Here is a 52,284-nt window from a genome sequence, read left to right as displayed (position 1 = left end):
CCTGCGCCCACGCCGGTGCCCGAGCCGGAGCCCAAGCCCGAGCCGGTGTCGCTGCCCAAGCCGAAGCCCGAACCCGAGCCGAAGCCCGAGCCGAAGCCCGAGCCGGTGGTCACGTCACCCCCGCCGCTGCGGCCGCCCGCCGACCCGGTGGTCGAGGCGCCGCCGGTGGCGGTGCCCGGCGAACCGAACGCCGCCGCGGTGCGCTCCATGTGGCCGACCGTGCGGGAGAAGGTCCGCCAGCGCAGCCGCACCATCGACGTGATGCTCGCGGGCGCCATCGTGCGGACCGTCGACAAGGACACCCTGGTGCTCACCCACGAGTCGGCGCCGTTGGCGAAACGGCTTGTCGAGCAACGTAACTCCGACGTCATCCGCGATGCGCTCAAGGATGCGCTCGGGGTGGACTGGAAGATCCGCTGCGAGGTGGGTGCGCCGACGGAGGCCCATGTCCCCGCGAAGGCGGCGCAGCGCGAAGAGGACGACATGCTGTCCGAGGCGGTGCACGAAGAGGCCGGGCCGCGCCGCGACCCCGAAGAGGCCGCGCTGGAACTGCTGCAGAGCGAGTTGGGCGCCCGCCGCATCGACGGGGCCTGAGTCCGCGCCTGCTACGCGCTCCACCACGGGCGCAGCGGCAGCCCGCCGTCGCCGCCGGCGTTGTCGAGCTTCACCGCCAGCACCTGGTGCAGCTGAACGACATTCGTCTCGAAGCCCAGCCGTGAGCCGGCCATGTACAGCCCCCACACCTTGGCCGTTCCGAGCCCGACCTCCGCGACCGCCTCGTCCCAGTGCTCCACCAGGTTGCGGCACCAGTCACGCAGAGTGAGCGCGTAGTGGTGGCGCAGGTTCTCCTCGTGCACCACCTCGAGCCCGACGTCCTGGGCCTGGGCGATGATCCGGCCCGACCCGGTGAGCTCCCCGTCGGGGAACACATAGCGGTCGATGAACCCGCCCGCGGTCGCGCCGCTGCGGTTGTCGTGCCGGGTGATGCAGTGGTTGAGCAGCAATCCTCCGGTGCGCAACTTCGTCTGCAGGAAACGGAAGTACGCCGGGTAGTTCTGCACCCCGATGTGCTCGGTCAACCCGATCGACGAGACCGCGTCGAAGCCGCTCTCCCGGACGTCGCGGTAGTCCCCGTGCCGGACCTCGGCCAGGTCGGTAAGGCCCTCTTCGGCGATCGCCTTCTGCGCCCAGGTGGCCTGTTCCTTCGACAGCGTCACCCCGATGGTCTTCACGCCGTGCCGGGCCGCGTAGCGCACCATGCCGCCCCAGCCGCAGCCCACGTCGAGCAGTCGGTCGCCCGCACGCAGGCCCAGCTTCTCGAACACCAGCCGGTACTTGTTGTCCTGTGCCTCCTCCAGCGACGCGTCGGCGTCGGGGTAGCAGGCGCAGGTGTAGGTCATCGACGGCCCGAGCACCCACTCGTAGAAGGTGTTGGAGACGTCGTAGTGGTGGTGGATGGCCTCGGCGTCGCGATGCTTGCTGTGCCGCAGGCCCTCGGCGATCCGCCGCCAGCGCGGCAGCGCCTCCTGCGGCGGCGGGGAGATCGGCTTGAGGTGCTCGATGCCGATCGAGCGGACGATCTGGGCCAGCACCCGCGCGGGCGGACGCTTGAAGTCCATCTTCTCGGCCAGCGCCTTGAGCAGGTCGTACGGGTCACCCGGGTGCACACCGAGCATGTCGAGGTCGCCGGCGATGTAGGCGCGGGCGAGACCGAGATCGCCGGGCGCCGTCGCCAGGTACGTCGTGCCGCGCGGGGTCTTGAGATCCAGCCCGAGTGAGGCGTCCGAGGGCCCGGCCACACTGCCGTCATAGGCGCTGAACTTCAGCGGCAGGTGCCCCGCCGCGAAGATCTCCAGCACCTCGGCCAGCGTGAGCTTCCGTTCGGGCGCCTGATTCTTGAATGTGGTCATCGTCTTTCCACCGCCTTCGCATACAGATCCAGTAGACGTGAATCCGGGTCGTAGGTCTTCTTGACCGTCTTGTACGTTTCGCCGCCGTAGAGGTCGTCGAACTCCTCGGGCGTGTAGTAGGCGTCGGAGTACAGGGACTTGTGGCCGTCGAGTTCGCTCACTTTCCGTTCGATGAGTCTGTTGGTGTACCCATCCTCGGGCCCGACGGGCACCGAGGACCAGAATCCGACATTCACATACGTGTGATGCGCCTGGATCGGGTAGAGCGGCCATCCGCCCTCGTCACGCAGCCGCAGCGGGCACAGCCAGACCGGCTCGATCGGGACGTTGTCGAGGAACCATCGCAGGAACTCCGCGGTGCGGTCGATCGGCACCTCGATGTCCTGCACCACCCGCTCGCGGGGCGGCCTTCCGTTGCGCTTCTCGATGCGGTCGGCGATGTCGAAACGCTGGTCGTAGCCGATCAGCTTCCAGTAGAAGCTGCTGCGCCGGAACCGCCGCGGCCACAGCCGCCGTATGCGGGGATTCTGTGCGCCGAACGCGCGCGAACACCAGAACCAGTCGGTGTCCCACCGCCACAGATAGTCGTGGATGGTCAGCCGGTCGTGCTTCTCGGCTGAATCCTCGCCGGAGTGCTGGATCGAGCGGTAGTAGATGTCCTGGCCGGTGTAGTCGCTGACCGGTCCGGGTGTCCCGGTCCGGACGCCGACGCTCAGGTAACCCTCGTCGGCGCTGAACACCACGCCGTCGAGGTAGTCGACGGGGTCGCCGTCCAGCCCGCCGGTCGCGACGATGCGGTCCATCGTCGCGACGAGATCATCCAGCGAGTCGAAGCGCAGGTGGCACAGTGCGACGAACGGCTTGACCGGTTCGAGTTCGATCTTCAGCCGGACCGTGTAGCCCAGCGTGCCGTAGGAGTTGGGGAACGTCCGGAAGAGGTCGGCGTGCTGGTCGGGCGTCGCGGTCAGCACCTCGCCGGTGCCGGTGAGGATGTCCATTTCGAGCACCGATTCGTGCGGCAGGCCGTTGCGGAACGACGCCGACTCGATACCCAGCCCCGTCACCGCGCCGCCGAGGGTGATCGTCTTCAGCTGCGGCACCACCAGCGGCGACAGCCCGTAGGGCAGCGTGGCGGCGACCAGGTTCTCGTACGTGCACATGCCCGCCACGTCCGCGGTGCGGCGGTCGGGGTCGACGGCGATGACACCGGTCAGCCCCGACGTGTCGAGGCCCTTCGCGGTGCTCTCGGCGCGCTTGCGGAAGAGATTCGACGTGGGCTTGGCCAGCCGGACGGTGGCCGACGGCGGGATGGCTCGGTAACTGGCGAGAAGACGCTCTACACCGGCAGCGTGGGCGGCCTGTGCGTCGTTTGGGGCAACAGACACGCATATACGCTAGACCGCGGTCGCAGCCGATGCGACCGCGCCGGGCCGGGACGACCCCGCCGTTCTTCCACACGACTAGGAGATTTCACCGATGGGACAGGTCAGCGCGTCGAGCACGATCTTGATCAACGCCGACCAGGCGGAGGTGCTTCGCGCGGTCGCCGACTACCAGAACGTGCGCCCGAAGATCCTCTCCGACCACTACAGCGCCTACCGGGTGCTCGAGGGCGGGCAGGGCGCGGGCACCGTCGTGACCTGGAAACTGCAGGCCACCAAGTCCCGGGTGCGCGAGGTGAAGGCCGCCGTCGACGTGGCCGGCCACACCGTCATCGAGAAGGACGCCAACTCGACGCTGGTGACGAACTGGACCGTCGCCCCCGCGGGCCCGGGATCGTCGGTCACGGTCAAGACGTCCTGGACGGGCGCCGGCGGCGTCAAGGGATTCTTCGAGAAGACGTTCGCCCCGCTCGGGCTGAAGAAGATCCAGGCCGAGGTGCTGGAGAACTTGAAGAAGCAGGTCGAGACGGGCGCCTGAGCGCCTAGGCGACGCGCTGGGCCCCCAGGAACCCCGCGATGCCGCGCACCACGGCGTCGGCGTACTTCTGCCGGCCCTCCGGGCTCTTCATCAGCGCGGAGTCGGCCGGGTTCTTCATGTTGCCCAGTTCCACCAGGATCGACGGGTACTGCGCCAGGTTGAGCCCGGCGATGTCGGAGCGCGGGTTAAGGCCGCCGCTGCCGATGTAGGTCGCAGGCGGAATGCCCGAACCGGCCAGCTGGTCGCGCATCACCTGGGCGAACTGCACGGCCGGGCCGGACTGCGCCGCGTTCAGCGGCGGCGACGAGTACAGCACGTGGAACCCGCGTCCGGTGGGCGGCCCGCCGTCGGCGTGGATCGACACGATCGCGTTCGGCTTCAGCGCATTGGCCATCGCCGCGCGTTCGTCGACGCACGGGCCGAGGCCGGTGTCGTCGCCCCGCGACATCGCCGTCCGCACGCCGAGCGCGCTGAGCGCCTGGCGCACCCGCAGGGTGACCTCCCAGGTGAACGAGTGCTCGGCGTAGCCGTCCTGGGTCGACGTGCCGCTGGCCTGGCAGTCCTTGGTGCCGCCGCGGCCCGTCGGGACCTGGCGGCTGATCGACGAGTCGTTGGAGCCGTTGTGGCCGGGATCGAGGAAGACGATCATGCCTGCGATGTTGGCGGGCACGGCGGCCGCCGGCGCGGCGAGGACGGACGCGGCGATCAGCATGGTGACGGCGACGGCGGCGCCCGATCTCAGGCCGGTCCGCAGGCCGACACGCAGGGTGGCAGGCACGGGCGCCACCGTAGCCGCCACGCCGACTAGGCTTGAAGTCCAAACCGCCTCTTCCGGGCGAGAGCAACCAAGTCGAGACCTGCCCGCAATCAAGCCGACGCACCCGATTCAGCAGAGGGGACCGCAAGATGCAACCCGGTGGCCAGCCCGACATGTCGGCGCTACTCGCGCAGGCGCAGCAGGTTCAGCAGCAGCTGATGGAGGCCCAGGAGGCGCTGGCCAACGCCGAGGTGCAGGGCCAGGCCGGCGGCGGCCTCGTGCAGGTCACCATGAAGGGCAGCGGCGAGGTCATTTCGGTGGCGATCGACCCCAAGGTGATAGACCCGGCCGACGTCGAGACGCTGCAGGACCTCGTGGTCGGCGCCATCGGCGACGCGGCCAAGCAGGTCACCATCCTGGCCCACGACCGGCTCGGGCCGCTCGCGGGAGGGATGGGCAACCTGGGCATCCCGGGGCTCTAGTTGTTTGAGGGCCCGGTACAGGATCTGATCGACGAGCTGGGCAAGCTGCCCGGTATCGGGCCGAAGAGCGCGCAGCGGATCGCTTTCCACCTGCTGTCGGTCGAACCGCCCGACATCGACCGGCTCACGGCGGTGCTGAACCGGGTGCGCGACGGGGTCAAGTTCTGCGCCGTGTGCGGCAACGTCTCCGACGACGACCGGTGCCGCATCTGCAACGACCCGCGCCGCGACGCGTCCCTGGTCTGCGTCGTCGAGGAACCCAAGGACGTCCAGGCCGTCGAACGCACCCGTGAATTCCGCGGCCGCTACCACGTGCTCGGCGGCGCGCTCGACCCGCTGTCGGGTGTCGGGCCCGAGCAACTGCGGATCCGTGAACTGCTCAACCGCATCGGCGAGCGGGTCGACGGCGTCGACGTCGCCGAGGTGATCATCGCCACCGACCCGAACACCGAGGGCGAGGCCACCGCCACCTATCTGGTGCGGATGCTGCGGGACATCCCCGGCCTGACGGTCACCCGCATCGCGTCCGGGCTGCCGATGGGCGGCGACCTCGAGTTCGCCGACGAGTTGACCCTCGGCCGGGCGCTGACCGGCCGCCGCGCGATGGCCTGAGCAGGTCAGCGCGTCAGGACCGCCGCGAGCGCGTCGTCGAGGATGTCCAGACCGGCGTTGAAGTCCGTGTCCGAGATCGTCAGGGGCGGGGCGATGCGGAAGATCCCACCCATTCCGGGCAATTGGACGATGTTCATGTGCAGGCCGCGGTCGAGGCATTCGGCCGTCACCTGGGCGCCGAGCGCGTCCGCCGGCGCCCTCGTGCTCTTGTCGGACACGAGTTCGATGCCCTGCAGCAGGCCGCGACCGCGGACGTCGCCGACCTGCTCGTAGCGGTCCCGCATCTCGGTCAGCCGGTCGGTGAGCTGCTTGCCGAGCGCGGCGGCCCGGGCGACCAGGTCGTCACGCTCGACGACGGTCAGGACGGTCAGCGCGACCGCCGCGGCGAGCGGATCCGACACGTGGGTGGTGAAGAACAGGAATCCCCGTTCGTGGCAGGTGTTCTCGATCTCCTCGGTGGTGACGACCGTGGCGACCGGGAGGCCGGCGCCGAGGGTCTTCGAGAGCGTGAGCAGATCCGGCACGACGCCGTCGCGCTCGAACGCGTACATCGACCCGGTGCGGCCGATGCCGGTCTGCGCCTCGTCGGCGATCAGCAGCATGCCCCGCTCGTCGCAGTACTCCCGCAGGCGGCGCAGGTAGCCGGGCGGCGGCTCGATGATCCCGCCCGACGACAGGATCGGCTCGACCAGGCAGGCGGCGAGGCTGCCCGAGGACTGCGCGTCCACGACGCCGAACCCGTAGGCGAGTTCGGTCTCCCAGTCGTGGCTGCCGTCGGCCCGCCGGAACGGTGACCGGTACGCGTTGGGGGTGGGCAGCGTGAGGTTGCCCGGCATCGGCGGCCCGTAGCCGCGGCGGCCCGCGCTGAACGTCGCCGACGCCGCACCCGACGTCATGCCGTGCCAGGACCGGTCGAAGGAGACGATCTCGTATCCGCCGGTGTAGAGCTTGGCCATCTTGATCGCGGCCTCGTTGGACTCCGCGCCGGTGCTCAGCAGCATCACCTTCTCCAGCGGCGCGGGCAACGTGGAGGCGAGCTTGGCGGACAACTCGACGACGGGTCCGCTGAGCATCCCGCTGTAGAGATGGTCCAGTGTCGCGACCGCCGTGGACACCGCCGAGACGATGTCGGGATGTGAGTGGCCGAGCACCGAACTCATCTGTCCGGAGGTGAAGTCGAGGATGGCGTTGCCGTCGTCGTCGTAGACATGACTGCCGCTGGCGCGCTGGATGATCCGCGGCACGAACACCGATCCGTAACGCACGACGTGTCGTTCGGCGTCCTGCCAGAACTGCTCCCGGTTCACCGGTCGATCCTCTCACCCGGCGGGCGGCCTGACTTGTCGGTGCCCGGGGGCACCATGGGCGCCATGACGGAGATCTTCCTCGGCGGTGAGGCGCTGGCCGCGGGCCACGCCACCCGGCAGTCGCTGCGCACCCACTATCGCGCCGTCCACCGCGGGGTATATGTGTCGCGGGACGCGACGCTGACGCTGCGTGACCGGGCGGTCGCGGCCTGGCTGGCCTCCCGCCGCAAGGGTGTGGTGGCGGGCACGGCCGCTGCGGCACTGCACGGCGCCGCGTGGCTGGACGCCGAGGCGCCGATCGAACTGCTCGGCGCGACGTGTCAGGCGCAGCCGGGGCTGGTGCCGCTCGCCGACCGGTTCGCCGACGACGAGGTCACGGCGATGGCCGGGCTACCGGTCACCACCCGGGTGCGCACGGCGTTCGACATCGGGCGGCACGTCGACCGCCGCGAGGCGCTGGCCCGGCTGGACGCGCTGATGTGGGGTGAGCGCTATTCGGTCGCGGCGGTCGACGAGCTCGTCGACCGATATCCCCGGGCGCAGGGGGTGCGGCGGTTGCGCGCACTGCTGCCGCTGGTCGACGGGGGTGCGGCGACGCCGCGCGAGAGCAGGGTCCGGCTGTGGCTGATCGACGCGGGCTTCCCGGCGCCGGAGACGCAGATCGCCGTGATGGAGAACGGCGAACCGGTGGCGTTCCTCGACATGGGGTGGCCCGAGTGCAAGGTCGCGGTGGACTGCGGCGCCGACGTCGCGAAGCTGCGGATGCTGCACGCGCTGGGCTGGGCCGTGGTGCCGGTCGCGAGCGAGAACAGGCCGGTCGACTGGCTGGCGGCCGTCGAGGATGCGCTGGCGCGGCGCGGCTTCTTCGTCGAGACCCACGCGGCCTAGGCGCGCCGCGGCGCGGCCAGCCGTTCGCGCCGTAACAGCTCGACCTCGTCGAGCGGCAGCGGTGGCAGGTCGCCGACCACGCGTGACAGCAACAGGTCGGCGAGTTCGGGATTGCGGGCCAGGCAGGGCCCGTGCAGGTAGGTGGCGACCACGCTGCCCTGCACCGCCCCGTCGAAGCCGTCGCCGTCGCGGTTGCCCGCACCCTTCTCGACGCGGGCCAGTGGCCGCGCGTCGGAACCGAGAACCGTTCCGCCGCGGTGGTTCTCGAAACCGGTCAGCCGCTGCGACAGTCCGGGCAGCAGCGGCTGGGACACCACCTCGCCGATCGTGCGGGCCTGCTGCGGCGACGTCGTCACGTCGAGCATGCCGACGCCGTCCACCCGCTCACCCGACGAGGTCTCGTACCAGTGGCCGAGCACCTGGATGGCCGCGCAGATCGCCAGCACCGGCGCGCCGCGCGCCGCCGCCTGCTGCAGGCCGGGATGGCGGATCAGGTGCCGGGTGGCCAGCCGCTGCGCGTAGTCCTCGGCGCCCCCGAGCGTGTAGAGGTCCAGCTGCGCGGGCACCGGGTCGGCCAGGGTGATCTCGACGACCTCGGCATCGATACCCCTGCGCCGCAACCGTTCCCGCAGCACCACGGAGTTGCCGCCATCGCCGTAGGTGCCCATCACGTCGGGCAGCACCAGCCCGATCCGCACGGTCGACTCAGGCACGGGCGTCCTCGGGCAGGCGCGCAAGCACGCGGTTGAGTTGCAGGAAGGCCGTGTAGTTCGCGATCACCTCGACGTGCCCCGGCGGGCACGAGGCGATCGCCTTGACGGTGTCGTGCACCAGGGTGTGTCCGACACCCGCATAGCCCAGCCGCACCGCCAGGTCGGTGCCGCGTTCCCCTGCGGCGACCACCTGGGTGTCCTCGAAGTGTTCGAAGCGCACGTCCCAGAGCCACGACAGGTCTTCGCCGTCGGGCACCTGGCCGTTCACCGAGATCACCACGCCCGCACCGTGTTTGTCCACCATCGACAGCGCCTCCTGCCAGCCGGCCGGGTTCTTGGCAAGCAGCACGCGGGCGGTGTGCTCGCCGAGGCGCACGGTGCGGTAGCGGCCCGCCACCTCGTCGACCGCCGACGCCGCCGCCACCGCGGCCGCGGGATCGGCGCCCAGCGCGACCGCCGCCGCCACCGCATGAACGGCGTTGCCGCGGTTGACCGCACCCGGCAGGGCCAGCGACATCGGCAGCGCGAGCCCGTCGGGTCCGTGGATGTGGGTGTCGTCGAACCACCACTGCGGCTCCGGCCGCTTGAAATCAGTGCCCGTCGAGTACCAGTGGGTTCCTTCGCGGACGATGACCTCGCCGGAGCGCGGGCACGACACCGAGTCGTTCGCCCAGCTGCCGCCGGCGGCCACCCACACCACGTTCGGGCAGTCGTAGGCCGCCGAGGTCATCAGCACGTCGTCGCAGTTGGCCACCACCACGGTCGACGGGTGCCGCGCCAGCCCTGCGCGCAGCGTCCGCTCGATGTGGTTGATCTCGCCGACCCGGTCCAACTGGTCGCGCGACAGGTTCAGCAGCACGATCACCGCCGGATCCACCGCGTCGGCCACGTGCGGCACGTGCATCTCGTCGACCTCGAGCGCGGCGAGCGTGGCGTCGCGGGCCGCGGCCAGCGCGGCGACCAGCCCGGCGTCCATGTTGGCGCCCTCGGCGTTGGTCGCCACCGGTCCGAGGGTGCCCAGCGCGGCGGCGGTCATCCGGGTGGTGGTCGACTTGCCGTTGGTGCCGGTGATGACGACGCTACGGCGGGCCTGCCCGAGCTGGCGCAGGATCGACCGGTCCAGCGCCATCGCGACCAGGCCGCCGATCATCGCGCCCGCGCCGCGACCGGTGACCCGCGAGGCCCAGCGCGCCGCGGATCCCGCGCCGAGCGCAATTCGACCGCGAGTGGTGACCATCCCCGGCATTTTAGGTGGCGACACGCTGGGCTGCCGGGCGAGGGATGTCGGACCCCCGTGCCATCCTGGCCAGGTGAGCCAAACGCGCGCCGAATGTCGCCGGCCGAGCGGCTCTGATGCCGAATGTCGCCGGCCGAGCGGCTCTGATGCCGAATGTCGCCGGCCGAGCGGCTCCTGGGGCCGGCCCGCTGTGGAGGACGGATCCGGCTGGGCCGTCGTCGACGTGGAGACCTCGGGTTTCCAGCCCGGGCAGGCCCGCATCGTCAGCATCGCCGCACTCGCGGTCGGTGACGACGGCAGCGTCGAGCGCAGCGTCGCGACGCTGCTGAACCCGGGCGTCGACCCCGGGCCCACGCATGTGCACGGCCTCACCGCCGAGATGCTGGAGGGGCAGCCGAGCTTCGGCGACGTGGTCGACGACGTGCGAGCCGTCCTCGCGGGCCGCACGCTGGTCGCGCACAACGTCGCCTTCGACTACTCGTTCCTGGCGGCGGAGGCCGAACTCGTCGGCGCCGAGCTGCCAGTGGACACCGTGATGTGCACCGTCGAGCTGGCCCGCCGGCTTCAACTCGGCACCGAGAACCTGCGCCTGGAGACGCTGGCCGCGCACTGGGGCGTGCCGCAGCTGCGGCCGCACGACGCCCTCGACGACGCACAGGTGCTCGCCCAGATCCTCAAGCCGACCCTGGCGCGGGCCCGCGAGCGGAGGGCATGGCTGCCGGTGCGCCCGGCCACCCGGCGGCGCTGGCCCAACGGCCAGGTCACCCACGACGAGCTGCGGCCACTGAAGATGCTCGTGTCACGGCTGCCGTGCCCGTACGCCAACCCGGGCCGGTTCGTCGCCGGACGGCCGCTGGTGCAGGGCATGCGGGTCGGCCTGTCGGCCGAGGTGAAGCGCACCCACGAGGAACTGATCGAACGGATCGTGCACGCCGGGCTGTCCTACTCCGAGGCCGTCGACCTGGAGACGTCCCTGGTGATCTGCAACGAGGCCGAACCCGAGCAGGGCAAGGGGTATCACGCCCGCGACCTCGGCGTGCCGCTCGTCACCGACACCGAGTTCATGCGCTGCCTCGACGCGGTGGTCGGCGGCACCGGCATCGAGGAGTTCGCCGCCGCCACGCCGACCGGCGAGCAGTTCGCCCTGTTCTGATCACGCGGCGGCGTTGCGGCTGCGCCATTCCCGTGGCGAGGCCCCGTGCGTTCGGCGGAAAGCTCTGCTGAAGTAGGCCGCGTCCGGCATCCCGACCCGGCGGCCGATCTCCTGGATCGGAAGGTCGGTGTCCGCCAGCAGCGTGCGCGCCTCGGTCATCCGGCGCTCGAGGATCCAGTCCTGAACCGTGCGTCCCGTGCGGCGGCGCACGACCGTGGTCAGGTGCCCGGCGGTCAGGTTCAATGCGCGCGCCACGTCGCGCAGCGACAGCGGCTCGCCGATGTGCCGCTCGATCACCGCGAACACGTCGGCCAGCAGCGGCTCACCGCTGCGCCGCAGGTCGCCCACCACGTCGTCGGCCAGGCGAGCGACGTCGATCAGCAGCAGCGTCAACTCGGCCAGTGCCGCCTGCCGGTATCCGGCCTGCCGGACGGCCAGCTCGGACTCGATCGACGCGATCGCGGCGTCCCAGCGCGGCCTGCGGCCGGCGGGCACGTGCAACCGCATGAGCCCGCCGCGCTGGCCGTGCAGGAAGGGGAACAGCAGCGGATGTGACCGCCAGGTCGGCCATGATGAGCCGGCATCCTCGCCCAGCGCCGATGCGTCGAAGAAGATGCCGATGCCGTCGCCGTCGCGGTGCACCTGCAGCGGGTCGACGGCCGCGCCTGCCGCCACGACGTAGAGGGCGCCGGTCGCCGGGAGGTACCAGAGCACCGGGAAGTCGTGGATGTGCCTGCGGTGCTCGACGACGTCGCCGTCGGTGAGGCGGACCACCGACAGCGGTGGGGTGCTGTCGGCGGCCGGATAGGCGTACACGGGCACCCCGTCGCGGTGACGGATCAATCGCGACGGCATGAGACGAACATAATCCAAGTTTCGGCGATGATCGAGCAACACCGCTATGCGCGACAGGATCACGATGGTCAGATGACGAAAGATCGGTCAATCGACTACATACCCGCCGCCGGCCGCGACGCGTTCCTGCCGGGGTACGACCTGCTCACCCGGGTGCTCGGCATGCGGCCGGCCTACCGCGCGCTCATCGACCAGGCCGGGCTCGCCGACGGCCAGCAGGTCCTCGAGATCGGCTGCGGCACCGGCAATGTGACCGTCACCGCGAAGCGCTCACATCCCGGCGCGCAGTTCACCGGATCGGATCCCGATCCCCGTGCCCTCGACCGGGCCCGCCGAAAGGCCCGCGGCCTGAGCGGAATCCGCTTCGAACGCGGCTATGCGCAGCGGTTGCCGTACCCCGACGGCAGTTTCGACCGGGTGCTGTCGTCGATGATGCTGCACCATCTCGACGAGGACACCAAGGCACAGGCTGCCGCCGAGGCGTTCCGTGTGCTGCGGCCCGGCGGCAGCCTGCACGTCGTCGACATCGTCGGTCACCCGCACGGCCCCGGCGGCGCGATCCCGCAGCTGCTGGGCACCGTCGGGTTCAACGTCGACGAGGTGGGCAGCCACCGGCTGCGGCTGTTCGGGCAGGTGAAGCGCTACCGCGCCGTTCGGCCCTCGGCCTGACCCATTGTGTGCACTACGAATGTAGTGGTAACGTCACGGGCATGACCACTACACATGTAGTACACGTGACGCTTCTCGACGCCTACCGCAGGCGCGGCTACTTCTACCGGGAGGCGGCGATGCTGACCATCGGGACGGGCGTCGTGCTGCACCTATTCCGGGTGCTGTTCGGCGACGACCTGACGCTGCAGTACGTCCTGACCCGAACGACCGACATGGCGCTGCTCGTCCCGATGATCTATGCCGCGGTGACCGGCATCCTGGTGTGGCGCCGCGTCGATTTCGCCAACCGGCCGCACAGGGTGTTCTTCACCTGGGCGCTGGTCTATATCGTGCTGAGCGTGCCGCTGCACGTCTATTTCGGTGTCGTGAAGAACGAGGTCGCCTTCTACTTCGAGTTCTTCCCGATGTGGTTCAGCTATCTGCTGTTCCCCTTCTACGCCGCGATGCTGACCATGTTCTGGCGACTCCGCGTCAGGAACTGATGCCCGCCAACCCCGAACGACGGACTCAGATCCTCGACGCCGCGATCGCCATCCTGGCCGACACGGGCGTCGGGGGTCTGACGCACCGCCAGGTCGACACCCGCAGCGGCGTGCCGGCGGGCACCACCTCCAACTACTTCCGGAACAGGCTGGCACTGCTCGAGGCGGTGACGGCCCACGTGGCCGAGATGCACTGGCAGCGGGTGGGCGTATTGCAGGAACTGGTCGGTCGGCAGCGGAGTCCCCAAGGCGTCCTCGCGCTGCTGACCCGGATGATCACCGACCCCGACGAGCGTGCGCATCAGGTGAACGTCGCCCGGTTCGAGCTGTTCCTCGAGGGCACCCGCCGGCCCGAATTGCATCGGGCGCTCGGCGACATCCAGGCCGCCGCGCTGAAGTCGGCGGGCCTCATCCTCGAAGCCGCGGGACACCGCCCGTCCGCCGAACAGGTGGGCGAATTGGCGCGCCTGCTCAACGGCCTCGCGTTCAGCAATGCGACGTTCACCGCCGCACAGCCCGGCGCCCAGGATCCGGGCGGCCTGACCGACCGGATCCTGCGCGCGGTCTTCGGTTAGCGGGCCGCCCGGTTGACGGCCGACACCACCGCACGCAGCGATGCCGTGGTGATCGACGTCGCGATGCCGACGCCCCACACGGTCCTGCCGCCCACCGACGCCTCGACGTATGCGGCGGCCTGGGCCTCCTCGCCCGCCGAGAGGGCGTGCTCGGAGTAGTCCAGCACGGACACGTCGAAGCCGATGGCGCCAAGGGCGTCGACGAACGCGGCGAGCGGACCGTTGCCCGCGCCGACGATCTCGCGCTCTTCGCCGTCGACCTTCACCACCGCGGTGATGGTGTCGGTGCCGCCGTCGACCTCGGCCGCGTCGACCCGCTGGCGGATGCGCTCCAGCGGTCGGAGCGGCGCCAAATACTCCTCGGAGAAGACGTCCCACATCTCCTTGGGCGACACCTCACCGCCCTCGCCGTCGGTGATCTTCTGGATCGCCTGGCTGAATTCGATCTGCAGCCGACGCGGCAGCACCAGGCCGCGGTCGGCCTTCATGATGTAGGCGACGCCGCCCTTGCCGGACTGCGAGTTCACCCGGATGACGGCCTCGTAGGTGCGGCCGACGTCCTTGGGGTCGATCGGCAGGTACGGGACCTGCCAGAGGATGTCGTCGACATCGGCGTCCTGCTGGTCCGCCGAGACCTTCATCGCGTCCAGGCCCTTGTTGATCGCGTCCTGGTGGCTGCCGGAGAACGCGGTGTAGACCAGATCGCCGCCGTAGGGGTGGCGCTCGTGGACGGGCAACTGGTTGCAGTACTCGACGGTGCGCCGGATCTCGTCGATGTTGGAGAAGTCGATCTGCGGGTCGACACCGCGGCTGAACAGGTTGAGCCCCAGCGTCACCAGACACACGTTGCCGGTCCGCTCGCCGTTGCCGAACAGGCAGCCCTCGATGCGGTCGGCGCCGGCCTGATAGCCCAATTCTGCCGCGGCGACGGCCGTTCCGCGGTCGTTGTGCGGGTGCAGGCTCAGGATGATCGAGTCCCGGCGGGCCAGGTTGCGGCTCATCCACTCGATCGAGTCTGCGTACACGTTGGGGGTGGCCATCTCGACGGTGGCGGGCAGGTTGACGATCAGCGGCGCCTCGGGTGTGGGCGCGATGATGTCGGCGACGGCGTCACACACCTCCTTGGCGTACTCGAGTTCGGTGCCGGTGTAGGACTCCGGGCTGTACTCGAACCGCCAGTGCGTGCCGGGGTACTTCGCGGCCTCCTCGACACACATCCGGGCGCCGTCGGTCGCGATCGCCTTGACGGCCTCGCGGTCGGCCCGGAACACCACGCGGCGTTGCAGGATCGACGTCGAGTTGTAGAAGTGCACGATCGCCCGGGGTGCGCCGGCGCACGCCTCGAACGTGCGCGCGATCAGCTCGGGCCGGCACTGCGTCAGCACCTGAATGGTGACGTCGTCGGGCACCGCGCCCTGCTCGATGATCTCGCGGACGAAGTCGAAGTCGGTCTGGCTGGCCGACGGGAAGCCGACCTCGATCTCCTTGTAGCCCATCCGCACCAGCAGCTCGAACATGCGCCGTTTGCGGGCCGGACTCATCGGGTCGATCAGCGCTTGATTGCCGTCGCGCAGGTCCACCGCGCACCACATCGGCGCGGTCCTGACGACCTTGTCGGGCCAGGTGCGGTCGGGCACCGTGACGGGTTCGACCTCGTCGGCGAAGCTGCGGTACCGGCTGACCGGCATCTGGGTGGCGCGCTGGGTGTTCCAGGCGGGCTGGCCGGGGTGTGGGTCACCGGCGGGGGTGTGAATGGTGCGTACCGAGCTGAAGCCGTCGGCGGATGGTGCAGTGTTCATGTGATTCGCTCCGGGAGTGTGAAGGGGACTCGACCGGCGCATCACGAAACACCCGCGACGAGAAGCCGGTCTGGTCAGACCCCGTCGCGGCGTCCGAGAAGGAGCACCCGCTGCACGTCGTCCACTGTAGCGCGGGTGTGCCCGTGCCCCAAAACTTTGCTGAAAAGTGCGTGCGGCTACACCTGCGAGTCGGGGAAGGCGATCACCGACAGGAAGCGGATCGGCAGCTCGACCAGGTCGACCGGACCGTGCGCCCCCTCGCCGTCGATCTGCAGCGAGTCCCCCGGCTGCATCCGGTACACCGACCTGCTGTGGCTGTAATCCATCACGCCTTCGAGCATGTAGATGAACTCGGTGCCCGGATGCTGGAACAGCGGGTAGGTCCGGCTCTTCTCCGACAGCGTCACGTGCAGGCATTCGAGCCGCTTGTGCTCACCTCGCAGCGACCCGAGCAGCTCGTAGTCGTGGCCCTCCTTGGTGCCGTTGCGCACGATGTGCGCGCCGGTGCCCGCCCTCACGAACGCCGCGGGCCGTTCCACGTCGGCGCCGCGGAACAGACTGGTGACCGGCACGTCGAAGCCCTTGGCCAGCAGCGCCAGGGTCGACAGGCTGCAGGAGGTCTGGGCGTTCTCGATCTTGCTCAGCATCGCCTTGGAGATGCCGACGCGGGCGGCCATGTCGGCGACGGTGAGGCCGTGCTGCAACCGCAGTTGACGTACGTTGCGCCCGATCGCCGCCTCGAACTCGACCTCTTCCACCGAATCTTGTGGATTGCGGTCGCGCGCGGTGCCAGCCTTGTTCCGCAGCAGCGGAACGTCGTCGTCAGCGGGGCTCACGGGTTCCCTGTCTAGCGCATCTCGCCGGCGCCGACGTACGGGTACGGCGTCTTGAGCAGGTCGCCGTCGTCGAACCGCGACAACCGGAAGTCCGACTCGGGGATGCGGGCATCGGCGCTGCGTCCGTCGATCACCAGGTCGGCGACCAGCCGCCCCACCGCCGGGGCGATCTTGAAGCCGTGTCCGCTGAACCCCGCGGCGACGAACAGTCCGGTCACGCCGGTCGCGGAGATCACCGGGTTCCAGTCCGGGGTGACGTCGTAGCAGCCGGCGTAGCTGCCGGTGATCGCCGCGGCGGTGAAGCCGGGGAAGCGGGTGCCGACCTTCTCGACCGTGACGTCGACGAACTCGTCGGTGGCCCGGTTGAGATAGCGGTCCGGATCGGCTTCCGCGATGTCGGCCAGGTCGCTGTTGCCGAACAGCACGTCGCCACCGGTCTCGGGGCGGATGTACTGCAGCGACACCAGATCGGAGAACACGGGCAGACCCGCCGTCGGCACCCCCGGCGAGATCAGCACGATCTGCTCGCGCACCACGCGGATCGGTACGTCGATCCCGTACGGCGCCAGGAACGGGCGCGTCCATGCGCCGGTGGCGACCACCACCGACGGCGCGTGGATCTCGGTGCCGTCGGCGGTGCGGACGCCGGTGATCCGGTCGCCGTCGACGAGCAGGTCCACCACGGGTGTGCCCTGCCGGACCCGGACACCGGCGGCACGCGCGGAGACGGCGAGCGCCTGCGCGGTCTGGTAGGCGTCGCCGTACCCGCCGCGCGGCTCCCAGCCGAACGCCGCGAACGGCGTCAGGTCGGCGTACGGCCACATGCGCTCCACTTCGGCCGCGTCGATCTCCTCGGTCTGCACCCCGACGGCGCGCTGCGCGGCAAGGCTGGCGCGCATCGCGTCGACGTTCTGTTCGCCGACGCCGACGACGTAGCCGCTCTGCCGGAACCCGATGTCCGCCGCGTGGTCGCCGAGGAACTGCTGCGGCTTCTCGAACACCTCGAGCCCGACGGTCGCCATCGCGGCCAGTGAGCTGACGCCGTAGTGGCAGCGCACGATGCCGCTGGACTTGCCGGTCATCCCGGAGCCGACAGTGTTGCGTTCGGCGACAACGACATCGGTGACCCCGCGCTGCGCGAGTGCCCAGGCGGCCGCGGCGCCTTCGATGCCGCCGCCGACGATGACGACGTCAGCGGTGTCGGTGGTCATCGGCCCGGGATCCAGCTCGTGCCGGCCAGCGGCACCCGCGCCATCGCGGCGGCCTCGATGGTGACGGCCACGAGGTCCTCGGGTTCCAGGTGGCACACGTGGGCCTTGCCGCAGGCCCGCGCGATCGTCTGGGCCTCCATGGTCAGCACCCGCAGGTAGTTGGCCAGCCGCCGGCCGCCCTCTATCGCGTCGAACCGTGCCGCCAGCTCCGGGTCCTGCGTGCTGATGCCCGCCGGGTCGGTGCCGTCCTGGAAGTCGTCGAAGAAACCCGCTGCGCTGCCGAGCTTCTCGTACTCCGCGGCGTAGCGCGGATGGTTGTCGCCGAGTGCGATCAGCGCGGCCGTGCCGATGGCCACCGCGTCGGCACCCAGCGCCAGTGCCTTGGCCACGTCGGCGCCCGTGCGGATGCCGCCGGAGACGATGAGCTGCACCTTGCGATGGACGCCCAGTTCGGTGAGCGCCTGCACCGCTTGCGGCAGTGCGGCCAGCGTCGGCACGCCGACGTGTTCGATGAACACCTCCTGGGTGGCGGCGGTGCCGCCCTGCATGCCGTCGACCACCACCACGTCGGCGCCGGCGTGCACCGCGAGCTTGACGTCGTAGTAGGTGCGGGTGGCGCCGACCTTGACGTAGATCGGCTTCTCCCAGTCGGTGAGCTCGCGCAGCTCGTTGATCTTGATGGTGAGGTCGTCGGGCCCCGTCCAGTCCGGGTGCCGGCATGCCGAACGCTGGTCGATGCCCTGCGGCAGGGTGCGCATGCCTGCGACACGTTCGGAGATCTTCTGTCCCAGCAGCATTCCGCCGCCGCCGGGTTTGGCGCCCTGGCCGAGCACCACCTCGATCGCGTCCGCGCGACGCAGGTCGTCGGGGTTCATGCCGTAGCGCGACGGAAGGTACTGGTACACCAGGTGCTTGCTCTGGCCGCGTTCCTCGGGAGTCATGCCGCCGTCACCGGTGGTCGTCGACGTCCCTGCCTCGCTGGCGCCGCGGCCCAGCGCCTCCTTGGCCGGACCCGACAGCGCGCCGAACGACATGCCCGCGATGGTCACCGGGATGCTCAGGTGCAGCGGGTGTTTGGCGTGCCGGTCGCCGAGCACGACGTCGGTGTCGCACCGCTCGCGGTAGCCCTCGAGTGGGTAGCGCGACATCGAGGCGCCGAGGAACAGCAGGTCGTCGAAGTGCGGGAGCGGGCGTTTGGCGCCCCAGCCGCGGATGTCGTAGACGCCGGTCTCGGCGGCCCGCTGGATCGCGGCGATGGTGGCGCGGTCGAAGGTGGCCGACTCGCGCAGGCCCCGCTGTGCCGGGTCAGTGGTCATGTCAGTAGCTCGCTGCGTTGTCGACGTGGAAGTGGTACAGGGAGCGGGCGGACCCGTAGCGGGTGTAGGACGACGTGTCGTCGTCCTCGAATCCGGCCGCCTTGAGCAGCGTGCCGAGTTCCTCGTGGTGTTCGGCGCGCATCTCCTTGGCCACACAGTCCGCGCCCAGTGATGCGACGTCGCCGCGGACGTAGAGGCGGGCCTCGTAGATGGAGTCGCCGAGTGCCTCGCCTGCGTTGCCGCGCACCACCAGCCGGCCGGCCTGAGCCATGAATGCGCTCATGTGGCCGATGTCGCCGCCCACCACGATGTCCACCCCCTTCATCGAGATGCCGCACCGCGCAGCGGCATTGCCCTCGATCACGAGCAGGCCGCCGTGCGCGGTTGCGCCGGCGGACTGCGAGGCGTCACCCTTCACCCACACGGTGCCGCTCATCATGTTCTCCGCGACGCCGGTGCCCGCGTTGCCGTCGATGACGACGTCGGCGCGCTGGTTCATCCCCGCCGCGTAGTAGCCGACGTGGCCGTTGACCGTCACGCGGACCGGGGCATCGAGGCCGACGGCCACGTTGTGCGCACCGGCCGGATGGTCGATGACGAACTCCCCGGCCAGGCCCGGCGCGTGCAGGGCGGCGTTGACCTCCCGCAGTGCGGTCTCGCCCAGGTCCCAGTGCACTAGCGCTGCCATGCGTAGACGACCTCCGGTTCGGGTTCCCAGATCGCGGCGTGCCCGACGCCGGGCAGGCCGGACAGCGCGCGGTACTCGCTGGCCATCGCGACCCAGTCCGAGGTCTCGGCGATGACGGCGGGCTTGCAGGCGATGGCGTCGCGCACCACGGCGAACGAGTCCGAGTTGGACACCAGCAGTGTGTAGAACCCGTCGAAGCGGCTGCACAGTTCCTTCAGCGCGGTCTCGACGTCACGGCCTGCGGCCAGTTGCGCCGCGACGAACCGCGCGCCCACCTCGGTGTCGTTCTCGCTGTCGAATTCGACGCCGGCGGCGCGGAGTTCACGTCTGATGGTCGCGTGGTTGGCGAACGACCCGTTGTGCACCAGGCACTGGTCGGGGCCGACGGCGTAGGGGTGCGCACCCGAGGGCGTCACGGCCGATTCGGTGGCCATCCTGGTGTGCCCGACGCCCTGCCAGCCCTGCGCCGTCGCCAGCCCCCACGACTCGGCGAGGGTGCGCGGGTGCCCGACGCCCTTGAGCACGGCCAGGTCGTCGCCGAAGCCCGCGACCAGTGCGTCGGGCAGCGCCGCCCGGACCGTGGTGAGCAGGGTGGTCGCGTCGGACTCACCGGACACCAGGTAGGTGTCGTCGAGCACGGTGACCGTCACCTGCGGGCCCAGCGCGGAGCGCACCGAGTCGGCCGAGGCGTCGACGCCGAGCAGCGAGACACACGACCGGCCCGGCGGCGTCCAGGCCGGGTCGCCGTACACTGCCACGCCGGCCGAATCGCTTCCGCGGTCGGCCATCTCGCACAGCATCCCGGTGAGCAGTTCGCCCAACCGCGGGTACAGCGCTGGGTTGCGCAGGTGCAACCCGACGATTCCGCACATCGCTGTCTCGTTCTCCTCGTCGTGGGTCAGAAGGCGGTCAGGTACTGGTCGATCTCCCACGGCGTCACGGCGCCGTGGTAGGCGAAGAACTCCTCGCGCTTGACGTCGGCGAAGTAGCCGGCCACCCCGTCGCCCGCCGCGTTGAGCACGCCGGACACCACGGGGTCGGACTGCAGTTCGTCGACGGCGTGCAGCAGGGTCGGTGGCAGCGTCGCGCGGCCGTCACCCGCGGCGCCGACCGCGCCGGGATCGGTGCTGCGCTTGATGCCGTCCAGGCCCGCGCCCAGCGCGGCCGCCATCGCCAGATAGGGGTTGGCCGACCCGTCGCCGCCGCGCAGTTCGATGCGCTGCGAGTCGGGCACCCGGATGTAGTGCGTGCGGTCGTTGCCGCCGTAGGTCGCGCGGCGCGGCGCCCAGGATGCACCCGACGCCGTCGAGGTCGCACCGGTTCGCTTGTAGGAGTTGACCGTCGGCGCGATGACGGCCTGCAGTGCGCAGGCGTGGTCGAGGATCCCGCCGATGAAGCCGTATGCGGTGTCGGACAGGCCGAGGCCGCGGTGATCCTCGGCGGCCGGGAACACCGGGGCGCCGCCGCTGGTGAGCGACAGGTGCAGGTGCAGGCCGCTGCCTGTGCGGTCGGCGAACGGCTTCGGCATGAACGTGGCGACCATGCCGCGTTCGGCGGCGATCATCGACAGCAGGTACCGGAGCGTCACCACGCGGTCGGCGGTGGTGAGCGCCTCGGCGAACTGGAAGTTCTGCTCGAACTGGCCGTTGCCGTCCTCGTGGTCGTTGGCGTAGTTCGACCAGCCCAGTGCGTTCATCGCGGTGGAGATGGCGGTGAGGTGGTCGTACATCCGGGTGACGCCGCGGGCGTCGTAGCAGGGCTGGGCGGCGGTGTCGGCGGCGTCTGCGGTGGACAGGCTGCCGTCGGGATTGCGGTGCAGCAGGAAGTACTCGACCTCTGCGCCGACCCACGGCTCGAAGCCGGCGTCGGCGGCCTGCTGGATCAGCGCCTTGAGGATGACGCGCGGTGCGTAGGGCCACGGCTCGCCCTCGACGTGCGGGTCGCAGTGCACGATGGCCAGCCCGTCCTTGATGAACGGGATCGGGGTGAACGACGCCGGGTCCGGGATCGCCATCAGATCGGGGTCTTTGGGCTCCTGGCCGATGGCGCCGACGGCGTAGCCCGCGAAGCCGACACCCTCGGTGGCGAGCAGGTCGACGGCCTCGACCGGCACCAGCTTGGCGCAGGGCTTGCCGCGCAGGTCGACGAACAGCGCGAGCACGAACTTCGTGCCGGACTGCTCGGTGAGGGTGGCGAGGTCGGGGGTCATACGGGTCCTGTCTCTTGCTGAGAATCAAAGTATCACGATAGGAAACTCGGCTGGCATGCGAAAGCCGGCCGGTGCGGGGGTGAACCCGTGCCGGCCGGCGTCAGATCACACAGGTGCCATGTCGTAGGACGACTCGCGGTGGAACTTCGCGTCGATGCCCTGCTCCTCCTCCTCGGGCGAGATGCGGATGCCCATCGTCTTCTTCAGTACGAAGGCAATCGCGAACGCGACCACGAAGGAGTACGCCATCACCGCGAAGGCGGCGACCGCCTGCTTCCACAGCTGGTCGACACCGCCGCCGTAGAACAGGCCGTTGGTGGCGTTGGGCATGCCCTCGCTGGCGAAGAAGCCGATCAGCAGCGTGCCGATCAGCCCGCCGACCAGGTGGACGCCGACGACGTCGAGCGAGTCGTCGTAGCCGAACTTCGACTTCAGGCCGACGGCGTACACGCAGATCGCGCCGGCGATGGCGCCGACGAAGATCGCGCCGACCGGGGTGACCGAACCGCAGGCGGGGGTGATGGCCACCAGGCCGGTGATGGCGCCCGACGCCGCACCGACGCCGGTGACGTGGCCGTCCTTGATCTTCTCGACGGCGAGCCAGGCCAGCGTGGCGGCGCAGGTCGCGACGAAGGTGGTGACCATGACGATCGCCGCCGAATTGCCAGCGGCCAGAGCCGATCCGCCGTTGAAGGCATACCAACCGGCCCACAGCAGACCGGCGCCGAGCAGGGTCAGCGGCACGTTGTGCGGCTTGCGCAGCTGACCGAACATCGCCGACTTGCCGAGGACGATCGCCACGGCCAGCGCGGCGGCGCCTGCATTGATGTGCACAGCGGTACCACCGGCGAAGTCGATGGCCTTGAGGCTGTTGGCGATCCAGCCCCCGACCGAGTTCTCGGTGACCACTCCGTCGAACGCGAACACCCAGTGCGCGACGGGGAAGTACACCAGCACGGCCCACACCGTGGCGAACAGCATCCATGCGCCGAACTTCATCCGGTCGGCCACCGCACCGGAGATCAGCGCGACGGTGATCCCCGCGAACAGGGCCTGGAAGATGGCGAACAGACTTACCGGCAGGCCCGAGATGGTGGTCTGGGACTCCAGCAGGTCGGTCATGCCGTCGAATTCGGTGAAGCTGCCGACGAAGCCGCCGTACGAGGTGCCGAAGACCATCGAGAAGCCGAACAGCACCCACAGCACGCCGACGACGGCGACCGCACCGAAGGTCATCATCATCATGTTGGTCGAGCTCTTGACCGAGACCATGCCGCCGTAGAACAGCGCAAGGCCCGGGATCATGAGGGTCAGCCCGATGATGCAACACAGCATGAATGCCGTGGTGCCAGTGTCCACTACGTCCATTGGTCAGTTACTCCTGGAAGTGATGCGGACCGCTCAGTCGGGTCCGTTCACTGGCAGTAACCGACGTTTCTGTTACGCGGACAGTGTCGTGGTGTTGCGGATGCGTAAACGATGTCGCGGTCGGTCGCACGCTGCTTGTAACGAAGCGTTCACCAGCAGAAACAGAGCGGCAATTCGTATACCTCACTGTATACAGCAGTGGATACAGATCGGTATCCCGCCTCCGATGCGAAATGAGCGAAGCCGTGGAAACACCGACAACAGCCGCCGGCCCCGATGAGTCGGGCCTCGGCGAGGAGTACGAGAACGAACCCGTCCCCGCGTCCGCCCGCAAGTCATTGTTCGCGGTGTCGGCAGTCTGGGTCGGCTTTCCGATGATCATGACGTCGGCGGTCTTCTCGGGCATCGTCGTCTACAACCTGGGCTTCGTCACGGGGCTCCTCGCGATCGTCGTCGGCGATCTCATCCTGATGGGGTACGTCGGGACCCTGAGCTACCTCGCGGGCGGGTCGGGGAAGAACTTCGCGCTGACCGCGGCGGACACGTTCGGCGCCAGAGGGTTTCGCATCGTGTCGGGGTTCCTGTCCGTTCTGGTGATCGGCTGGTTCGCGTTCCAGACCGGAATGGTGGGCTCCACGCTCAACGTCTCGATGGGCTGGAGCGCCACCTGGATCACGTTGCTGGCCGGATTGCTCTTCGTCGCACTCACGTTCGTCGGCATCCGGGCGATCTCCTGGATCGGGGTGGTCGCCTCGGCGCTGTTCGTGCCGCTTGGCGTGGTCGCCGTCGTGTTGGCGGCCGGCGACACCGGATTCGATTCGGCGTTCTCATACAGCGGTGGCGCGGGTGCGAGCGCGTTCAGCTTCGGCGTGGCGGTGACGATGGTGATCGCGTGCTTCGCGGACTCGGGCACCATGACCGCGGATTTCACGAGGTGGGCCCGCAGCGGCAGGCAGGGCGCGCTGGCGGCCTTCGCGGCGTTCCCCGTCGCCTACTTCATCGCCCAGCTGGTCGGGGCGTTGGTGGTGGCACTCGGCGCTTCGGCGGCGGCCGACACCACCGGCGGTGACTTCCTGCACGTCCTGGTGGGCGGCGGCGGGATCCTCGTGCCGCTGGCCATCGTCTTCGTGTTCGTGAACCTCGGCAGCGTGTGCGCGCACTGCCTGTACAACGGTGCCGTCGGCTTCGGCAACATCACCGGAAAGACCATGCGGCAGTTGACGATCGTGCTCGGTATCCTCGGCACCGTCGCTGCGGTGGCCGGCATCTGGTCGTACTTCGCGACCTGGCTCAACATCCTCGGTGTCCTCGTACCGCCGATCGGTGTCATCATCATCCTCGATCAGTTGGTCTTCGCGTCGAAGCGGGCACCCGCACGCGGTGGGTTGTACTGGAAGCCGTTCGCCGCGTGGGCGATCGGGGCCGCGGTGGCCCTGGCGACGCACTTCTACGCGCCGCAGCTGTCCGACGCTGTGGTCGCCATGCTCACCGGGGCCGTCGCGTTCACGCTGCTGACCTACGCGGTGCGCGGCTCCGCCGTCCCGGCCGGCGCGCCCGTCGCCCAGCCCGTCCTGAGCGGAGAGAACGCATGAGCACACCGGTCACCGTCGACGCCAATCCCTACACATGGCCCTACGACGGCCACATCCCCTCCGGCCGAACGGCTCTGATCAACATCGACTGGCAGGTCGACTTCTGCGGCAAGGGCGGGTACGTCGACACCATGGGTTACGACCTGTCGCTGGTCCGCACCCCACTCGGCCCGGCCCAGCAGATCCTGGCCGCGGCCCGTGCCGCCGGGCTGCTCGTCATCCACACGCGAGAAGGCCACCGGCCGGATCTGTCGGACCTGCCGGCCAACAAGCGGTGGCGCTCCGCCCGGATCGGCGCGGAGATCGGGGCTCTCGGACCATGCGGCCGCATCCTCACCCACGGCGAGCCGGGATGGCAGATCGTGCCGGAGATGGCGCCGCTGCCCGGTGAACCCGTGATCGACAAACCGGGCAAGGGCAGCTTCTACGCCACCGACCTCGAACTGATCCTGCGCAGCAACGGCGTGACGCACATCATCTTCACCGGAATCACCACCGATGTGTGCGTCCACACCACGATGCGCGACGCCAACGACAGGGGGTACGAATGCCTGGTGGTCTCCGACGCCACGGGCGCCACCGACTACGGCAACCATGTGGCCGCCCTGAACATGATCACGATGCAGGGCGGGGTGTTCGGCGCCCACGCCACCACCGAGGCGGTGCTGGCGGCCCTCGATCAGATGGCGGGCCGGTCGATCAGCGCACCACGGGTGGCGTCCGCGGGATAATCGGAGGGAGCCCGGCAGTGCCGGCCGTTTCACAGAGGAGGACATCAACGCATGGTGGCACCAGCCGCGGTCGACGAGCCGGCCTCCCTGCGCGACCGGGTGTACGTCGACCTCGGCAAGAAGTTGATGACCGGCGAGATCGACGACCGCACCAGGCTCGTCGAGTCGCAGCTGTGTGACGCGCTCAACGTCAGCCGCACTCCGTTGCGCGAGGCGCTGGTGCGGCTGCACGCCGACGGCATGCTGGAACGCAGGCCGGACGGGTACTACCCGGTGGCACTCGACATCGCGGGCGTCCGTGACCTCTACGAACTGCGGATCACCATCGAACTGCGGGGGATCACCCGGATCCTGGAGACCTCTGAACTGCGCTACGACAAGGAGCGGTTGTCCGCGCTGCGTGCGCAGTGGCGCGAACTCGAGGCCAGCCCGCCTCCGCCGGAGGCCGACATGGTGCTGCTCGACGAGGCGTTCCACATCGAGCTCTCGGCCGCCTCGGGGAACATGGCGATGGTCGGGGCGCTCGACAATCTGAACAGGCGCATCCGGCTGATCCGGATGTACGACTTCATCACAGAGGAGCGCGTCACGGCGACCATCGCCGAGCACCTGCAGATCGTAGAACTGCTGCTCGACGACGAACTCGAGGCCGGCCGCGAAGCGCTGCACGAACACGTCGGAATCAGTTTCGAGGTCGTCGAACGGCGCGCGATCCGAGCGCTGAGCGCCCGCTCGCTAGGGCATTCCGTGACGTCGTTCGACACCCTCTGGAAGTAGGACAGGCTTGCCCCAGGCGCCGGCGAACGCGATCTCCTCGAGCGGGAGCCTGCGGCGGGGCAGCGAGTCGCGTTCGACGATCTTCTCGTCGGCGCCCGCGTAGTCACCGAGCGAGCCGACGGCGACCACGGCGTACGGCCGGACACCCTCGGGGACGCCGAAGTCGCGACGGGCCGCGTCCGCATCGAAGCCGGCCATCGGGTGGGCGATCAGCCGCCGCGACACCGCCTCGACGCTCAGGTTGGCGATCGCCGCGCCGGCATCGAGCGCCGCGTAGTGCGCCGTCCGGTCGTCCTCGCCCTCGTCGGCGCACACCAGGATCAGCGCACCCGCTGCGTGGGCGTAGCTGTTTCCCCGTTTGAGCGCGGCGGCCAGGGCGGTGAACGTCGGGTCGCCGCGCCGTCCGACCACGAACCGCACCGGCTGGCGCGCCCCCCACGTCGCCGCCCAGCGGGCCGCCTCGAGCAGCGCGGTGACCTCCTCGTCGGCGAGTGCTGCGGCCGGATCGAAGGCGCGCGGACTCCACCTCGCGGCGAGGTCGGGATGGATGGGCACCCGGGTCTGGGCGGTGCGATCAGTCGGCGGGTCGGCCACCACACGACGCTACCGAGTGTGTGTGCATCACACCTGCCCGCCGGAGGGAAAAACCGGATGCTCCGACCCCTTATCCTTGTGTGCGACCAATCCGCACCTGAAAGGCCTGACAGTGGCGCTCGTCGTGCAGAAATACGGCGGATCCTCGGTGTCCGACGCCGAGCGCATCCGGCGCGTCGCCGAGCGCATCGTCGAGACCAAGAAGGCGGGCAACGACGTCGTCGTGGTCGTCTCGGCGATGGGTGACACCACCGACGACCTGCTCGACCTCGCCAAGCAGGTGTGCCCGGCGCCGCCCCCGCGCGAACTGGACATGCTGCTCACGGCGGGTGAGCGGATCTCGAACGCGCTGGTCGCGATGGCGATCGAGTCACTCGGCGCGCACGCCCGGTCGTTCACCGGCTCGCAGGCCGGCGTCGTCACCACCGGCACCCACGGCAACGCCAAGATCATCGACGTCACTCCGACCCGGCTGCGGTCGGCGCTCGACGAGGGGCAGATCGTCCTCGTCGCCGGCTTCCAAGGCGTCAGCCAGGACACCAAGGACGTCACCACGCTGGGCCGCGGCGGCTCGGACACCACCGCGGTCGCGGTGGCGGCCGCGCTCAACGCCGACGTCTGCGAGATTTACACCGACGTCGACGGGGTGTACACCGCCGACCCGCGCATCGTGCCGAACGCGCACAAGCTGGACACCGTCAGCTTCGAGGAGATGCTCGAGATGGCGGCGTGCGGCGCGAAGGTGCTGATGCTGCGGTGCGTCGAGTACGCCCGCCGCTACGACCTGCCCATCCACGTCCGGTCGTCGTACTCCGACAAGCCGGGCACCATCGTCAAGGGATCGATCGAGGACATCGCCATGGAAGACGCCATTCTCACCGGGGTCGCCCACGACCGCAGCGAGGCCAAGGTCACCGTCGTCGGTGTGCCCGACGTCCCGGGATACGCCGCCAGGGTGTTCCGCGCGGTCGCCGACGCCGACGTGAACATCGACATGGTGCTGCAGAACATCTCCAAGATCGAGGACGGCAAGACCGACATCACCTTCACCTGCGCCCGGGACAACGGACCCGGCGCCGTCGAGAAGCTGACGTCGCTGCAGCACGAGATCGGGTTCACCCGGGTGCTCTACGACGACCACATCGGCAAGGTGTCGCTGATCGGCGCGGGCATGCGCAGCCACCCCGGCGTCACCGCCACCTTCTGCGAGGCGCTCGCCGAGGTCGGCGTGAACATCGACCTGATCTCCACCTCGGAGATCCGGATCTCGGTCCTGGTGAAGGACACGGAACTGGACAAGGCCGTTGCAGCGTTGCACGAGGCATTCGGACTGGGCGGCGACGAGGAAGCCGTCGTGTACGCGGGAACGGGACGGTAGCCAAATGGTCAATATCGGAGTGGTCGGCGCGACGGGTCAGGTCGGTCAGGTGATGCGCACGCTGCTGGAGGAGCGGGACTTCCCGGCCACCAGCGTGCGGTTCTTCGCCTCCGCGCGCTCGCAGGGCAAGAAGCTGCCGTTCCGCGGCCAGGAGATCGAGGTCGAGGACGCCGAGACCGCCGATCCCTCCGGCATCGACATCGCACTGTTCTCCGCGGGCGCGACGATGTCACGGGTGCAGGCGCCGCGGTTCGCCGCCGCGGGCGCCGTGGTGATCGACAACTCCTCGGCGTGGCGCAAGGACCCCGAGGTGCCGCTGGTGGTCTCCGAGGTGAACTTCGAAAGAGATGTCGCGAACCGCACCGGGTCCCTTCCGCGGGGCATCATCGCCAACCCGAACTGCACCACCATGGCCGCCATGCCGGTACTCAAGCCGCTGCACGACGAGGCCGGGCTGGTGCGGATGATCGCCTCGACGTATCAGGCCGTCTCGGGCAGCGGGCTCGCCGGGGTGGACGAACTGTACGGCCAGGCAACAGCCGTCGTCTCCGGCAGCCGCGACCTCGTGCACGACGGCTCGGCGCTCGACTTCCCGGCGCCGAACAAGTACGTCGCGCCGATCGCGTTCAACGTGGTGCCGCTGGCCGGCTCCTATGTCGACGACGGATCCGGGGAGACCGACGAGGACCAGAAGCTGCGCAACGAGAGTCGCAAGATCCTCGGCATTCCCGACCTCCTGGTCAGCGGCACCTGCGTGCGGGTGCCGGTGTACACCGGCCACTCGCTGTCGATCAACGTCGAGTTCTCTCAACCACTCTCGGTGGAGCGGGCCAAGGAGATCCTCGCCGCGGCGCCCGGCGTCACACTGTCCGACGTGCCGACGCCACTGGCCGCCGCGGGGGCGGACGAGTCGCTCGTCGGCCGCATCCGGCAGGACCCGGGCGTGCCCGACGGCCGTGGGCTCGCGCTGTTCGTCTCCGGTGACAACCTGCGAAAAGGTGCGGCGCTGAACACCATTCAAATCGCCGAGTTGCTGGCCGCTCGGTTGTGACCCGGCGGGCTGTCGGGGCGCTGCTCGGCGCCCTGATGCTGCTGCCCGCGGCGCCGTCCGCGCTGGCCGAACCGCCTTCGCCCGCACCGGGCCCGGTGCTGCCGCCGCTGGTGCCCGGACAGGTGCTCCGCCTCGGGCCGACCGCCGGAACCGGCACCGCGACAAGCGACTACGGTATCGGCGCGACCGACCTGTGCGAGTTCATGGAGTTCCCCAGCGGGATCCTGCAGGTGTGCGGCGACAGCTTCGCCGGCCAGGGCGTGGGGTACGGCGGGTGGTACTCGCCGATCGCATTGCACGTCGACGCGGAGTCCGTCGGCGATCCGAACGGCGTGCGCTATGACGGGGTGTCCGGAGTCGACACCCCGCTGCTCGCCGACCCGACGCCGCCGGGGTCGTCGCAGTTGCCCGCCGGGGTGGTGCAGGTCAACCGGGAGAACTGGATGATGATCACCACCACCCGCGATCTGCGGCCGCAGTCGTCGAGACTGGTGAAAGCGTCTGCTGCCGAAGGGGAGTGGCCGACGATCGAGGGGTCGGTGCGGGAGGCCGGCCACGACGGCGGCAGGCAGTCACAGATCAGCGGCTACTACGACCCGATCCCCACGGCGGATTCGCCCGGCGGGTGGGTGTACATCGTGGCCAACAACTTCGACCGCACCGCACCGGTGGTGCTCTACCGCGCGAAGCCCGACACCTTCACCGACCGGTCGACCTGGGAGGGCTGGTCGGGCCTGCCCGGTCCGGACGGCGGCTGGGGCAAGCCGGCCACGCCGCTGTGGGGCGACCGGGTGGGGGAGATGAGCGTGCGCCAGATCGACGGCAAGACGGTGCTGTCGTACTTCAACGCGGGCAACGGCAACATGGAGGTCCGGGTGGCCGACGCCCCGACGGGCCTGGGCACGGCGCCGGTCACGACCGTGGTGGTGGCCACCGACTGGCCGGAGTGGCCCGAACCCGTGGATCGGCTGCCACCGCCGGAGGTCAATCGGCTGGCCCAACCGTACGGCGGTTACATTTCGCCGGGCTCCACGCTCGACGAGGTGCGGGTGTTCGTCAGCCAGTGGAACACCATGCCGCGCGGCGGGACGCCGTACCGGGTGATCCAGTTCGCGGTGAACCCGTTCAAGCCCTGGTGATTCCGGGCTGCACCAAGTCGAGCAGTACCTCCGCGAGGGCCTGCGGGCGGGACAGGAACGGCGAATGGCTGCCGGGGAGCTCGACGACGTCGGCGCCGAGCCGATCGCGTGCCACCCGTCTAGACCATTCGGGGTTGATCATCTGGTCGTCGGTGCAGACGATGTACGTGCAGCCGATCGCTGGGAGTTCGGCCAGCGGAAAGGTCTGCGCCATCGGGTGATCGGCCTGCGGTCGAAGCCGGCCGATCGCGGCGGTCGCGGTGTTGTCGTCACAGTCTGCGAGGAGGTGCCTGCGGGCCACCTCGAGATCGACCCATACCTGCCGATCGTGTTCGTCGACGGTCAGCCCCTGAATGAAGCCGAGGTTCCACATGTCCGGCTCGTCGGTCGCCTGGTCCATCACGCTGCTGCCGATCCTCGGGACGACCGAGCAGAGATAGACCAGATGCCGGATCGGCCGTCGGGCCGCGACCAACGGAATCGTGTGGCCGCCCAGGGAATGCCCGACCAGCACCACGTCGTCGCCGCTGCCTTCGAGGGCAGCGCACACGACATCGGCATAGGTGTCCAGACTCGCGGACGCGTCGTCGCACGGGAGGTCCATCGTGACGACCGTGTGCCCATGGCGCTCCAGCACGGGAGCGAGCGACTCCCAGCACCATGCGCCGTGCCAGCCGCCGTGGACCAGGGCAAAGGTCGCCATGGCGTGAGACTACGAGCCGGTGTACACGCTCACAGCGGATTCATAGCTGATTCTGGATCAGCGCTTCACCACCGCTTGCAGGCTGTGAGTCATGACCGAAACACCTTCATCCTCCGAACCGGCATCCTCCGGACCGGCAACGCGTCCCGTCGTCACCGAATCGACCGCGCCGGTGATCGCGCGCGAACCGCGGCGCGGCAGCCGCGTCACCACCGCCGCCGCCTGGGTCGGCATCGTCGCAGGCGTCGTGTTCATCGTCGCGGTGGTCTTCTTCTCCGGCTTCATCCTCGGCAAGGCCTCCGACGGCGGCGGCCACCGCGGCGGGCCCGGCCACGGTGACCGCGTGATGATGCACCACGGCGGACCGCCGCCGATGATGGGCCCCGGCGGTCCGGAGCGGGGCGGCCCCCCCTTCGGTCCCGGCGGTCCCGGCTTCGGGCCGCAGCGGCCGGCTGCCCCCGATGCGCCGACGACCACCGCCCCGGCTCGGCCGTGACGCACCTAATCTTGACTCGATCCAGATTGAGGGCATACTCGATGGTGTGACCGCGATCCACGACGCCGACTCCCGCGCCCTGCTGCGGGCTGCCGGCATGCGCGTCACGGCCCCGCGGATCGCGGTGCTCGACGCGCTGGTCGCCACACCGCACTCGACCGCCGACGAGGTCGCCGGAGAGGTCCGGCGCCGGCTCGGCTCGGTGTCCACCCAGGCCGTGTACGACGTGCTGCGGGCGTGCACCGAAGCCGGGCTGGTGCGCCGGCTCGAGCCGGCCGGCCCCTCGGCCCGCTACGAGACCCGCACCGGCGACAACCATCACCACCTGGTCTGCCGGTCGTGTGGACGCATCGCCGACGTGGAGTGCGTGGTCGGCGCGGCACCCTGCCTCGTGCCCGCCGACACCGACGGCTTCGTCGTCGACCGTGCCGAGGTCGTGTTCTGGGGCGTGTGCGCCGACTGCCGCGACGCCGGACCGGCCGACATGTCCGCCTAGACGTTTCTCTGCAGCCCTTCGAGACGCCCCGTCGCCCCCGCGCCGGGGCGTCTCGTCGTTTCGTGCATCCATGATCACGGTTTCGGGTACACCCCGAAGGTGACGCGCCCGCGCGTCCGCGGTCCAGCCCCCACGGCCGCCTGTTCCCCGAGGAGATGAACGACCACGATGACCGCCACCGAGAACAACTTCACCACCAACGACGCCGGCAACCCGGTGCCCAGTGACGAGTACTCGCTGTCCGTCGGACCCGACGGCCCGATCCTGCTGCAGGACCACTACCTGATCGAGCAGATGGCGAACTTCAACCGGGAGCGCATCCCGGAGCGGCAGCCCCACGCCAAGGGCGGCGGCGCATTCGGCGTTTTCGAGGTGACCAACGACGTGAGCCGGTTCACCAAGGCGGCGGTGTTCCAGCCCGGCGCGAAGACGGAGATGGTCGCGAGGTTCTCCACCGTCGCGGGGGAGCGGGGCAGCCCCGACACCTGGCGCGACCCGCGCGGATTCGCGCTGAAGTTCTACACCTCCGAGGGCAACTTCGACATGGTGGGCAACAACACCCCGGTGTTCTTCGTGCGCGACCCGATGAAGTTCCAGAACTTCATCCGCAGCCAGAAGCGGATGCAGGCCAACAACCTGCGCGACCACCACATGCAGTGGGACTTCTGGACGCTCGTGCCCGAGTCGGCACACCAGGTGACGTGGCTGATGGGTGACCGCGGCATCCCCAAGACGTGGCGGCACATGAACGGCTACTCCAGCCACACCTACAGCTGGGTCAACGCCGACGACGAGATGTTCTGGGTGAAGTACCACTTCAAGACTGATCAGGGCGTCGATTTCCTGACCCAGGAGGACGCTGACCGGCTCGCTGGCGAGGACGCCGACTACCACCAGCGCGACCTCTACGACTCGATCGAGGAGGGCGACTTCCCGAGCTGGACGCTGAAGATGCAGATCATGCCGTTCGAGGACGCCAAGACTTATCGCATCAACCCGTTCGACCTGACCAAGGTGTGGCCGCACAGCGACTACCCGCTGATCGACGTCGGCCGGATGACGCTGAACCGCAACGTCACCGACTACCACGCCCAGATCGAGCAGGCGGCCTTCGAGCCGAACAACATCGTGCCCGGCACCGGCCTGTCCCCGGACAAGATGCTGCTGGCCCGCGGGTTCTCCTACGCCGACGCGCACCGTCACCGCCTCGGGGTGAACTACAAGCAGATCCCGGTGAACGAGCCGAAGGTCGAGGTGCGCAGCTACTCCAAGGACGGTGCGATGCGGATGCGTCTCACCAGTGACCCGGTGTACGTGCCGAACTCGATGGGCGGCGCGCACGCCGACCCGGCCCGCGGCACCGAGGCGCACTGGATGTCCGACGGCGACATGGTCCGGGCGGCCTACACGCTGCGCGCCGAGGACGACGACTGGAGCCAGGCCGGCACCATGGTCCGCGAGGTGCTCGACGACGACCAGCGGGACCGGCTGGCGCACAACATCATCGGGCATGTGACCGACGGCGTGCGGGAACCGGTGCTGTCGCGGGTGTTCGAGTACTGGCGCAACGTCGACGCCGAACTCGGCAAGAATGTCGAGGAGGGCGTGCGGTCGAAGCTCGAGGGCAACGGCGGCTGACCGTCGGCGCCTTGCCCTGCGCGGCCGGGCTGGCATGATCGAGCCATGAGCATCGACGTCAAGTACACGGCGGAGTCCACGGCGAGCGGCGGCGGCCGCGACGGTCACGTCAAGTCCGCCGACGGCAAGATCGACCTGGACACCCGCCCGCCGAAGGAGCTGGGTGGCAGCGGCGAGGGCGTCAACCCCGAACTGCTGTTCTCGGCCGGCTACGCCGCCTGCTTCCTCGGCGCGCTGCGCCTGGTGGCGAAGAACGAGAAGGTCCAGATCGACGATGCCAGCGGCATCACCGCGCAGATCGGTTTCGGTTCCGACTCCGAGGGCGGGTTCGGCCTGACCGCCCATCTGATCGGCTACCTGCCCGGCCTCGAGCAGAGCACCGCCGACGACCTGATGCAGAAGGCGCACGGGGTGTGCCCGTACTCGAAGGCCACCCGCGGCAACATCGACGTCAAGCTGTCGGCGAAGGTCTAGCCGTGCGCGCGATCGTCGGGGCCGTGCTGGGCGCCGGGCTGGCGCTGATCGCGTCGGCGCCCCCGGCGACGGCGCGGCCGTCGGACCCCGGCGTGGTGTCCTACGCGGTGCTGGCCAAGGGTTCGGTGGGCAACATCGTCGGCGGCCCGATGCGGTGGGAATCGGTGTTCACCGATCCGGTGCAGACCTTCTCCGTCGACAACCCGGCGTGCAACAACTGGGCCGACGTCGGGTTGCCCGAGGTCTATGGCGATCCCGACCTGGCCTCGTTCAACGGGGCGGTCGCCCAGACGTCGGCCACCGACGCCACCCACCTGGTCAAGCAGGCGGTCGGTGTCTACGCCAACCCCGACGCCGCCGACCGGGCGTTCCACCGCGTCACCGACCGCACGGCGGGGTGTGCAGGCCAGACCACGGCGATGCACCTGAACAATGGGACCACCCAGGTGTGGACGTTCAGCGGCGGCCCCGCCACCGCGACCGACGCCGACTGGGTCAAGCAGGAGGCCGGGACGGACCGGCGGTGCTTCACCACCACCCGCAAGCGGGAGAACGTTCTGCTCCAGGCGAAAGTCTGTCAGTCCGGCAACGGTGGTCCCGCCGTCAACGTGCTGGCCGGCGCCATGCAGAACACGCTCGGGCAATAGTCTGCCGCGCCTGTCATCAAGCTGTCACGGTGAATTGGCGCGACTTTGTCGGTCCTCTCTGGAAGATATAGGGGGTAGCGGCGATCAGCCGGTCGCCGCGCACGCCCGCCAGCGGTCCAGCCCGGGCCCGAAGGGATGGTTGAGATGACTATGCCCATCAGGTCCGCCGTGCGCCCGGACGAACCCGCCGTGGGATTCGCCTCCGCGGCCGACGCGGCCCGCCACATCACCGCCACCTGTCTGCAGGACGGGCCGGTCGGCAAGGTCGGGCTCGAGATCGAGGCACACTGCTTCGACCGCGCCGACCCGATGCGCCGCCCGGGGTGGGACGAGATCACCGACGTCATCGCGCAGGTGCCCGCGCTGCCCGGCGGCGGCGCCATCACCGTCGAACCCGGCGGGGCGGTCGAGATCTCCGGACCGCCGACCGACGGGCCACTACCCGCGATCGCCGCGATGGCGGCCGACCGCGCGGTGCTGACCGAGGCGTTCGCCGAAGCCGGCCTGGCCCTGGTGCTGCTCGGCGCCGACCCACTGCGGCCGCCGCAGCGCGTCAACCCCGGCGCCCGCTACCGCGCGATGGAGGAGTTCTTCGCCGCCAGCGGCACCGCCGATGCCGGCGCGGCGATGATGACGTCCACCGCCTCGGTGCAGGTGAACCTCGACGCCGGGCCGCACGCCGGCTGGGCCGACCGGGTCCGTCTCGCCCACGCGCTCGGCCCGACGATGGTCGCCATCACCGCCAACTCACCTCTGCTCGGCGGCGAGTTCACCGGATGGCAGTCCGCCCGCCAGCGCGTCTGGAGCCGGCTCGACGCGGCCCGCTGCGGGCCCGTGCTCAGCGCCGACGGCGACGACGATCCGGCGGGCGAGTGGGCGCGCTACGCGCTACGTGCCCCGGTCATGCTGGTGCACAACCCGCCCGACATGCAGGCGCTGCCGGTCACCAACTGGGTGCCGTTCGCCGACTGGGCCGACGGGCTGGCGGTGCTCGGCGGCCGCCGGCCCACCGAGGCCGACCTCGACTACCACCTGACCACGCTGTTCCCGCCGGTCCGGCCGCGGCGCTGGCTGGAGATCCGCTACCTGGACAGCGTGCCGGACGCGCTGTGGCCCGCCGTGGTGTTCGCGATGACGACGCTGCTCGACGACCCGGCCGCTGCCGACGCCGCCGCAGAGGCCACCGAACCCGTCGCGACGGCATGGGACCGGGCCGCGCAGGTCGGTCTCGAGGACCGCAGGTTGCACGCCGCCGCCCTGCGCTGCGTCGAGATCGCCGCCGAACGCACGCCCGACGAGCTGGCGGAATCGATGGCGCTGCTGCTGCGTTCGGTCGAAGAGGGCCGCAGTCCGGCCGACGACTTCTCCGACCGGGTGGTGGAGTGGGGCGTGGGACCCGCGGTGCACCGACTCGTGAAAGGTGAGTCTTGACCTCACGACAGGCGCTGGCGGACGGGATGGCCCGGGCGCGGGAGCGCACGCTGCGGCTGGTCGACCTCGACGACGCCGAACTGCGCAGGCAGTACGACCCGTTGATGAGCCCACTGCTGTGGGACCTCGCGCACATCGGCTGGCAGGAGGAACTGTGGCTGCTGCGTGACGCGAACCCCGACCGGCCGGGCATGCTCGCGCCGGACGTCGAACGGCTCTACGACGCCTTCCTGCAGCCGCGGGCCGCACGCGTCGAGCTGCCACTGTTGCCGCCGGCGGACGCCCGCACCTTCTGTGCGACCGTGCGCGACAAATCACTCGACGCACTTGACCGGCTGCCCGCCGATGCGGGTGACGGCGCCGACCCCGCGTTCGCGTTCGGCCTGGTGGTCAGCCACGAGAACCAGCACAACGAGACGATGCTGCAGGCGCTCAACCTGCGGTCCGGGCCGCCGCTGCTCGAGCCGGGCGCCGCGCTGCCCACCGGCCGGTCCGGCATCGCAGGCACGTCGGTCGAGGTGCCCGGCGGCACCTTCGTGCTCGGCGTCGACGCCGTCACCGAACCCCTGTCGCTCGACAACGAACGCGGCGCCCACGAGGTGGACGTGCCGGCGTTCCGGATCGGGCGGGTGCCGGTCACCAACGGCGAATGGCGCGAGTTCATCGCCGACGGCGGATATGACACCCGCCAGTGGTGGTCGGACCGCGGCTGGGCGCACCGGCAGGACGCCGGCCTCGTCGCCCCGCAGTTCTGGAACGCCGACGGCACCCGCACCCGGTTCGGCCACGTGGAGCACATCCCCGACGACGAACCGGTGCAGCACGTCACCTACTTCGAGGCGCAGGCCTACGCGGCGTGGGCGGGTGCCCGGTTGCCCACCGAGATCGAATGGGAGAAGGCCTGCGCGTGGGATCCCGCCACCGGCAGCCGCCGCCGCTTCCCGTGGGGCGCATCGGAACCCACACCGTTCCTGGCCAACCTGGGCGGGGATGCGCTGCGGCCCGCGCCGGTGGGCTCCTACCCGGCGGGCGCGTCGGCCTACGGCGCCGAGCAGATGCTGGGCGACGTCTGGGAGTGGACGTCCTCGCCGCTGCGGCCCTGGCCGGGGTTCACGCCGATGCTCTACGAGCAGTACTCGGCGCCGTTCTTCGACGGTGATTACAAGGTGCTCCGCGGCGGGGCGTGGGCAGTGGCGCCCGACATCCTGCGGCCGAGCTTCCGCAACTGGGACCACCCGATCCGGCGGCAGATCTTCGCCGGCGTGCGGCTGGCCTGGGACATCTGATGTGCCGGCACCTCGGGTGGCTGGGCGAACCGGCTTCGGTGGCGTCGCTGGTCTGCGACCCGCCGTCGGGACTGCTCGTGCAGTCCTACGCGCCGCGCCGCCAGAAGCACGGGCTGATGAACGCCGACGGCTGGGGCGTCGGCTTCCACGACGATGAAGGGGTCGTCAGGCGCTGGCGCAGCGCCGCGCCGCTGTGGGGTGACGCGTCGTTCGCCTCGGTCGCCCCGGCGCTGCGCAGCCGATGCGTGGTCGCCGCCGTCCGGTCCGCCAGTATCGGCATGCCGATCGAACCGTCCGCGTCGGCGCCGTTCACCGACGGGCAGTGGCTGCTGTCCCACAACGGACTGGTCGACCGGGCGGTGCTGCCGCTGTCCGCGCGGGCCGAGTCGACCGTCGACAGCGCGCTGCTGGCGGCGCTGATCTTCGCGAGCGGCATGGACAACCTCGGTGAGACCGTCGCCGCGGTCGGCGCCGACGATCCCGCCGCCCGGCTGAACATCCTGGCCGGCAACGGAACCGAGCTCGTCGCCACCACCTGGGGCGACACCCTGTCGGTGCTGCGGCGCGCCGACGGCGTGGTGCTGGCCAGCGAGCCCTACGACGACGACCCGCAATGGCAGGAGATCCCGGACCGGCACCTGGTCCGGGTGGATGGCGCGCACGTAGAGGTGACCGCGCTGAAAGGAACGGCATGACCTTCACGCTGGCGACCTACCTCGCCGCCGACTCGGCCGCAACCGCACTGCGCCGCGACGTGCTCGCCGGGCTGACTGCGACACCGAAGTCGTTGCCGCCCAAGTGGTTCTACGACTCCGTCGGCAGTGAGCTGTTCGACGAGATCACGCGGCTGCCGGAGTACTACCCCACCCGCACCGAAGCGGGGATCCTGCGCGAGCGGGCCGCCGCGATCGTCGCGGCGTCCGGAGCCGACACGCTCGTCGAACTGGGCAGCGGCACCTCGGAGAAGACCCGCATGCTGCTGGATGCGATGCGCGAGAACGGATCGCTGCGTCGCTTCATCCCGTTCGACGTTGACGCGAGCATCCTGCGGTCGGCGGGAGCGGCCATCGAACAGGAGTACCCGGGCGTCGAGATCGACGCGGTGTGCGGCGATTTCGAGGAACACCTCGGCAAGATCCCGCGGGTGGGGCGTCGGCTGGTGGCGTTCCTCGGCTCCACCATCGGCAACCTCACCGCAGGCCCACGGGCCGATTTCCTCGCCGCGCTCGCCGACACCCTGCAGCCGGGTGACAGCCTTCTGCTGGGCACCGACCTGGTCAAGGATGTCGACCGGCTGGTGCGTGCGTACGACGACACCGCAGGAGTCACGGCGAGGTTCAACCGCAACGTGCTCGCGGTGGTCAACCGGGAACTGGACGCCGACTTCGACCAGTCGGCGTTCGAGCACGTGGCGCGCTGGAACGCCGGCGAGGAGCGCATCGAGATGTGGCTGCGCGCAACGGGTCCGCAGCGCGTGCGGATCGGTGCGCTGGACCGCACCGTCGACTTCGCCGACGGCGAGGAGATGCTCACCGAGGTGTCCTGCAAGTTCCGGCCCGACGGCGTCGCCGCCGAACTCGCCGCCGCCGGACTGCAGCGGACCCACTGGTGGACCGATCCCGCCGGTGACTTCGGCCTGTCGCTGTCCACCCGATGACAGCGCCCACCCTCGCCGAACGGTGGCGTTCGGCCAGACCGGCCGTCGCGGGTCTGCACCTGGATTCCGGTGCCTGTTCCCGGCAGAGCCTGGCCGCCATCGACGCCGCCGCCCGGCACGCCGTCCACGAGGCCGAGGTCGGCGGCTACGTCGCCCTCGAGGCGGCGGCGCCGGTGCTCGACGCCGCCCGCGCGGCCGTCGCGGCGCTGACCGGGTTGGACGCCTCGCACGTCGTGTTCACCTCCGGGTCGAACATCGGGCTCGACCTGCTGCTGGGCAGCTGGACCGCTCCGCGCACGGTGGCCTGCCTGCCCGGCGAGTACGGCCCGAACCTGGCGATCATGGCGGGCAACGACTTCCAGGTGCGCGCACTGCCCGCCGACGGCGCGGGCCGGCTCGACGTCGACGCCGCCGAACGCGCGCTGGCCGACGATCCGCCGGCCCTGGTGCACCTGACGCCGTTGGGCAGCCACCGCGGGCTGGCCCAGCCGCTGACCGAGATGACCGAGGTGTGCCGCACGCTGGGCATCCCCCTGGTGGTCGACGCCGCGCAGGCGCTGGGCCATCTCGACTGCGCGGTCGCGCCCGACGCGATCTACTCGTCGTCGCGCAAATGGCTGGCCGGTCCGCGCGGGGTCGGGGTGCTGGCGCTGCGGCCGGCCTTCGCGCAGCGGCTGCGGCCGCGGCTGCCACCCGCCGAGTGGGGGCTGCCGATGAGTGTGGTCGACAAGCTCGGGCAGGGCGAGTCCAACGCCGCCGCCCGCGTCGGTTTCGCGGTCGCGGTCGGCGAGCACCTGGCGCTCGACCCGGCGCAGATTCGGCAGGAACTGGCCGCGATCGGCCGACTCACCCGGGCCGCACTGGCCGACGTGCCGGGCTGGCGGGTGGTCGAACCCGCCGACGAACCCAGCGCGATCACCACGCTGGAACCGCTCGACGGCGCCGACCCCGAGCGGGTGCGGTCCTGGCTGATCGCGAACCGCGGCATGGTGACCACCTTCGCCGGCGCGGCGCGGGCGCCCTTCGAGATGACCGCGCCGGTGCTGCGGCTCTCACCCCACGTCGACACCGTCGCCGACGACCTGGCGCTCTTCGCGGCCGCACTCGCCGACGCGACGAAGCAGGCCTCCTAGCCCTTGTGGGCCGTGAGCAGATATGCGGGGAGTTTGATGCGGCCCTTGTCGTCGGTGTCGTGTGCCGACATGTCGGGCGCGTCGGGGCCCAGGAACGGGTTGGCGTGGATGAACGCCGGCCGCACGTCGTCGACCTCCCAGTGCGCCGACACCGCCGCCCGCAGTTCGTCCTCGTCGACCGCGTTCGGCTTCATCTCGGCCTCGGCCGGGAACGCGCTCTCGGCGAACACCAGCACGTAGAAGCGCGCGCCCGGCGCGGCGGCGCGGTGCACCGAACGCAGATAGCCGTCGCGGCCGTCGACGGGCAGGGAGTGGAACAGGGTGCTGTCGACCACGGTGTTGAACCGGCCGTCGTAGCCCTTGAACGCCGTGATGTCGGCCTGGGCGAAACTCGCGGTGGCCAGACCGCGCAGCTGGGCGGCCTGGTTCGCCGCGGCGATCGCGGTGGGACTCAGGTCGATGCCGACCACCGTGTAACCGTCGGCCGCCAGGGCCAGGGACAGTTCGGCGTGGCCGCAGCCGGCGTCGAGCACGTCGCTGCGGAACGCGCCCGCCCGGTGCAGCGCCGCCAGCTCGGGCTGCGGTTCTCCGATGTTCCACGGCGGCGGGCCCTCGAATCCGCCCTGCCCCCGGTACGCGTTGTCCCAGTCCATCACTTCAGCAGACATGCGAACCAACCTAGTCGGGCCCGTCCCACGTGTGCACAGGCTCGTTGCTGTGCATCCGCTGGCAGTACAGGCGCAGCATCTCGGCCAGCGCCGCAGGCCGGGCGAGACCGCGTTCCTGCAGCGCACGCACCGTTTCGGTCTGCCACACCGCGCCGTTGCGGCCGGTCTTGGCACGCCCTTCGACCACGCCGAGGTAGCGGTCACGCACCTCCGCGGCCACCCCCCACCGGCGCAGTCCCTCCTCGGCCATCGGCAGCAGCTGGCGCAGCACCAGCTCGTCGGGCGTCACCTCGCCCAGCCCCGGCCAGTACAGCCGTGCGTCCATGCCGTGCTGCGCGGCCTCGGAGAAGTTGTGGTGCGCCGCGGCGAAGCTCATCTTCGTCCACACCGGCCGGTCCTCCTCGGACAACGTGCGCAGCATGCCGTAGTAGAAGGCCGAATTGGCCATCATGTCGAGCACCGTCGGCCCCGCGGGCAGCACCCGGTTCTCCACGCGCAGATGCGGCTTGGCGTCGGCGCCGCTCCCGACGATGTCGTACACCGGCCGGTTCCACCGGTACACGGTGCCGTTGTGCAGCCGCAGCTCCGAGAGCTTCGGGGTGCGGCCTGCGGCCAGTTCGGCCACCGGGTCCTCGTCGGACAGGTCGGGCAGCAGCGACGGGAAGTACCGGACGTTCTCCTCGAACAGATCGAAGATCGACGTGATCCACCGCTCGCCGAACCACACCCGGGGCCGCACGCCCTGGGCCTTCAACTCGTCGGGCCGGGTGTCGGTGGCCTGGGTGAACAGCTCGATGCGGGTCTCGGCCCACAGCTCGTGGCCGAAGAAGTACGGCGAGTTGGCGCCGAGGGCCAGCTGCGGGCCCGCCAGCACCTGGGCGGCGTTCCAGTTGTCGGCGAAGTCGGCGGGGGAGACCTGCAGGTGCAGCTGCATGCTGGTGCACGCCGACTCCGGCGCGATGTTCGGGGTCTGAAGGCTGAGCCGTTCGGGCCCGGTGATGTCGATCGAGATGTCCTCGCCGCGCGCGGTGAAGATCGAGTCGTTGAGCGCCTGGTAGCGCGTCGACTCGCTCATCCAGTCCCCGGAGAAGAGATGCTCGGGCATCAGGGTGGGCAGGATGCCGATCATCACGATGTGCGAGCCGCTCGAGGCGGCCTTGCCCTCGGCGGCGTTGAGGCTGGCCCGGACGTCGGCCTCCAGGTCGAGGCCCGCCCGCCCGGGCAGCGGCCGGGGCGGCACGTTGAACTCGATGTTGTAGGCGCCGAGTTCGGTCTGGTAGGCCGGGTCGGCGATGGACGCGAGCACCTCGGTGTTGCTCATCGCCGGCTGGTAGTCGCCGTCGACCAGGTTGCACTCGATCTCCATGCCGGTCAGTGGGCGCTCGAACTCGAAGCTGGACTGCGAGAGCATCGTCTCGAACACGTCGAGGCAGAGCTGGACCTTGCGCCGGTACTCGCGGCGATGCTCGCGGCTGAACTCGGTCCGCTTCAGTTCTTCGCCCACACCGCCGATGCTAGTGACGCCGGCGTAGGGAAACCGCGGATCGCGACGCGGTTGACCCATGGCGAGCCGGGTAGCCGCGCGCCATGGACATCACCGTGACCTTCCTCGGCAACGCGACCACGCTGATCACGGCCGACGGCATCACCCTGCTGACCGACCCGAACTTCCTGCACCGCGGCCAGCGCGCCTACCTGGGCTACGGCCTGGTGTCCAAGCGACTGCACGATCCCGCACTCGACGTCGACCGGCTGCCGGCGCTGGACGCGGTGGTGCTCTCACACATGCACGGGGACCACTGGGACCGCGTCGCCCAGGCCCGGCTCGACAAGAAGCTGCCCGTGTTGACCACCCCGCACGCGGCGAAGCGGCTGCACCACCGCGGCTTCGCGCATGCCGTCGGACTGCGCACCTGGCAGCGGCACACCCTGACGAAGGGCGAGAGCACCGTCGCGGTGACCGCGCTGCCCGGGCGGCACGCCCCGACCCCGATCGACCGGTTCCTGCCGCCGGTGATGGGCTCGATGCTGGAGTTCTCCCGGGCCGGCGGCGCGACGCGGCGGCTGTACGTCTCCGGCGACACGCTGCTGGTCGAGGAGCTCGGCGAGATACCGCGCCGGTACCCGTCGATCGACGCCGGGCTGCTGCACCTCGGCGGCACCCGGCTGCCGTTCGGCCGCCACCTGCCCATCGGCCTGACGGTCACCATGGACGGTGAGCAGGGTGCGGGCCTTACCGAACTGCTTGACCTGCCGAAGGTGATCCCGGTGCACTTCAACGACTACGGCGTCTTCGCCTCGCCGCTTTCGGACTTCCACAAGGCGATGGCGCAGCGCGGGCTGGCCGAGCGGGTGGTCGAAGTCGGCCGCGGCGAATCGGTGACGGTCTGATCGACGCGGCTACAGCTCGCTCAGCGGGGTCGGCTTCAGCAGTAGCGTCGCGACGACGCTGATCACCGCGGTGGTCACCAGGTAGGCGCACGCCAGCCACGGTGTGCCGCCCGCCGCGGCAATCAGCGCGGTGAGGATCAGCGGCGTCAGCCCGGAGGCGTACACCCCGGACAGCTGATAGACCGTCGACAGCCCGGTGTAGCGGATCCGGGCGGGGAACAGCGACGCGTAGAGCGTGCCCTGGGCGCCGTAGAACCACGCGTGGATCACACCGAACACGATCAGCAGCGCGACCGTGAACGCGGTGACCGTGCCGGTGCCGAAGAGTGCGAACGCCGGGAACACCGCGACCGCGTAGGCCGCGATGCCGCTCGCATAGACCAGCCGGGGGCCGTAGCGGTCGGCCAGCAGGCCGGACACCGGCAGCAGCGCCGCCATCAGCAGCGCCGACGCGGTCACGGCGAACAGCACCGGAACCTTCTCCAGGTGCAGCGTGCCGGTGGCATAGGAGATGGCGAACACGCCCCAGGTGTTGAATGCGGCGCCCTCGCCCCACCGGCTGAGCAGCCCGAGAACCGTCGGGCGCAGCGACGGTGACCGGAAGACCTCCTTGACGGGCACGGCCGAGCGGTCGCCGTCGGCGCGGACCTTCTCGAAGGCTGGCGTCTCGGCGGCCTTCAACCGCACCACGATCCCGAAGATCACCAGCACGATGCTGACGAGGAAGGCGATGCGCCAGCCGTAGGACTCGAACGCGTCCTCGGGTAGAGCGATCTGCAGCAGCGCGAACACCCCGGTGCCCAACGCGAGGCCGAGCGCGAGACCGACCTGCGGCACGCTGCCCGAGAAGCCGCGCCGCCGCGGCGCGCTGTGCTCGACGGCGAGCAGCACGGCACCGGCCCATTCGCCGCCGAGCGCGAAGCCCTGGACGATGCGCAGGAGCAGCAGCAGGATCGGCGCCAGCACGCCGATCTGTGCGGCGGTGGGCAGCAGCCCCATCAGTGCGGTGGCGCCGCCCATCAGCACCATCGTCAGCGCCAGCGTGCGTTTGCGGCCGATCCGGTCGCCGACGTGGCCGAACACGACACCGCCGATCGGCCGGACCACGAAGCCGACCGCGAACGTCGCGAAGGACAGCAGCGTCCCGACGAGTGAACTCTGGTCCGGGAAGAACGCCTGGTTGAAGATCAGGCTGGCGGCGGTCGCGTAGAGGAAGAAGTCGTACCACTCGATGGTCGTCCCCACCAGGCTGGCCAGCAGGGCCGTGCGCGCGGTGGCCGGGTCGGGGGCCGGCGCCTCGGCGGACGGCGTGTCGGTGACGCTCACGCTGCGCTATGAGACCCGACGGCGGAAGGCCCGACAAGGGTTGCGCGCGTGACGATCAGAAGTCGCGGGAGCGGGCCGCGACCACCAGTGCGCGCAGGGCGGCGGCGTCGACGGAGCCGGGGTCGACCGGTTCGCCGATGCGCACCTGCATCGCTGTGCGGTGGAATCCGCCGTTCTTGGGCAGCACGTCGCGGGTGCCCAGCAGCGCGACGGGCACCAGGGGCACCCCGCAGTCCCTGGCGAGATGGATGGCGCCGGAGCGGAACTCGCCGACCGACCCGTCCCTGCTGCGGGTGCCCTCGGGGTAGACGACGACGGTGCGGCCGCTGGCGAGCGCGGGCCGCGCGGCCGCGAGCAGCTCGGAGTAGGTGCTGCCGGTGGTGCGGCGCACCGGCAGCCCCCCGGCCAGGGCGGTGATCAGCACCCGCCGCACCGGATCGTCGAACCAGTAGTCCGACGCCGCGGCGAACACCGGCTGCGCCGACGCGGGCAGGGCCGCCATCAGGGCGGCGGTGTCGGCGTGCGAGCCGTGGTTGGCCACCACCACGCAGCCGCCGGGGCGGCGCCAGCGACCCACCACCGTCAGGCCGCCCGACAGCCGGCAGGCCGTTCGCCACAGCCGGTGGCGCAGCAGGCAGGCGATGCGGATCGCGAGCGCCATCAGGCCGCCAGTTCCCGGCGGGCCGCCCGCAGCCGCCCGCTCGCCGTGAGCACCGACCCGGCGACGATGAGCACGCAGATGTGCGGGATGGCCTGCGGCAGTGCGGTGGCGACGACCACGGCGAGGCAGCGCTCGGTCTTGCCGAAGGGGCCGCCGTTGCGCCGGGTGGCACCGGCGCCCGCGCCCGCCAGGGCGGCGAAGGTGGGCTGGGTCGCCGCGAGCGCCGCCGTCAACACCCATGCGACGGGTGTGCCGTGCTCACCCGCCCACACCGCGAGGCCGGCGAACATCAGCACATCGGAGGCGCGGTCGCCGAGTTCGTTGACGACGAAGCCCCACGGCGTGCCGATGCCGCGGGCGCGGGCGACCGCCCCGTCCAGGTTCGCGCCCGCCAGCCGCACCGCGAGGAACGCCAGCGCGGCCAGCCAGCACCCGTTCGCGACGGCCACCGCCGCGCACGCCGCGGCGCCGACGCCTGCGGCCGTGTAGATGTCGGGCGAGATACGGTGCACCACAGCGTGTTCCACGACACGATGCAGTCGCCGGGTGTACCACGGCTTGAGTGCGTAGAGGCTCTGCACACCGCTCATCGTCGCGTGGCGGACGAGGTGTCCGACACCGTAGTTCTACCTGGATCGCGCTCAGGCGGTGCGGCGCGCCACCACCACCTGCGGGCTCAGCAGGCCGCTGCGCAGGTCGAGTTCGATGGCCGGGTCCGCGTGCGCGGCCAGCGCGCGCAGCGCCGACGGACTGTAGGTGCGCAACGAGCTGATCACCCCGTCGTGGACGAACGGCACGAACGGCGCCAGCGGCAGCATGGTCGCCAGCCGCAGCAGGTGCAGCGGGGCCGGAGGTCGCGGCAGGTCGATGACGAGCAGCGCGTCGGCGGCCCTGGTGCCCTCGGCGAGCACCCGTGCGGCCGCCACCGGCGGCAGGTGGTGGAAAGACAGCACGAACACGGCGAGGTCGAACGCGCGGTCCGGCGCGTCGATCGCGGTGGCGTCCATCTCGCGGACGGTGACGCGCGGGTCGGCGCCGAGGTCGCCGGCGGCGATGGCGGCGACCGAGTCCGGGTCAACGTCGGTGACGGTGAGCTGCGCGGTCGGATGCTGCTGGAGGATCTCGCGCGACAGGCCGCCGTGTCCGGCGCCGAGTTCGAGCACCTTCGGGTCCGGAACGTCGGCGAGTTCGGCAAGGGCGATGCCCGCGAACCTCTGGTGGTTGCCGAAGAACTCCCCGGTGCGGTCCAGGGCCCGGATCACGCTGCGCTTGGTCCGGTCGTCGACGTCGTCGCGGTCCAGGTACTCGAGGCGGTCGGTCTGCAGCAGCCGGTCGAGACACGACGCGTCCGGCCCGCCGCGCGGCATGCTCCCGATACCCTTCGCTCGCCCGCCCACAGCGGCCATCATGGCATGCTGAACCGGCGCGCAGGTCCAACGCACGGAGGTGGTCATGAGGGTCTTCGTCAGTTGCGCGCCGGCCGACCGCGCTCTCGCCGAGCAGGTCAGCCGCGAACTGTCCCGCGCCGGCCACAGCGTCTGGTTCGACGGCGACATCAGCGGAACCGAGCAGTGGTGGCGGCGTTGCATCGACGGGGTCCGCGACGCCGACGTGTTCCTCACCGTCTGGACGAACAACCTGGCGGCGGCCAGACCCGCGACGGCGCTGCTCCAGCATGCCGGCGCCCTCGGCAGACCCGTGCTGGCCGTGCGGTCCGGCCAGGTCGACCGGCCTGATCTCGGGCCGACCGTCACGATCCTCGAGTTCGGTGACGGCGCCCTGGGTCCGACGGTGCAGGCGATGGCTCAGCAGACCGGCCCGTGGCCGAACACCCAGGCTCCGCCGCCGCCGTGGCCGTTCGCCTACCTGTACTCGTTGCGCGAATTCGTCGCAGCGCCGGTGCTGCCCGCGCACGATCAGCAGCAACTGCTCGCCCGGCTGCGGGCAGCGTCGGATGAGGACGGGCAGTACCCCGCCGTCCGCGACGAGGTGACGGCGGTGGCCGCCGGGTTGCGCAACCGCCCCGACCTCGATCCGGCGCTGCGGCCGCAGCTGGACGCGCTGGCGCCGCCCGAGCAGGTTGCGCCGCAACAGTACTGGTCGCCAGCTCCGCAACCCCCGACGCAGTACTATGCCCCGCAGGGCTTCGCGCCCCAGGGCCATCCGGGCTATCCGGGCTATCCGGGCTATGCGCCGCAGGGCTTTCCGGGATATCCACCGCCGCCGACGCGGTCGACGAGCGGGCGGACGCTCGCCGTCATCGGCGCGGTCGCCGTCGCGGTGATCATCGCGCTGGTGGCCGGCATCGTCCTGCTGACCCGGTCCGACGACGGGCCCGCCGGCTCCTCCGATGCCTCCGGTTCGGGCACCTCCGCGCCGGACACCGACGATCCGGCCGTCCAACTGCTCGCCGACGGCATCTCCGTCGGCAGCCGGGTGGCGCCGGTGACCATCGACGTCTTCAACGACGCACTGTGCCCGGCCTGCGGCCGATTCATCAGCCTCTACGGCGATGACCTCCGAAGCGCCGTGCTGGACAACGAGATCCAGGTGCACTACCACGTGGTCGCGATCCTCGACGACTACTCCGCCAGCGGCGACTACTCGTCCAGGGCGGCCGCCGCCGTGTACTGCGTCGCCCAGGACGGCGACGTCGACACCTTCGAGAACTTCTACTCGGCGCTGTTCGACCCGGTCTTCCAGCCCGAGGAGGGCGGCACCAGCGACCACACTGACGACGACCTCGCCGATCTGGCCACCGAATCGGGAGCGCCGGCCTCTGCGGCCGAGTGCATCACGTCGGGGACCGACGCCAGCGCGGCGGCCCGGCGCACCGCCGCGGCACTGACCACCTTCGAGGGCCTCGGCGGCGAGGGCGTGCCCTCGGTGTACGACGACGGTGTCGAGGTCGACATCCAGCCCGGCTGGGTGGAGGAGCTCACCCGGTAGCCTCAGCCCGCATCACATCACCGAAGGAGTTGCGAGATGGCCGATTTCGTCGCCGCGATCGACCAGGGCACCACCAGCACCCGCTGCATGATCTTCGACCACGACGGCGCCGAGGTGGGCAGGCACCAACTCGAGCACGAGCAGATCATGCCGAAGGCCGGCTGGGTGGAGCACAACCCCGTCGAGATCTGGGAGCGCACCGCGTCGGTCATCATGTCGGCGCTCAACCGCACCGACCTGTCGGCCACCGACCTGGCCGGGCTGGGCATCACCAATCAGCGTGAGACGGCGCTGGTGTGGAACAGGCGGACCGGCAGGCCCTACTACAACGCGATCGTCTGGCAGGACACCCGCACCGACCGCATCGCCTCCGCACTGGACCGCGACGAGCGCGGCGACGTCATCCGGCGCAAGGCGGGACTGCCCCCTGCCACGTACTTCTCGGCGGGCAAGGTGCAGTGGATCCTCGACAACGTCGACGGGGTGCGCGACGCCGCGGAGAAGGGTGACGCCCTGTTCGGCACGGCCGACAGCTGGGTGGTGTGGAACCTCACCGGCGGGCCGCGCGGCGGCGTGCACGTCACCGACGTCACCAACGCCAGCCGCACCATGCTGATGGACCTCGAGACCCTGGACTGGGACGACGAGTTGTTGTCGTTCTTCGGGATTCCGCGTCAGATGCTGCCCGAGATCAAGCCGTCGTCGTACCCGCAGGCGTACGGCACGACGCTGGCCAACGGGCCGCTCGGTGGCGAGGTGGCGCTCACCGGCATCCTCGGCGACCAGCAGGCGGCCATGGTCGGGCAGGTGTGTCTGGACGCGGGTGAGGCCAAGAACACCTACGGCACAGGCAATTTCCTGCTGCTCAACACCGGGGAGAAGATCGTCCGGTCGGAGAACGGGCTGCTGACGACGGTCTGTTACCAGTTCGGGGACGCGAAACCGGTGTACGCGCTGGAGGGTTCGATCGCCGTCACCGGCTCGGCCGTGCAGTGGCTGCGCGACCAGCTGGGCATCATCAGCGGCGCCGCGCAGAGCGAGTCGCTGGCCCGGCAGGTCGACGACAACGGCGGCGTGTACTTCGTGCCGGCGTTCTCGGGGTTGTTCGCGCCGTACTGGCGGTCCGACGCCAGGGGCGCGATCGTCGGGCTGTCGCGGTACAACACCAACGCCCACGTCGCGCGGGCCACACTCGAGGCGATCTGCTACCAGAGCCGCGACGTCGTCGACGCGATGGAGGCCGACTCGGGCGTCCACATGGAGGTGCTCAAGGTCGACGGCGGCATCACCGCCAATGACCTGTGCATGCAGATCCAGGCCGACGTCCTCGGCGTCGACGTCGTCAAACCCGTCGTCGCCGAGACGACCGCGCTCGGCGCCGCGTACGCCGCCGGGCTGGCCACCGGGTTCTGGGAGAACGCCGACGACCTGCGCGCCAACTGGCAGGAGGGCAGGCGGTGGACGCCGGACTGGAGCGACGAGCAGCGCCAGGAGGGGTACGCGGGCTGGCAGAAGGCGGTGCAACGCACCCTCGACTGGGTCGACGTCGAGTGATCCCGCTACGGGGCGAAGCCGGCGGGCAGCTCGATGTCGTCGACGGCGAGGTTCTCCTCGAGGTGGGCGACCGACGACGTCCCGGGGATCAGCAGCACGTTCGGCGCCACCGCCAGCGTCCACGCCAGCGCGACCTGTGCCGGGCTGCGGCCGAGGTCGGCGGCGGCCTGCTTCACGGCGGGATTGCCCAGCACCGGATTGTCGGCGGAGAAGCCCGAGCCCAGCGGGAAGAACGGCACGAAGGCGATGTCGCGCTCGACGCACAGGTCGAGCACCGGCTGTGAGGTCCGGTCGACCAGGTTGTAGGCGTTCTGGACGGTGACGATCTCGGTGCGCTCGAGGGCGAACCGCAGGTGGTCCACCGAGATGCTGGACAGGCCGATGCCGCCGATCAGCCCCTCGTCGCGGGCGGCGATCATCGCGTCGAGCTGGCGGCCGAACAGCTCGGGGTCGACGTCGCCCACCGCGTTGGGATCGCCGGAGTGGATGCGCAGGTTGACCGCGGCCAGCTGGTCGGTGCCCAGCGTGCGGAGGTTCTCTTCGATGTCGGCGCGCAGTTCGTCGGGCTGCTGCGCGGCGGTCCAGTTGCCCTGGTCGTCGCGGCGGGCGCCGACCTTGCTGACCAGCACCAGGTTGTCCGGATACGGGTGCAGCGCCTCGCGGATGAGCTCGTTGGCCACATTCGGGCCGTAGAACTGCGCGGTGTCGATGTGGTCGACGCCGAGTTCCACCGCGCGGCGCAGCACCGCGATGGCGGCGTCGTGGTCTCGGGGCGGGCCGAAGACGCCGGGGCCGGGCAGCTGCATGGCGCCGAAGCCGACGCGGTGCACGGGGTGAGAGCCGATATGGAAGGTCGTCATGTCAGGTACTGACGCTATCCCGGCGCGATTTCATCCGCCGGACCCGTGATCCGGACGAGTTGCTTGCCGAAGTTCTGCCCCGTGAACAGGCGTCGCAGGGCGTCAGGAGCGTTCTCCAGTCCCTCCACCACGTCGATGTGGTCGTTGATCTTGCCCTCGCCTGCCCATCCGGCGAGCTCGCCGACGGCCTCGCCCACCCGGCCGAAGTAGTCGAAGATCAGGAATCCGCGCATGGTGCCCCGCTGCAGCACGAGGTTCGTGAGATTGCGGATGCCGTCTTGTGCGCCGGGATCGCTGTAGCCGGCGACGGCGCCGCACAGCGCGATACGCGCGCCCGAGGCGAGATTCGCCAGCACCGCGTCGAGCACCTGGCCACCGACGTTGTCGAAGAACACGTCGACGCCGCCGGGGCAGGCGGCACGAAGGCGGGCGGGGAAGTCGTCGGCCTTGTAGTCGACGGCCTCGTCGACACCGACCTCATCGCGCAGCCATGCGCACTTGCGGTCGCCGCCGGCGATGCCGATCACGCGACAGCCCTTGAGCTTGGCGATCTGACAGACGATCGCCCCGACCGCGCCTGCGGCGGCGGAGACGACCACGGTGTCTCCGGCTTCGGGGTTGCCCACGTCGAGCAGGCCGAAATATGCGGTGAGCCCCGTGATACCGAACAGCGACAACGCGGTTGCGGGGTCGACACCGGGTGGGAGCTTGAGGGGCGCGACGAGGCCGCCGAATGCCGACCCGTCGCTGACGGCGAAGTCCTGCCAGCCGAACGCCCCCGAGACCAGATCGCCCACGCTGAACGACGGGTGCTTCGACTCCACGACGACACCGACGGACGCGGACGCCATCACCTCACCCAGCGGAATGCGGGGGATGTAGGTGTCGATCGACATCCAGCTTCGCTGGGCGGCGTCGCAGCTGAGCCACTGGTTCCGAATGAGAAATTCGCCGTCGCCGATCGACGGCACAGGCTCTTCACGCCACTCGAAGTGTTCGCGGCCGACGACGCCCCTCGGACGCTCGGCGAGTACCCAGCGCCGATTGATGTCCGGCATGTTCGCCACCTCTCGATCGGTGTGTGACCACCGATCTCACCGCACGCGACACGATTTCGGCGCGGTTTTATCCGCTGAGCGAACGAAACCGCGCCGAAGTCACGAAATCAGTCGGTTTCGCCGAGGATGCCGTAGATCTCCCGGCGGGCGTTGTTGACGATGTCGACGATGCGCGGCTGCTGCTCGGGCGTCGCCGCGTGAGCGGACTGGGCGATCGCACCCATCAGCTGGCCGACCGCACTGCGCAGGTTCATCGCGCCGGGGTCGGCGTCTGCGGTGATGTCGTCCCACGGCGCCGTCTCGATCTTGTCGGCGGCGGTACGGCCGTCGTCGGTCAGGTCGAAGAGCTTCTTGCTGCCGTCGGACTCGGTGGCGATCAGCAGGCCCTCGTCGACGAGCAGCTGCAGGGTCGGATACACCGAGCCGGGGCTGGGCTTCCACAGGTCCTGGCTGCGGGCGGCGATCTCCTGGATCATCTCGTAGCCGTGCATCGGCCGCTCGGTGAGCAGCTTGAGGATCGCGGCACGCACGTCGCCGCGCCTGCCGCGGCCGCCGCCTCGCGGGCCGCCGCGGCGTCCGCCGGGACCGAAGCCGGACCGAAGCC

The 52,284-nt window shown here is 70.2% G+C and carries 52 protein-coding genes and 2 pseudogenes; 28 read left to right on the top strand and 26 right to left on the bottom strand.

Features of this window, described 5'->3' with window-relative positions:
• Positions 1–594 (top strand): annotated as a pseudogene (locus tag H7I41_RS02685) (DNA polymerase III subunit gamma/tau); the annotation flags it as partial.
• An 11-nt stretch (positions 595–605) separates the two neighbouring features.
• Here H7I41_RS02685 and H7I41_RS02680 read toward each other — a convergent pair.
• A complete protein-coding gene (locus H7I41_RS02680) occupies positions 606–1,910 on the bottom strand; it encodes a class I SAM-dependent methyltransferase (RefSeq protein WP_264011014.1) in 1,305 nt (434 codons plus the stop codon).
• Positions 1,907–3,295, bottom strand: coding sequence for an FAD-binding oxidoreductase (locus tag H7I41_RS02675; RefSeq protein WP_264011012.1), 1,389 nt, complete (start codon positions 3,293–3,295; stop codon positions 1,907–1,909). Before H7I41_RS02675 ends, H7I41_RS02680 begins: the two co-directional genes overlap by 4 nt.
• Positions 3,296–3,386: 91 nt before the next feature.
• Here H7I41_RS02675 and H7I41_RS02670 point away from each other — a divergent pair, with 91 nt between their 5' ends.
• The gene (locus H7I41_RS02670; RefSeq protein WP_264011010.1) at positions 3,387–3,830 is read left to right on the top strand and encodes an SRPBCC family protein; all 444 of its coding nucleotides are present in this window, start codon (positions 3,387–3,389) and stop codon (positions 3,828–3,830) included.
• Positions 3,831–3,834: 4 nt separating this feature from the next.
• Here H7I41_RS02670 and H7I41_RS02665 read toward each other — a convergent pair whose 3' ends face one another.
• Positions 3,835–4,542, bottom strand: coding sequence for an Rv3717 family N-acetylmuramoyl-L-alanine amidase (locus tag H7I41_RS02665; protein WP_264011019.1), 708 nt, complete (start codon positions 4,540–4,542; stop codon positions 3,835–3,837).
• Between the two features lie 194 nt (positions 4,543–4,736).
• Here H7I41_RS02665 and H7I41_RS02660 point away from each other — a divergent pair, with 194 nt between their 5' ends.
• Positions 4,737–5,069 carry a YbaB/EbfC family nucleoid-associated protein gene (locus H7I41_RS02660; RefSeq protein WP_264011009.1) on the top strand — a complete coding sequence of 111 codons (333 nt, stop codon included), beginning with the start codon at positions 4,737–4,739 and terminating at the stop codon, positions 5,067–5,069.
• On the top strand, positions 5,070–5,681 hold the full coding sequence (recR, locus tag H7I41_RS02655) for a recombination mediator RecR (protein WP_264011008.1): 612 nt from the start codon (positions 5,070–5,072) through the stop codon (positions 5,679–5,681).
• Positions 5,682–5,686: 5 nt separating this feature from the next.
• Here the strand turns inward: recR and H7I41_RS02650 are convergent, their stop codons facing one another.
• Positions 5,687–6,988: an aspartate aminotransferase family protein gene (locus H7I41_RS02650; RefSeq protein ID WP_264011007.1), complete on the bottom strand. Its 1,302-nt coding sequence runs from the start codon at positions 6,986–6,988 to the stop codon at positions 5,687–5,689.
• Positions 6,989–7,051: 63 nt separating this feature from the next.
• Here H7I41_RS02650 and H7I41_RS02645 point away from each other — a divergent pair, with 63 nt between their 5' ends.
• Positions 7,052–7,876, top strand: coding sequence for a hypothetical protein (locus tag H7I41_RS02645; protein ID WP_264011006.1), 825 nt, complete (start codon positions 7,052–7,054; stop codon positions 7,874–7,876).
• Here the strand turns inward: H7I41_RS02645 and H7I41_RS02640 are convergent.
• Both H7I41_RS02640 and H7I41_RS02635 read right to left on the bottom strand, forming a co-directional pair.
• Positions 7,873–8,589, bottom strand: a complete 717-nt coding sequence (locus H7I41_RS02640) for a type 1 glutamine amidotransferase (RefSeq protein ID WP_264011005.1) — start codon at positions 8,587–8,589, stop codon at positions 7,873–7,875. The two genes, H7I41_RS02645 and H7I41_RS02640, sit on opposite strands and share 4 nt — an antisense overlap.
• Positions 8,582–9,826: a Mur ligase family protein gene (locus H7I41_RS02635; protein WP_264011004.1), complete on the bottom strand. Its 1,245-nt coding sequence runs from the start codon at positions 9,824–9,826 to the stop codon at positions 8,582–8,584. The genes H7I41_RS02640 and H7I41_RS02635 overlap by 8 nt, the downstream gene beginning before the upstream one ends.
• Before the next feature lie 166 nt (positions 9,827–9,992).
• On the opposite strand from H7I41_RS02635, the pseudogene H7I41_RS02630 reads away from it, so the two are divergent.
• Positions 9,993–10,979 (top strand): annotated as a pseudogene (locus tag H7I41_RS02630) (DEDDh family exonuclease); the annotation flags it as partial.
• Here the strand turns inward: H7I41_RS02630 and H7I41_RS02625 are convergent.
• Positions 10,980–11,834 carry a helix-turn-helix transcriptional regulator gene (locus tag H7I41_RS02625; RefSeq protein ID WP_264011003.1) on the bottom strand — a complete coding sequence of 285 codons (855 nt, stop codon included), beginning with the start codon at positions 11,832–11,834 and terminating at the stop codon, positions 10,980–10,982. It abuts the pseudogene before it with no gap.
• A 27-nt stretch (positions 11,835–11,861) separates the two neighbouring features.
• Between H7I41_RS02625 and H7I41_RS02620 the strand changes: the two genes are divergently transcribed.
• From H7I41_RS02620 to H7I41_RS02610, 3 genes are read left to right on the top strand one after another with little or no spacing between them, the layout of a single operon-like run.
• Positions 11,862–12,503 (top strand): class I SAM-dependent methyltransferase, encoded by a 642-nt coding sequence (locus H7I41_RS02620; RefSeq protein WP_372503648.1) that lies wholly within the window; start codon positions 11,862–11,864, stop codon positions 12,501–12,503.
• 41 nt (positions 12,504–12,544) lie between these two features.
• The gene (locus tag H7I41_RS02615) at positions 12,545–12,988 is read left to right on the top strand and encodes a hypothetical protein (protein WP_264011001.1); all 444 of its coding nucleotides are present in this window, start codon (positions 12,545–12,547) and stop codon (positions 12,986–12,988) included.
• Positions 12,988–13,563, top strand: coding sequence for a TetR/AcrR family transcriptional regulator (locus tag H7I41_RS02610; protein ID WP_264011000.1), 576 nt, complete (start codon positions 12,988–12,990; stop codon positions 13,561–13,563). Before H7I41_RS02615 ends, H7I41_RS02610 begins: the two co-directional genes overlap by 1 nt.
• Here H7I41_RS02610 and leuA read toward each other — a convergent pair.
• The 8 genes from leuA to H7I41_RS02570 all read right to left on the bottom strand — a co-directional run bounded on the left by leuA (position 13,560) and on the right by H7I41_RS02570 (position 22,981).
• Positions 13,560–15,362 (bottom strand): 2-isopropylmalate synthase, encoded by a 1,803-nt coding sequence (gene leuA, locus H7I41_RS02605; RefSeq protein WP_264010999.1) that lies wholly within the window; start codon positions 15,360–15,362, stop codon positions 13,560–13,562. The two genes, H7I41_RS02610 and leuA, sit on opposite strands and share 4 nt — an antisense overlap.
• A gap of 176 nt (positions 15,363–15,538) precedes the next feature.
• Positions 15,539–16,198: a helix-turn-helix domain-containing protein gene (locus H7I41_RS02600; RefSeq protein WP_264010998.1), complete on the bottom strand. Its 660-nt coding sequence runs from the start codon at positions 16,196–16,198 to the stop codon at positions 15,539–15,541.
• Positions 16,199–16,209: 11 nt separating this feature from the next.
• Positions 16,210–17,409: an NAD(P)/FAD-dependent oxidoreductase gene (locus H7I41_RS02595; RefSeq protein ID WP_264010997.1), complete on the bottom strand. Its 1,200-nt coding sequence runs from the start codon at positions 17,407–17,409 to the stop codon at positions 16,210–16,212.
• Positions 17,406–18,725 carry an FMN-binding glutamate synthase family protein gene (locus tag H7I41_RS02590; protein ID WP_264010996.1) on the bottom strand — a complete coding sequence of 440 codons (1,320 nt, stop codon included), beginning with the start codon at positions 18,723–18,725 and terminating at the stop codon, positions 17,406–17,408. Before H7I41_RS02590 ends, H7I41_RS02595 begins: the two co-directional genes overlap by 4 nt.
• Before the next feature lies 1 nt (position 18,726).
• The gene (locus H7I41_RS02585) at positions 18,727–19,413 is read right to left on the bottom strand and encodes a protein glxC (RefSeq protein WP_264010995.1); all 687 of its coding nucleotides are present in this window, start codon (positions 19,411–19,413) and stop codon (positions 18,727–18,729) included.
• On the bottom strand, positions 19,401–20,285 hold the full coding sequence (locus H7I41_RS02580; protein WP_264010994.1) for a class II glutamine amidotransferase domain-containing protein: 885 nt from the start codon (positions 20,283–20,285) through the stop codon (positions 19,401–19,403). The genes H7I41_RS02585 and H7I41_RS02580 overlap by 13 nt, the downstream gene beginning before the upstream one ends.
• A 26-nt stretch (positions 20,286–20,311) precedes the next feature.
• Positions 20,312–21,622, bottom strand: a complete 1,311-nt coding sequence (gene glnT, locus H7I41_RS02575) for a type III glutamate--ammonia ligase (RefSeq protein ID WP_264010993.1) — start codon at positions 21,620–21,622, stop codon at positions 20,312–20,314.
• Positions 21,623–21,727: 105 nt separating this feature from the next.
• Complete coding sequence (locus tag H7I41_RS02570) at positions 21,728–22,981, bottom strand: ammonium transporter (protein WP_264011018.1); 1,254 nt, start codon at positions 22,979–22,981, stop codon at positions 21,728–21,730.
• 242 nt (positions 22,982–23,223) lie between these two features.
• Here H7I41_RS02570 and H7I41_RS02565 point away from each other — a divergent pair, with 242 nt between their 5' ends.
• The 3 genes from H7I41_RS02565 to H7I41_RS02555 are packed head-to-tail and all read left to right on the top strand — an operon-like array spanning position 23,224 to position 26,090.
• Positions 23,224–24,582 (top strand): cytosine permease, encoded by a 1,359-nt coding sequence (locus tag H7I41_RS02565; protein ID WP_276008198.1) that lies wholly within the window; start codon positions 23,224–23,226, stop codon positions 24,580–24,582.
• Complete coding sequence (biuH, locus tag H7I41_RS02560; RefSeq protein WP_264010991.1) at positions 24,579–25,313, top strand: biuret amidohydrolase; 735 nt, start codon at positions 24,579–24,581, stop codon at positions 25,311–25,313. Before H7I41_RS02565 ends, biuH begins: the two co-directional genes overlap by 4 nt.
• Before the next feature lie 51 nt (positions 25,314–25,364).
• Positions 25,365–26,090, top strand: a complete 726-nt coding sequence (locus H7I41_RS02555) for a GntR family transcriptional regulator (RefSeq protein ID WP_264010990.1) — start codon at positions 25,365–25,367, stop codon at positions 26,088–26,090.
• Here the strand turns inward: H7I41_RS02555 and H7I41_RS02550 are convergent.
• Positions 26,049–26,684 (bottom strand): nitroreductase family protein, encoded by a 636-nt coding sequence (locus tag H7I41_RS02550; protein WP_264010989.1) that lies wholly within the window; start codon positions 26,682–26,684, stop codon positions 26,049–26,051. The two genes, H7I41_RS02555 and H7I41_RS02550, sit on opposite strands and share 42 nt — an antisense overlap.
• A gap of 112 nt (positions 26,685–26,796) precedes the next feature.
• Here H7I41_RS02550 and H7I41_RS02545 point away from each other — a divergent pair, with 112 nt between their 5' ends.
• Genes H7I41_RS02545 through H7I41_RS02535 form a run of 3 tightly spaced genes read left to right on the top strand, consistent with a single transcriptional unit; the run spans position 26,797 to position 30,252 of the window.
• Entirely contained in the window at positions 26,797–28,062 is a 1,266-nt protein-coding gene (locus H7I41_RS02545; protein ID WP_264010988.1) for an aspartate kinase, read from the top strand.
• Positions 28,063–28,066: 4 nt separating this feature from the next.
• Positions 28,067–29,113 carry an aspartate-semialdehyde dehydrogenase gene (locus H7I41_RS02540; protein WP_264010987.1) on the top strand — a complete coding sequence of 349 codons (1,047 nt, stop codon included), beginning with the start codon at positions 28,067–28,069 and terminating at the stop codon, positions 29,111–29,113.
• A gap of 35 nt (positions 29,114–29,148) precedes the next feature.
• Positions 29,149–30,252, top strand: a complete 1,104-nt coding sequence (locus tag H7I41_RS02535; RefSeq protein ID WP_264011017.1) for a DUF4185 domain-containing protein — start codon at positions 29,149–29,151, stop codon at positions 30,250–30,252.
• Here H7I41_RS02535 and H7I41_RS02530 read toward each other — a convergent pair.
• The gene (locus H7I41_RS02530) at positions 30,239–30,955 is read right to left on the bottom strand and encodes an alpha/beta fold hydrolase (RefSeq protein WP_264010986.1); all 717 of its coding nucleotides are present in this window, start codon (positions 30,953–30,955) and stop codon (positions 30,239–30,241) included. The two genes, H7I41_RS02535 and H7I41_RS02530, sit on opposite strands and share 14 nt — an antisense overlap.
• A gap of 91 nt (positions 30,956–31,046) precedes the next feature.
• Between H7I41_RS02530 and H7I41_RS02525 the strand changes: the two genes are divergently transcribed.
• The 10 genes from H7I41_RS02525 (at position 31,047) to egtE (ending at position 40,213) form a co-directional block, all read left to right on the top strand.
• On the top strand, positions 31,047–31,451 hold the full coding sequence (locus H7I41_RS02525; RefSeq protein WP_264010985.1) for a hypothetical protein: 405 nt from the start codon (positions 31,047–31,049) through the stop codon (positions 31,449–31,451).
• Between the two features lie 97 nt (positions 31,452–31,548).
• On the top strand, positions 31,549–31,947 hold the full coding sequence (locus tag H7I41_RS02520) for a Fur family transcriptional regulator (protein WP_276008203.1): 399 nt from the start codon (positions 31,549–31,551) through the stop codon (positions 31,945–31,947).
• 168 nt (positions 31,948–32,115) lie between these two features.
• Entirely contained in the window at positions 32,116–33,585 is a 1,470-nt protein-coding gene (locus tag H7I41_RS02515) for a catalase (RefSeq protein ID WP_264010983.1), read from the top strand.
• A gap of 45 nt (positions 33,586–33,630) precedes the next feature.
• Positions 33,631–34,059 (top strand): organic hydroperoxide resistance protein, encoded by a 429-nt coding sequence (locus tag H7I41_RS02510; RefSeq protein WP_264010982.1) that lies wholly within the window; start codon positions 33,631–33,633, stop codon positions 34,057–34,059.
• A gap of 2 nt (positions 34,060–34,061) precedes the next feature.
• Positions 34,062–34,706: a sensor domain-containing protein gene (locus tag H7I41_RS02505; protein WP_308214574.1), complete on the top strand. Its 645-nt coding sequence runs from the start codon at positions 34,062–34,064 to the stop codon at positions 34,704–34,706.
• Positions 34,707–34,850: 144 nt separating this feature from the next.
• A complete protein-coding gene (gene egtA / locus H7I41_RS02500) occupies positions 34,851–36,137 on the top strand; it encodes an ergothioneine biosynthesis glutamate--cysteine ligase EgtA (protein WP_264010981.1) in 1,287 nt (428 codons plus the stop codon).
• A gap of 26 nt (positions 36,138–36,163) precedes the next feature.
• Positions 36,164–37,423, top strand: coding sequence for an ergothioneine biosynthesis protein EgtB (gene egtB, locus H7I41_RS02495; protein ID WP_372503649.1), 1,260 nt, complete (start codon positions 36,164–36,166; stop codon positions 37,421–37,423).
• Positions 37,423–38,118: an ergothioneine biosynthesis protein EgtC gene (gene egtC, locus H7I41_RS02490; RefSeq protein ID WP_264010979.1), complete on the top strand. Its 696-nt coding sequence runs from the start codon at positions 37,423–37,425 to the stop codon at positions 38,116–38,118. Before egtB ends, egtC begins: the two co-directional genes overlap by 1 nt.
• Positions 38,115–39,080: an L-histidine N(alpha)-methyltransferase gene (gene egtD / locus H7I41_RS02485; RefSeq protein ID WP_264010978.1), complete on the top strand. Its 966-nt coding sequence runs from the start codon at positions 38,115–38,117 to the stop codon at positions 39,078–39,080. The genes egtC and egtD overlap by 4 nt, the downstream gene beginning before the upstream one ends.
• Positions 39,077–40,213 carry an ergothioneine biosynthesis PLP-dependent enzyme EgtE gene (egtE, locus tag H7I41_RS02480; protein WP_264010977.1) on the top strand — a complete coding sequence of 379 codons (1,137 nt, stop codon included), beginning with the start codon at positions 39,077–39,079 and terminating at the stop codon, positions 40,211–40,213. The genes egtD and egtE overlap by 4 nt, the downstream gene beginning before the upstream one ends.
• Here egtE and H7I41_RS02475 read toward each other — a convergent pair.
• A complete protein-coding gene (locus H7I41_RS02475; protein ID WP_264010976.1) occupies positions 40,210–40,881 on the bottom strand; it encodes a class I SAM-dependent methyltransferase in 672 nt (223 codons plus the stop codon). The genes egtE and H7I41_RS02475 overlap by 4 nt on opposite strands.
• 10 nt (positions 40,882–40,891) lie before the next feature.
• A complete protein-coding gene (locus H7I41_RS02470) occupies positions 40,892–42,385 on the bottom strand; it encodes a glutamate-cysteine ligase family protein (RefSeq protein ID WP_264010975.1) in 1,494 nt (497 codons plus the stop codon).
• A gap of 83 nt (positions 42,386–42,468) precedes the next feature.
• Between H7I41_RS02470 and H7I41_RS02465 the strand changes: the two genes are divergently transcribed.
• Positions 42,469–43,272 carry an MBL fold metallo-hydrolase gene (locus H7I41_RS02465; RefSeq protein ID WP_264010974.1) on the top strand — a complete coding sequence of 268 codons (804 nt, stop codon included), beginning with the start codon at positions 42,469–42,471 and terminating at the stop codon, positions 43,270–43,272.
• A 9-nt stretch (positions 43,273–43,281) separates the two neighbouring features.
• On the opposite strand, the gene H7I41_RS02460 is transcribed toward H7I41_RS02465, so the two are convergent.
• Genes H7I41_RS02460 through H7I41_RS02445 form a run of 4 tightly spaced genes read right to left on the bottom strand, consistent with a single transcriptional unit; the run spans position 43,282 to position 46,665 of the window.
• Positions 43,282–44,598, bottom strand: a complete 1,317-nt coding sequence (locus tag H7I41_RS02460; RefSeq protein ID WP_264010973.1) for an MFS transporter — start codon at positions 44,596–44,598, stop codon at positions 43,282–43,284.
• A gap of 55 nt (positions 44,599–44,653) precedes the next feature.
• The gene (locus tag H7I41_RS02455; protein ID WP_264010972.1) at positions 44,654–45,259 is read right to left on the bottom strand and encodes a lysophospholipid acyltransferase family protein; all 606 of its coding nucleotides are present in this window, start codon (positions 45,257–45,259) and stop codon (positions 44,654–44,656) included.
• Positions 45,259–45,840 carry a CDP-alcohol phosphatidyltransferase family protein gene (locus H7I41_RS02450; protein WP_264010971.1) on the bottom strand — a complete coding sequence of 194 codons (582 nt, stop codon included), beginning with the start codon at positions 45,838–45,840 and terminating at the stop codon, positions 45,259–45,261. The genes H7I41_RS02455 and H7I41_RS02450 overlap by 1 nt, the downstream gene beginning before the upstream one ends.
• A 60-nt stretch (positions 45,841–45,900) precedes the next feature.
• Positions 45,901–46,665: a class I SAM-dependent methyltransferase gene (locus H7I41_RS02445; protein WP_264011015.1), complete on the bottom strand. Its 765-nt coding sequence runs from the start codon at positions 46,663–46,665 to the stop codon at positions 45,901–45,903.
• 46 nt (positions 46,666–46,711) lie between these two features.
• On the opposite strand from H7I41_RS02445, the gene H7I41_RS02440 reads away from it, so the two are divergent.
• Both H7I41_RS02440 and glpK read left to right on the top strand, forming a co-directional pair.
• The gene (locus H7I41_RS02440) at positions 46,712–48,208 is read left to right on the top strand and encodes a TIR domain-containing protein (RefSeq protein WP_264010970.1); all 1,497 of its coding nucleotides are present in this window, start codon (positions 46,712–46,714) and stop codon (positions 48,206–48,208) included.
• Positions 48,209–48,244: 36 nt separating this feature from the next.
• On the top strand, positions 48,245–49,762 hold the full coding sequence (gene glpK / locus H7I41_RS02435; RefSeq protein ID WP_264010969.1) for a glycerol kinase GlpK: 1,518 nt from the start codon (positions 48,245–48,247) through the stop codon (positions 49,760–49,762).
• 5 nt (positions 49,763–49,767) lie between these two features.
• Here glpK and H7I41_RS02430 read toward each other — a convergent pair whose 3' ends face one another.
• The 3 genes from H7I41_RS02430 to H7I41_RS02420 form a co-directional block, all read right to left on the bottom strand.
• On the bottom strand, positions 49,768–50,622 hold the full coding sequence (locus H7I41_RS02430) for an oxidoreductase (protein ID WP_264010968.1): 855 nt from the start codon (positions 50,620–50,622) through the stop codon (positions 49,768–49,770).
• Positions 50,623–50,636: 14 nt separating this feature from the next.
• Complete coding sequence (locus H7I41_RS02425; protein ID WP_264010967.1) at positions 50,637–51,680, bottom strand: NADP-dependent oxidoreductase; 1,044 nt, start codon at positions 51,678–51,680, stop codon at positions 50,637–50,639.
• Positions 51,681–51,787: 107 nt separating this feature from the next.
• On the bottom strand, positions 51,788–52,284 hold a 497-nt coding region (locus H7I41_RS02420; RefSeq protein ID WP_264010966.1), incomplete at its 5' end, for a PadR family transcriptional regulator.

The sequence above is a fragment of the [Mycobacterium] manitobense genome (assembly GCF_025821665.1).
Lineage (GTDB): Bacteria > Actinomycetota > Actinomycetes > Mycobacteriales > Mycobacteriaceae > Mycobacterium > Mycobacterium arseniciresistens.
Note: the sequence above shows the minus strand (reverse complement) of the source record. Positions and strands in the feature narration are given on the sequence as shown.

Bases quoted from the DNA above. Each gene is read 5' to 3' on its own strand.
- H7I41_RS02680 (WP_264011014.1), bottom strand. From the start codon at position 1,910: ATGACCACATTCAAGAATCAGGCGCCCGAACGGAAGCTCACGCTGGCC.
- H7I41_RS02670 (WP_264011010.1), top strand. From the start codon at position 3,387: ATGGGACAGGTCAGCGCGTCGAGCACGATCTTGATCAACGCCGACCAG.
- H7I41_RS02665 (WP_264011019.1), bottom strand. From the start codon at position 4,542: ATGCTGATCGCCGCGTCCGTCCTCGCCGCGCCGGCGGCCGCCGTGCCC.
- H7I41_RS02660 (WP_264011009.1), top strand. From the start codon at position 4,737: ATGCAACCCGGTGGCCAGCCCGACATGTCGGCGCTACTCGCGCAGGCG.
- H7I41_RS02645 (WP_264011006.1), top strand. From the start codon at position 7,052: ATGACGGAGATCTTCCTCGGCGGTGAGGCGCTGGCCGCGGGCCACGCC.
- H7I41_RS02635 (WP_264011004.1), bottom strand. From the start codon at position 9,826: ATGGTCACCACTCGCGGTCGAATTGCGCTCGGCGCGGGATCCGCGGCG.
- H7I41_RS02625 (WP_264011003.1), bottom strand. From the start codon at position 11,834: ATGCCGTCGCGATTGATCCGTCACCGCGACGGGGTGCCCGTGTACGCC.
- H7I41_RS02620 (WP_372503648.1), top strand. From the start codon at position 11,862: ATGATCGAGCAACACCGCTATGCGCGACAGGATCACGATGGTCAGATG.
- H7I41_RS02615 (WP_264011001.1), top strand. From the start codon at position 12,545: ATGACCACTACACATGTAGTACACGTGACGCTTCTCGACGCCTACCGC.
- H7I41_RS02610 (WP_264011000.1), top strand. From the start codon at position 12,988: ATGCCCGCCAACCCCGAACGACGGACTCAGATCCTCGACGCCGCGATC.
- leuA (WP_264010999.1), bottom strand. From the start codon at position 15,362: ATGAACACTGCACCATCCGCCGACGGCTTCAGCTCGGTACGCACCATT.
- H7I41_RS02595 (WP_264010997.1), bottom strand. From the start codon at position 17,409: ATGACCACCGACACCGCTGACGTCGTCATCGTCGGCGGCGGCATCGAA.
- H7I41_RS02590 (WP_264010996.1), bottom strand. From the start codon at position 18,725: ATGACCACTGACCCGGCACAGCGGGGCCTGCGCGAGTCGGCCACCTTC.
- H7I41_RS02585 (WP_264010995.1), bottom strand. From the start codon at position 19,413: ATGGCAGCGCTAGTGCACTGGGACCTGGGCGAGACCGCACTGCGGGAG.
- H7I41_RS02580 (WP_264010994.1), bottom strand. From the start codon at position 20,285: ATGTGCGGAATCGTCGGGTTGCACCTGCGCAACCCAGCGCTGTACCCG.
- glnT (WP_264010993.1), bottom strand. From the start codon at position 21,622: ATGACCCCCGACCTCGCCACCCTCACCGAGCAGTCCGGCACGAAGTTC.
- H7I41_RS02565 (WP_276008198.1), top strand. From the start codon at position 23,224: ATGAGCGAAGCCGTGGAAACACCGACAACAGCCGCCGGCCCCGATGAG.
- biuH (WP_264010991.1), top strand. From the start codon at position 24,579: ATGAGCACACCGGTCACCGTCGACGCCAATCCCTACACATGGCCCTAC.
- H7I41_RS02555 (WP_264010990.1), top strand. From the start codon at position 25,365: ATGGTGGCACCAGCCGCGGTCGACGAGCCGGCCTCCCTGCGCGACCGG.
- H7I41_RS02540 (WP_264010987.1), top strand. From the start codon at position 28,067: ATGGTCAATATCGGAGTGGTCGGCGCGACGGGTCAGGTCGGTCAGGTG.
- H7I41_RS02535 (WP_264011017.1), top strand. From the start codon at position 29,149: ATGCTGCTGCCCGCGGCGCCGTCCGCGCTGGCCGAACCGCCTTCGCCC.
- H7I41_RS02530 (WP_264010986.1), bottom strand. From the start codon at position 30,955: ATGGCGACCTTTGCCCTGGTCCACGGCGGCTGGCACGGCGCATGGTGC.
- H7I41_RS02525 (WP_264010985.1), top strand. From the start codon at position 31,047: ATGACCGAAACACCTTCATCCTCCGAACCGGCATCCTCCGGACCGGCA.
- H7I41_RS02520 (WP_276008203.1), top strand. From the start codon at position 31,549: ATGCGCGTCACGGCCCCGCGGATCGCGGTGCTCGACGCGCTGGTCGCC.
- H7I41_RS02515 (WP_264010983.1), top strand. From the start codon at position 32,116: ATGACCGCCACCGAGAACAACTTCACCACCAACGACGCCGGCAACCCG.
- H7I41_RS02510 (WP_264010982.1), top strand. From the start codon at position 33,631: ATGAGCATCGACGTCAAGTACACGGCGGAGTCCACGGCGAGCGGCGGC.
- egtA (WP_264010981.1), top strand. From the start codon at position 34,851: ATGACTATGCCCATCAGGTCCGCCGTGCGCCCGGACGAACCCGCCGTG.
- egtB (WP_372503649.1), top strand. From the start codon at position 36,164: ATGGCCCGGGCGCGGGAGCGCACGCTGCGGCTGGTCGACCTCGACGAC.
- egtC (WP_264010979.1), top strand. From the start codon at position 37,423: ATGTGCCGGCACCTCGGGTGGCTGGGCGAACCGGCTTCGGTGGCGTCG.
- egtD (WP_264010978.1), top strand. From the start codon at position 38,115: ATGACCTTCACGCTGGCGACCTACCTCGCCGCCGACTCGGCCGCAACC.
- egtE (WP_264010977.1), top strand. From the start codon at position 39,077: ATGACAGCGCCCACCCTCGCCGAACGGTGGCGTTCGGCCAGACCGGCC.
- H7I41_RS02475 (WP_264010976.1), bottom strand. From the start codon at position 40,881: ATGTCTGCTGAAGTGATGGACTGGGACAACGCGTACCGGGGGCAGGGC.
- H7I41_RS02465 (WP_264010974.1), top strand. From the start codon at position 42,469: ATGGACATCACCGTGACCTTCCTCGGCAACGCGACCACGCTGATCACG.
- H7I41_RS02455 (WP_264010972.1), bottom strand. From the start codon at position 45,259: ATGGCGCTCGCGATCCGCATCGCCTGCCTGCTGCGCCACCGGCTGTGG.
- H7I41_RS02445 (WP_264011015.1), bottom strand. From the start codon at position 46,665: ATGGCCGCTGTGGGCGGGCGAGCGAAGGGTATCGGGAGCATGCCGCGC.
- H7I41_RS02440 (WP_264010970.1), top strand. From the start codon at position 46,712: ATGAGGGTCTTCGTCAGTTGCGCGCCGGCCGACCGCGCTCTCGCCGAG.
- glpK (WP_264010969.1), top strand. From the start codon at position 48,245: ATGGCCGATTTCGTCGCCGCGATCGACCAGGGCACCACCAGCACCCGC.
- H7I41_RS02430 (WP_264010968.1), bottom strand. From the start codon at position 50,622: ATGACGACCTTCCATATCGGCTCTCACCCCGTGCACCGCGTCGGCTTC.
- H7I41_RS02425 (WP_264010967.1), bottom strand. From the start codon at position 51,680: ATGCCGGACATCAATCGGCGCTGGGTACTCGCCGAGCGTCCGAGGGGC.